The organism is Candidatus Alcyoniella australis (genome assembly GCA_030765605.1).
GTDB classification, from domain to species: Bacteria; Lernaellota; Lernaellaia; order JAVCCG01; family Alcyoniellaceae; genus Alcyoniella; species Alcyoniella australis.
In genome coordinates this window covers 1-54,560 of sequence record JAVCCG010000092.1, presented here as the reverse complement: position 1 = coordinate 54,560, position 54,560 = coordinate 1, and the positions used below count along the sequence as shown (strand labels likewise).

The 54,560-nt window shown below is 61.6% G+C and carries 43 protein-coding genes; 23 read left to right on the top strand and 20 right to left on the bottom strand.

The window, feature by feature from the left end:
- Positions 1 to 232 precede the first annotated feature (232 nt).
- The gene (locus P9M14_10285; GenBank protein MDP8256129.1) at positions 233 to 814 is read left to right on the top strand and encodes a prepilin-type N-terminal cleavage/methylation domain-containing protein; all 582 of its coding nucleotides are present in this window, start codon (positions 233 to 235) and stop codon (positions 812 to 814) included.
- A 393-nt stretch (positions 815 to 1,207) separates the two neighbouring features.
- Here the strand turns inward: P9M14_10285 and P9M14_10280 are convergent, their stop codons facing one another.
- Entirely contained in the window at positions 1,208 to 1,636 is a 429-nt protein-coding gene (locus P9M14_10280) for a peptidylprolyl isomerase (protein ID MDP8256128.1), read from the bottom strand.
- 143 nt (positions 1,637 to 1,779) lie between these two features.
- Between P9M14_10280 and P9M14_10275 the strand changes: the two genes are divergently transcribed.
- Entirely contained in the window at positions 1,780 to 2,466 is a 687-nt protein-coding gene (locus P9M14_10275; protein MDP8256127.1) for a PilZ domain-containing protein, read from the top strand.
- Between the two features lie 10 nt (positions 2,467 to 2,476).
- Here the strand turns inward: P9M14_10275 and P9M14_10270 are convergent, their stop codons facing one another.
- On the bottom strand, positions 2,477 to 3,016 hold the full coding sequence (locus P9M14_10270) for a hypothetical protein (protein ID MDP8256126.1): 540 nt from the start codon (positions 3,014 to 3,016) through the stop codon (positions 2,477 to 2,479).
- A gap of 71 nt (positions 3,017 to 3,087) precedes the next feature.
- Positions 3,088 to 3,324, bottom strand: a complete 237-nt coding sequence (locus P9M14_10265) for a hypothetical protein (GenBank protein MDP8256125.1) — start codon at positions 3,322 to 3,324, stop codon at positions 3,088 to 3,090.
- Between the two features lie 107 nt (positions 3,325 to 3,431).
- Here P9M14_10265 and P9M14_10260 point away from each other — a divergent pair, with 107 nt between their 5' ends.
- The 3 genes from P9M14_10260 to P9M14_10250 all read left to right on the top strand — a co-directional run bounded on the left by P9M14_10260 (position 3,432) and on the right by P9M14_10250 (position 9,246).
- The gene (locus P9M14_10260; GenBank protein ID MDP8256124.1) at positions 3,432 to 5,702 is read left to right on the top strand and encodes an NADP-dependent malic enzyme; all 2,271 of its coding nucleotides are present in this window, start codon (positions 3,432 to 3,434) and stop codon (positions 5,700 to 5,702) included.
- Positions 5,703 to 5,765: 63 nt separating this feature from the next.
- Complete coding sequence (locus P9M14_10255) at positions 5,766 to 7,319, top strand: acyl-CoA carboxylase subunit beta (protein ID MDP8256123.1); 1,554 nt, start codon at positions 5,766 to 5,768, stop codon at positions 7,317 to 7,319.
- A gap of 13 nt (positions 7,320 to 7,332) precedes the next feature.
- Complete coding sequence (locus P9M14_10250) at positions 7,333 to 9,246, top strand: pyruvate carboxylase subunit B (GenBank protein MDP8256122.1); 1,914 nt, start codon at positions 7,333 to 7,335, stop codon at positions 9,244 to 9,246.
- A 112-nt stretch (positions 9,247 to 9,358) separates the two neighbouring features.
- On the opposite strand, the gene P9M14_10245 is transcribed toward P9M14_10250, so the two are convergent.
- Positions 9,359 to 10,234, bottom strand: a complete 876-nt coding sequence (locus P9M14_10245; GenBank protein ID MDP8256121.1) for a hypothetical protein — start codon at positions 10,232 to 10,234, stop codon at positions 9,359 to 9,361.
- A 344-nt stretch (positions 10,235 to 10,578) separates the two neighbouring features.
- Between P9M14_10245 and P9M14_10240 the strand changes: the two genes are divergently transcribed.
- Positions 10,579 to 11,229 (top strand): hypothetical protein, encoded by a 651-nt coding sequence (locus tag P9M14_10240; GenBank protein MDP8256120.1) that lies wholly within the window; start codon positions 10,579 to 10,581, stop codon positions 11,227 to 11,229.
- Positions 11,230 to 11,453: 224 nt separating this feature from the next.
- Here the strand turns inward: P9M14_10240 and P9M14_10235 are convergent, their stop codons facing one another.
- From P9M14_10235 to glgP, 4 genes are read right to left on the bottom strand one after another with little or no spacing between them, the layout of a single operon-like run.
- Complete coding sequence (locus P9M14_10235; protein ID MDP8256119.1) at positions 11,454 to 12,563, bottom strand: mannosyltransferase family protein; 1,110 nt, start codon at positions 12,561 to 12,563, stop codon at positions 11,454 to 11,456.
- 2 nt (positions 12,564 to 12,565) lie between these two features.
- Positions 12,566 to 13,075 carry a nitroreductase family protein gene (locus P9M14_10230; GenBank protein MDP8256118.1) on the bottom strand — a complete coding sequence of 170 codons (510 nt, stop codon included), beginning with the start codon at positions 13,073 to 13,075 and terminating at the stop codon, positions 12,566 to 12,568.
- 2 nt (positions 13,076 to 13,077) lie between these two features.
- Positions 13,078 to 13,671, bottom strand: a complete 594-nt coding sequence (locus P9M14_10225; GenBank protein ID MDP8256117.1) for a nitroreductase family protein — start codon at positions 13,669 to 13,671, stop codon at positions 13,078 to 13,080.
- Positions 13,671 to 16,226, bottom strand: coding sequence for an alpha-glucan family phosphorylase (glgP, locus tag P9M14_10220; protein MDP8256116.1), 2,556 nt, complete (start codon positions 16,224 to 16,226; stop codon positions 13,671 to 13,673). The genes P9M14_10225 and glgP overlap by 1 nt, the downstream gene beginning before the upstream one ends.
- A gap of 170 nt (positions 16,227 to 16,396) precedes the next feature.
- On the opposite strand from glgP, the gene P9M14_10215 reads away from it, so the two are divergent.
- Positions 16,397 to 18,349 (top strand): aconitate hydratase, encoded by a 1,953-nt coding sequence (locus P9M14_10215; protein MDP8256115.1) that lies wholly within the window; start codon positions 16,397 to 16,399, stop codon positions 18,347 to 18,349.
- A 95-nt stretch (positions 18,350 to 18,444) separates the two neighbouring features.
- Entirely contained in the window at positions 18,445 to 20,151 is a 1,707-nt protein-coding gene (locus tag P9M14_10210; GenBank protein ID MDP8256114.1) for a tetratricopeptide repeat protein, read from the top strand.
- A 35-nt stretch (positions 20,152 to 20,186) separates the two neighbouring features.
- Here the strand turns inward: P9M14_10210 and P9M14_10205 are convergent, their stop codons facing one another.
- Entirely contained in the window at positions 20,187 to 21,515 is a 1,329-nt protein-coding gene (locus P9M14_10205) for a metallophosphoesterase (protein MDP8256113.1), read from the bottom strand.
- Between the two features lie 363 nt (positions 21,516 to 21,878).
- Here P9M14_10205 and P9M14_10200 point away from each other — a divergent pair, with 363 nt between their 5' ends.
- Complete coding sequence (locus tag P9M14_10200) at positions 21,879 to 22,427, top strand: hypothetical protein (protein MDP8256112.1); 549 nt, start codon at positions 21,879 to 21,881, stop codon at positions 22,425 to 22,427.
- A gap of 521 nt (positions 22,428 to 22,948) precedes the next feature.
- On the opposite strand, the gene P9M14_10195 is transcribed toward P9M14_10200, so the two are convergent.
- On the bottom strand, positions 22,949 to 25,840 hold the full coding sequence (locus P9M14_10195; GenBank protein MDP8256111.1) for an MMPL family transporter: 2,892 nt from the start codon (positions 25,838 to 25,840) through the stop codon (positions 22,949 to 22,951).
- A gap of 138 nt (positions 25,841 to 25,978) precedes the next feature.
- Between P9M14_10195 and P9M14_10190 the strand changes: the two genes are divergently transcribed.
- Positions 25,979 to 27,214, top strand: a complete 1,236-nt coding sequence (locus P9M14_10190) for a hypothetical protein (GenBank protein MDP8256110.1) — start codon at positions 25,979 to 25,981, stop codon at positions 27,212 to 27,214.
- 15 nt (positions 27,215 to 27,229) lie between these two features.
- Here the strand turns inward: P9M14_10190 and P9M14_10185 are convergent, their stop codons facing one another.
- The 3 genes from P9M14_10185 to P9M14_10175 form a co-directional block, all read right to left on the bottom strand.
- Entirely contained in the window at positions 27,230 to 27,799 is a 570-nt protein-coding gene (locus P9M14_10185; protein MDP8256109.1) for an RloB family protein, read from the bottom strand.
- 58 nt (positions 27,800 to 27,857) lie between these two features.
- Positions 27,858 to 29,165, bottom strand: coding sequence for an ATP-binding protein (locus P9M14_10180; GenBank protein ID MDP8256108.1), 1,308 nt, complete (start codon positions 29,163 to 29,165; stop codon positions 27,858 to 27,860).
- 123 nt (positions 29,166 to 29,288) lie between these two features.
- Positions 29,289 to 30,371, bottom strand: coding sequence for a CapA family protein (locus tag P9M14_10175; protein MDP8256107.1), 1,083 nt, complete (start codon positions 30,369 to 30,371; stop codon positions 29,289 to 29,291).
- 81 nt (positions 30,372 to 30,452) lie between these two features.
- Between P9M14_10175 and P9M14_10170 the strand changes: the two genes are divergently transcribed.
- Positions 30,453 to 31,049 carry a DNA-3-methyladenine glycosylase gene (locus tag P9M14_10170; protein MDP8256106.1) on the top strand — a complete coding sequence of 199 codons (597 nt, stop codon included), beginning with the start codon at positions 30,453 to 30,455 and terminating at the stop codon, positions 31,047 to 31,049.
- Positions 31,050 to 31,056: 7 nt separating this feature from the next.
- On the opposite strand, the gene P9M14_10165 is transcribed toward P9M14_10170, so the two are convergent.
- Entirely contained in the window at positions 31,057 to 32,094 is a 1,038-nt protein-coding gene (locus P9M14_10165) for a hypothetical protein (protein MDP8256105.1), read from the bottom strand.
- A gap of 122 nt (positions 32,095 to 32,216) precedes the next feature.
- Between P9M14_10165 and P9M14_10160 the strand changes: the two genes are divergently transcribed.
- The 8 genes from P9M14_10160 to P9M14_10125 all read left to right on the top strand — a co-directional run bounded on the left by P9M14_10160 (position 32,217) and on the right by P9M14_10125 (position 43,430).
- Positions 32,217 to 32,774 carry a hypothetical protein gene (locus tag P9M14_10160; GenBank protein MDP8256104.1) on the top strand — a complete coding sequence of 186 codons (558 nt, stop codon included), beginning with the start codon at positions 32,217 to 32,219 and terminating at the stop codon, positions 32,772 to 32,774.
- Between the two features lie 119 nt (positions 32,775 to 32,893).
- Positions 32,894 to 34,156, top strand: coding sequence for a M28 family peptidase (locus P9M14_10155; GenBank protein ID MDP8256103.1), 1,263 nt, complete (start codon positions 32,894 to 32,896; stop codon positions 34,154 to 34,156).
- Positions 34,129 to 35,634 carry an AAA family ATPase gene (locus tag P9M14_10150; protein MDP8256102.1) on the top strand — a complete coding sequence of 502 codons (1,506 nt, stop codon included), beginning with the start codon at positions 34,129 to 34,131 and terminating at the stop codon, positions 35,632 to 35,634. The genes P9M14_10155 and P9M14_10150 overlap by 28 nt, the downstream gene beginning before the upstream one ends.
- 89 nt (positions 35,635 to 35,723) lie before the next feature.
- Positions 35,724 to 39,758: a S8 family serine peptidase gene (locus P9M14_10145; GenBank protein ID MDP8256101.1), complete on the top strand. Its 4,035-nt coding sequence runs from the start codon at positions 35,724 to 35,726 to the stop codon at positions 39,756 to 39,758.
- Positions 39,721 to 40,536 carry a glycosyltransferase family 2 protein gene (locus P9M14_10140; protein ID MDP8256100.1) on the top strand — a complete coding sequence of 272 codons (816 nt, stop codon included), beginning with the start codon at positions 39,721 to 39,723 and terminating at the stop codon, positions 40,534 to 40,536. Before P9M14_10145 ends, P9M14_10140 begins: the two co-directional genes overlap by 38 nt.
- On the top strand, positions 40,517 to 42,352 hold the full coding sequence (locus P9M14_10135) for a DUF2723 domain-containing protein (GenBank protein ID MDP8256099.1): 1,836 nt from the start codon (positions 40,517 to 40,519) through the stop codon (positions 42,350 to 42,352). The genes P9M14_10140 and P9M14_10135 overlap by 20 nt, the downstream gene beginning before the upstream one ends.
- Positions 42,349 to 42,951 carry a hypothetical protein gene (locus P9M14_10130; protein ID MDP8256098.1) on the top strand — a complete coding sequence of 201 codons (603 nt, stop codon included), beginning with the start codon at positions 42,349 to 42,351 and terminating at the stop codon, positions 42,949 to 42,951. Before P9M14_10135 ends, P9M14_10130 begins: the two co-directional genes overlap by 4 nt.
- Positions 42,952 to 43,130: 179 nt before the next feature.
- Positions 43,131 to 43,430, top strand: a complete 300-nt coding sequence (locus tag P9M14_10125) for a hypothetical protein (GenBank protein MDP8256097.1) — start codon at positions 43,131 to 43,133, stop codon at positions 43,428 to 43,430.
- Here the strand turns inward: P9M14_10125 and P9M14_10120 are convergent.
- Together P9M14_10120 and P9M14_10115 are read right to left on the bottom strand one after the other, a co-directional pair.
- Positions 43,427 to 45,613 (bottom strand): tetratricopeptide repeat protein, encoded by a 2,187-nt coding sequence (locus P9M14_10120; protein ID MDP8256096.1) that lies wholly within the window; start codon positions 45,611 to 45,613, stop codon positions 43,427 to 43,429. The two genes, P9M14_10125 and P9M14_10120, sit on opposite strands and share 4 nt — an antisense overlap.
- Before the next feature lie 12 nt (positions 45,614 to 45,625).
- On the bottom strand, positions 45,626 to 47,320 hold the full coding sequence (locus tag P9M14_10115) for an alkaline phosphatase family protein (protein MDP8256095.1): 1,695 nt from the start codon (positions 47,318 to 47,320) through the stop codon (positions 45,626 to 45,628).
- A 169-nt stretch (positions 47,321 to 47,489) separates the two neighbouring features.
- Here P9M14_10115 and P9M14_10110 point away from each other — a divergent pair, with 169 nt between their 5' ends.
- The 4 genes from P9M14_10110 (at position 47,490) to P9M14_10095 (ending at position 50,577) form a co-directional block, all read left to right on the top strand.
- Positions 47,490 to 48,470 carry an ArsA family ATPase gene (locus P9M14_10110; protein ID MDP8256094.1) on the top strand — a complete coding sequence of 327 codons (981 nt, stop codon included), beginning with the start codon at positions 47,490 to 47,492 and terminating at the stop codon, positions 48,468 to 48,470.
- Positions 48,467 to 49,651 (top strand): ArsA-related P-loop ATPase, encoded by a 1,185-nt coding sequence (locus P9M14_10105; GenBank protein MDP8256093.1) that lies wholly within the window; start codon positions 48,467 to 48,469, stop codon positions 49,649 to 49,651. Before P9M14_10110 ends, P9M14_10105 begins: the two co-directional genes overlap by 4 nt.
- 102 nt (positions 49,652 to 49,753) lie before the next feature.
- Entirely contained in the window at positions 49,754 to 50,062 is a 309-nt protein-coding gene (locus P9M14_10100) for an HU family DNA-binding protein (GenBank protein ID MDP8256092.1), read from the top strand.
- A gap of 107 nt (positions 50,063 to 50,169) precedes the next feature.
- Positions 50,170 to 50,577 carry a gamma-glutamylcyclotransferase family protein gene (locus P9M14_10095; GenBank protein ID MDP8256091.1) on the top strand — a complete coding sequence of 136 codons (408 nt, stop codon included), beginning with the start codon at positions 50,170 to 50,172 and terminating at the stop codon, positions 50,575 to 50,577.
- A 14-nt stretch (positions 50,578 to 50,591) separates the two neighbouring features.
- On the opposite strand, the gene P9M14_10090 is transcribed toward P9M14_10095, so the two are convergent.
- The 4 genes from P9M14_10090 to P9M14_10075 form a co-directional block, all read right to left on the bottom strand.
- On the bottom strand, positions 50,592 to 51,182 hold the full coding sequence (locus P9M14_10090; protein MDP8256090.1) for a hypothetical protein: 591 nt from the start codon (positions 51,180 to 51,182) through the stop codon (positions 50,592 to 50,594).
- A 45-nt stretch (positions 51,183 to 51,227) separates the two neighbouring features.
- Positions 51,228 to 52,577, bottom strand: a complete 1,350-nt coding sequence (locus tag P9M14_10085; GenBank protein MDP8256089.1) for a hypothetical protein — start codon at positions 52,575 to 52,577, stop codon at positions 51,228 to 51,230.
- The gene (locus tag P9M14_10080; protein ID MDP8256088.1) at positions 52,574 to 53,305 is read right to left on the bottom strand and encodes a SagB/ThcOx family dehydrogenase; all 732 of its coding nucleotides are present in this window, start codon (positions 53,303 to 53,305) and stop codon (positions 52,574 to 52,576) included. Before P9M14_10080 ends, P9M14_10085 begins: the two co-directional genes overlap by 4 nt.
- A 101-nt stretch (positions 53,306 to 53,406) precedes the next feature.
- Positions 53,407 to 53,934: a hypothetical protein gene (locus P9M14_10075; GenBank protein ID MDP8256087.1), complete on the bottom strand. Its 528-nt coding sequence runs from the start codon at positions 53,932 to 53,934 to the stop codon at positions 53,407 to 53,409.
- Between the last annotated feature and the right edge of the window lie 626 nt (positions 53,935 to 54,560).

The following is a 54,560-nucleotide window of genomic DNA, read 5'->3' as shown; positions in this document are numbered from 1 at the left end:
GTTAAAATCAGCATAATCACATAACCCACCAATATCTGTTACAAATCATGATGTTAAAAAGCATGCAAAACAGTTATATATTAATTAAGCCCAAAGAAAATAAAAAAAGTCCTTGACAGGCAGCTCCATCTTTAATATGTTAGAGATCTATATAAAGAATTAAGGAGTATGCTTGATAGGCATAGGTGCACAAAATTGCATGCCATTCTCCGTAGATAAAGGGGTAATATAGATGACGCGTTTGATCGGCATGGCCCAAAGAGACGCAAAGGGCTTTACATTGATCGAGGTCGTGGTGGCGATGGGGATTCTGACCATCGGCATCCTGGCCTTGATTCCCGCGCTGCTTTTCAACATCAAATCCAATACATTGGCGCGTAATCGCGGAGTCGCCAACCAATTGGCCGTGCAGAAGCTCGAGGTGGTCAAATCGTGGCCTACCTATTACAGCTACAGCTCGGCCAATCGTGGGGCTTACAGCGGCGCCAACACCTACCTATATGGCTCGGAAACTGTAAACGTTTCAAACAACCCAGTGCCGTTCACGCGCACCACGAGCCTGTATACCAACGGAACTACTGCTGATTGCGGCACTGCGATTTTGTTCGGAAACAATACCAACGGCGCTGCGCGAAACCTTAACGAGGGGAACCCCAGCCCGGTCGCCCTCAACACCGGCGGGGTGAGCTCCAGCGGCTGCGGCGCGAGCCAGTACAGGGGCGAGGACTTCCGCATAGTGTTGGTGACCGTAACCTGGATCGACCTGTTCGGCGGGCATTCAATAGAACGCTACCAATACCTACGCAGAGGCTAGGCGGCTTAGAGCCGCCTGTAAAACTCGCGGCACCTTAGAGGTGCCCGCAAAACTCGCATATTACTATGGTCGTATTACATCGGGCCGCCCCGCGTAGAGGGTTTTATTGTTGAACATTCCGAAGGGCAAGAGATAGGCACCTTAGAAGTGCCCGCAAAGCTCGCATATTACTATGGTCGTATTACAACGAGCCGCCCCGCGTAGAGGGCATAATCTACGGCCCGTAAAGCTCGCATACTTCTATGGTCGTATTGCATCGGGCCGCCCCGCGTCGGCGGCATAATCTACTGCCCAAAGCTCGCATAGTACTATGGTCATATATCAACGAGCCGCCCCGAGTAGAGGGGGCGGCGTGAGTTATATGCGGGTCGTTCGTATGTCTTGGGGTAGCGCCTAGACGATCTCCACCAGCTCGATTTTGAAGGTCAGGTCGCGTCCGGCCAACGGGTGGTTGGCGTCCAGGGTGACCTCGGTCTCGCTGATTTCGGTGATGGTTACGGGCAGCATCTGGCCGTTTTGCATCGGCACCTGCAGCCGCTGGCCGACCTGCGGCGCAATCTCCGGCGGAAACTGCTCCTTCTCGACCACGAAAACCATCTCATCCTTGCGCTGGCCATAGGCGTTATCAGCTGGAATATTCTCGGTTTTTTTGTCGCCGATGCTCATTCCGATCAACGCTTGTTCAAACCCGTCGATGATCTCGCCGGCACCGATGCAAAACTCCATCGGATCGCTGCCCTTGGATGTATCAAACTCCGAGCCATCGTCGAATGTGCCTGTATAGTGAACCTTTACGGTATCGCCGTCTTTGGCCTTAGTCATGATTGCTCCTGGATTATGGGGGAGAACAACAGAATAACAGCTATTGGTTCCCAAGCAAAGTATGATCATTACGTCAGATTCGTTTAGTTCGCTAACTGCTGAAAAAAATTGACCATCTTTTTCTACGCTGATAATCTTCAGTTATGAGCAGTACAATCCAGTCTGAAAAACGCTCCCACCATCGGCTGCCCAAGCGGCTGCCCGTGCTCTACGGCGTGGAGCAGGCCCTGGTGCGCGGCATTACGGTCAACCTCTCGCTCAGCGGTGTGGAGATCGCCGGGATGGAGGCCTACAAGCTGACCTCCAGGATCAAGCTGGCGATTCTGCTCGGCGGCCAACGCAGGATCGAGGGGCAGACGGTGGTGCGCTGGACCACCCTGGGCGACGAGCACCGTCAGCAGGCGCGCATGACCCACTCGATGGGCCTGGAATTCATCACGCCGCCGCCCGGATACTCCGAGATGTTGCACGAGATCGTCGGGGAGTTCGTCGAGCGTCGGCGTGACGAGCGCATCGAGAAGGTGCTCAAGGTGACCCTGGTGCGGCCAGAGGAGAAGATCCAGGGCTATACGCGCAACATCAGCCGCGGCGGGATGTTCATCGTCACCCGCGACGTGCCGCGCATCGGCAGCGAGCACGAGCTGCAACTGCTGCTGTGGGACACGCGCCAGATTTTGCGCGTCAAGGCGCGCGTGATCGGCATTATCACCGAGCTGATGGCCGCGGAGTCGGGCATGGACCCGGGTTTCGGCGTCGAGTTCGCCCGCTTTTACGACGATGGAAAAAAGCTGCTCGAGCAGTATCTCGAACAGCTTGGCGTCAAGCAGTAGATCTTCCCGCTTACTTCACGATCTCGAACACGAAGACCTTGTCCTGATCCGCCACGCGGGCGTCTTTGAGGCTGCGGCCGAAGTAGAACAGGTATTTGCCCGGCGCCAGCGGCTTTTCGGGCACGTACTTGTAGGTGAAGTTCTGGCCCTCCAGCGGCGCGACGTTGAAGCGCACGATCTTCTCGCCGTCGCGCACGTACATGTTCAGCTCGTAGTTCTCGCTTTTGAACTCCTGGCCGTCGAGCATTTTGATCCCTTCCCACGTCAGGCCGATGATGTTGGCCTCGAGCAGCTCGATCTTCTCGTGGTAGGCCACGAAAACAACGTCGGGCTGCACCAGGGGGAAGTTGGTGTTGGCCGGGAAGCCGACTACGGATTTGCCCGCGGAGTTATCCGCAGTAGTCGAAAAGGCGCGATCGAGCTTGGTCAGCTGGCTGCCGTCATAGGTGTAGAGGCCCATGAAATCCGGGGCCGGCACGTCGGCGGCCGTGGCGAGGACGCTGAGCATCAGGCACACAACCGCCGCGGAAACGAATAACTTTCTATGCATGATCGCCCCTTTTTAAGCGTAACATTCTTTCAAAATATGATCCTATCGATGGCCGCGGGCGGTGTCAATCGTCAGCGTGTATAGAGCGTGTGCGGCGGCTTGGTGGGGATTGTCCGTTTGCCCAGGCTCGTGCCGCAGCGCGCGCAGGTGTACTCGTGCAGCTCCTGGTTGAGCAGGTAGAGCAGCAGGCGTTCGCGCACGGGCATCGCGGCCTTGCAGCGCGGGCAGTACAGCTCCGAGGCGACGATGCCCGTTGAACCGTCCTGCTGATCCTCGTTTAAACCCGCGCCGGGGAAATGGCGATTCATTGTAAGTGGCATCCTTTCGATGCTTATATATAATGCGTCGCAACGGCGGGCTCAAGCCCCCGCACGGCGAATCGATCCACAAGCGCAGTTTTTTTTGGAGCCGGTAGATGAATAAGAAAGACCAGGCACTCAATTATCATCGCAGCCCGCGGCCGGGAAAGATCGAGGTCGTGCCGACCAAGCCCTGCCTGTCGCAATCCGATCTGAGCCTGGCCTACACGCCGGGTGTCGCAGTGCCGTGCAAGGAGATCGAGCGCGATCCGGATCTGTCCTACGACTACACCGCGCGCGGCAACCTGGTGGCGATCGCCACCAACGGCACGGCGGTGCTCGGCCTGGGCAACATCGGCCCGCTGGCCTCCAAGCCGGTGATGGAGGGCAAGTCCGTACTGTTCAAGCGCTTTGCCGATATCGACGCCTTTGACATCGAGCTGGCAACCAGCGATCCGGACGAGTTCATCAACGCCGTGGCGCTGCTCGAGCCGACCTTCGGCGGAATCAACCTCGAGGACATCAAGGCGCCGGACTGCTTCTACATCGAACAGAAGCTGATCGAGCGCATGTCGATCCCGGTATTTCACGACGATCAACACGGCACGGCGATCATCAGCGGCGCGGCCCTGCTCAACGCCTGCGAGATCAGCGAGCGCCGGATTCAGGACGCGCGGATCGTGATCAACGGCGCGGGCGCCGCGGCCATCGCCTGCGCCCGGATGTACATCGAGCTGGGCGCGCGGGCCGAGAACCTGCTGATGCTCGACAGTCGCGGCGTGATCCACAGCGAGCGCGAGCAGGGGATGAATCCCTACAAGCAGCAGTTCGCAGTGCGCACCAAACTGCGGACCCTCGAGCACGCGGCGCGCGACGCGGACGTGCTGGTCGGGCTTTCGGTGGCCGGTGCGTTTAGCCCCGAGCTGCTCAAGCTGATGGCTCCACGGCCGATCGTCTTCGCCCTGGCCAATCCCGATCCGGAGATCGACTTTAACCAGGCGCTTAGTGCGCGGCCCGACGCGATCGTGGCCACGGGACGCTCGGATTACCCCAACCAGGTCAACAACGTGCTGGGCTTCCCGTTCATCTTCCGCGGCGCGCTGGACGCGCGAGCCACGGCGATCAATATGCAGATGAAGGTTGCGGCGGTGCGCGCCCTGGCCGAGCTGGCGCGCGAGGACGTGCTCGACTCGGTGATTCGCGCCTACGGCGGCCGACCGATCGCCTTTGGACCGGAGTACATTTTGCCCAAGCCGCTGGATTCGCGGGTACTGCTTTCGGTCACGCCGGCAGTGGCGCGCGCCGCAGTGCAAAGCAACGTGGCGCGGATCGAGCCCGAGCAGCAAGGGGATTACATCCAGGTGCTCGAGTCGCGGCTGGGACCGGACCGCGAGATCATGTACAAGATCCAGGTCCGAGCCCAGCAGTCGCCGCGGCGGATCGTACTGCCCGAGGGCGACCATCCGGTGGTGCTGCGCGCCGCGCACCAGGCGGCGCAGGAGGGGATCGCCCAGCCGGTGCTGCTGGGCAACGCCGGGCGGATCGAGGCCCTGGCGCAGGAGCTGCACATACCGCTGGACGGTCTGGAGCTGCTCGACCATTGCGCCAGCGACCTGTTCGACGATTTCAGCGAAAAGCTTTTCGCCGCGCGCGGCCGCAAGGGCTGGACCATGGGCGAGACCCGGCGTCAGCTCGAGTCGCCGTTCATCTTCGGCGCGATGATGGTCCGCGAGGGGCTGGTCGAGGGTCAGGTGCACGGCATCAGCAGCAACTACCCGGATTCGATCCGGCCGGTGCTGCAGGTCATCCCGCGGCGCGAGGGCGCGTCCAAGGTCTCGGGGGTCTACCTGGCGATCTTCAAGGGACGCCTGGTGCTGCTCGCCGACGCCACGGTCAACATTCATCCCGATTCCGAACAGCTGGCCGAGATCGCGCTGCTCGCCGCCGAGGTCGCACGTTTCTTTGACCTGCGGCCGCGGGTGGCGCTGCTTTCGTTCTCCAATTTCGGCAGCGTGGCGCACCCCGAGGCGCGGCGCGTGCGGCGCGCGGTGCAGATCCTGCACGAGCGCGATCCGCATTTGCCCGCGGACGGCGAGATGCACGCGGACACCGCGGTGGTCGAGGAATATTTGCAGACCGAGTTCCCGTTCAATCGTCTGGGAGGCGCGGCCAACGTGCTGATCTTCCCGGGTCTGGACTCGTGCAACATCGCCTACAAGCTGTTGGCGCGGATCGGCGGCGCAGTGACGGTCGGCCCGTTGCTGATGGGGCTTTCGCGGCCGTTCAACGTGGTGCAGCGCGGCACCGACATGGAGAACGTGGTCAACGTGATCGCGATCACCGTGGCTCAGGCCCAGGAACGCGGCGCACGCAACGCTGCTCCTTGATGCCCGGCCGCGCGTCTGATAGATAGTCCCAATCGCCCCGGCGCCCCCTTTTCGGAGGTGAAGATGTCATCAGTCAAGGACAAGATCGCGGACCTGGAGAGCCGCCTGGCAAAGCTGCGCGAGCTCGGCGGCGCCCAGCGCGTGGCCAAGCATCGCGCCCAGGGCAAGCTCGACGCGCGAACGCGCCTCGATCGGCTGTTCGATCCCGATACGTTCTGCGAGCTCGACGAGTTCGTCAGCCATCGCTGCACCAACTTCGGCATGGCCGACAAGCAGATCCCGGCCGAGGGCGTGGTCACCGGCCACGGGCTGATCAACGGCCGTCGCGTCTTTGCCTTTGCCCAGGACTTCACCAGCCAGGGCGGATCGCTGGGCGAGATGCACGCCAAGAAAATTTGCAAGGTGATGGACCTGGCGCTCAAGACCGGCTCGCCGATGGTCGGGCTCAACGACTCGGGCGGTGCGCGGATCCAAGAGGGGGTCGACGCGCTGTCGGGCTACGGCGAGATTTTCTTTCGCAACGCACGCGCCTCGGGCGTGATCCCGCAGATCTCGGCGATCATGGGACCCACGGCCGGCGGCGCGGTCTACAGCCCGGCGATGACCGACCTGGTGCTGATGGTTAAGAACACCAGCTACATGTTCATCACCGGCCCCAAGGTGATCCAGTCGGTGACCGGCGAGCAGATCGGCTTTGAGGAACTCGGCGGCGCGATGGTCCACAACACGCGCTCGGGCGTGGCGCACTTCGCGGCGGAGGACGACGCGCAGTGCATCGATTCGATCCGCCGACTGCTGAGCTACCTGCCGCAGAACAATCAGCAACGTCCGCCGTACGAGCAGAGCGACGACCGCGTCGACCGCCCCTGTCCGGCGTTGGACGAGATCGTGCCGGACAACGAGCGCGAGAGCTACGACATGCGCGCGGTGATTCTCGAGATCTGCGATCGCGGATCATGGTTCGAGGTCCACGAGCATTACGCACAGAACATCATCGTCGGCTTCTGCCGTCTGGGCGGACGTCCGGTGGGCGTGATCGCCAATCAGCCGCTGGTGCTCGCCGGCTGCCTGGACTGCAACGCCTCGGACAAGGCCACGCGCTTCATCCGACTCTGCGACGCGTTCAACGTGCCGCTGCTGACCCTGGCCGACGTGCCGGGCTATCTGCCCGGATCGGAACAAGAGCACATGGGGATTATCCGTCACGGGGCCAAGCTGCTGTGGTGCTACTCCGAGGCCACGGTGCCCAAGGTCACGCTGGTCACGCGCAAGGATTACGGCGGCTCGTATCTGGCGATGTGCTCCAAGCACCAGGGCGCGGACCTGGCCTTTGCCTGGCCCACGGCCGAGATCGCGGTGATGGGCGCCGAGGGCGCGGTGGGCGTGCTCTACGCCAAGCAGATCAAGGCGGCCGACGACCCGGCAAAGGTGCGGGCCGAGAAGCTCGACGAATACCGCGAGCTGTTTTATTCGCCGTACATGGCGGCCCAGAGAGGCTACATCGACAAGCTGATCAAGCCTTCGGAGAGCCGCAAACGGCTGATCGAGGCCTTCGATACCCTGGCCGATAAGCGCGACGTGCTGCCGCCGAAAAAGCACGGAAATATCCCAGTCTAGCCTGGAGCATCAGATGTCTAACGGCGAACAGAAAAGCGTCGGATCCCATCGGCTGAAGATCACCGATACCACGTTGCGCGACGGCCACCAGTCGAGCATGGCCACACGCCTGCGCTGGGAGGACATCGAGATGGTGGCCGAGGCGATCGACTCGGCGGGCTTCCACTCGGTGGAGGTCTGGGGCGGCGCAACCTTCGACGTGCTGCACCGCTTTCTGGGCGAAGACCCCTGGGAGCGCGCGCGGCGGCTGAAGAAGTTGATGCCCAAGACGCCGTTCCAGATGCTGCTGCGCGGCCAGAACCTCGTGGGCTACCGCAACTACGCCGACGACGTGGTCGATGCGTTTGTCGACGCCGCGGCCAACGTGGGCATCGAGATCTTCCGCGTGTTCGACGCGCTGAACGATCCGCGCAATTTGCAGACCGCGGCCAAGGCCATCGCTCGCAACAAGATGCATTTTCAGGCGGCGATCTCCTACGCGCTGACCGAGCGCCGCATCGGCGGGCCGGTGTTCAACATGGACTACTACGTGAACAAGGCGCGACAGTTCGCCGAGCTGGGCGCGGACTCGCTGTGCATCAAGGACATGGCCGGTCTGCTCAACCCCGACGACGCGTTCAAGCTGGTCTCGCGGCTAAAAAGCGAAGTCTCGATTCCGATCCAGATGCACACGCACTTTACCTCGGGCATGGCCGACATGGCCTATTTGCGGGCCTGCGAGGCCGGGGCCGACATCATCGACTGCGCCCTGGCGCCCCTAGCACTGCGCTCGAGCCAGCCCGCGGTGGAGCCGTTCGTGGTGACGTTCATGGGGACCGAGCGCGACACGGGTCTCGATCTGGAACTGCTGGGCCGCATCGGCGAGCAGATCGAGCGCTTCGCCCCCAAGTACCGCGACTTCATCGACCGCTCGCGCATGGCGGTGATCGACATCGGCGTGCTGTTGCACCAGATCCCCGGCGGCATGCAGAGCAACATGATCAACCAGCTCAAGGCCGCCGACGCCCTGGATCGGCTGCACGAGGTGCACGAGGAACTGCCGCGCGTGCGCCGCGAGCTGGGCTTTCCGCCGTTGGTCACGCCCACCAGCCAGATCGTCGGCGTGCAGTCGGTAATGAACGTGCTCAGCGGCCGCTACCAGATCGTCAGTTCCGAGGTCAAAGACCTGTGCTACGGCCTGTACGGCGCGACCCCGGCGGCGATGGACCCCGAGGTGCGAGCGCGCTGCTTGCAGGGGTACGAGCGCGGTGAACAGCCCATCGACTGCCGACCGGCCGACATCCTCGAGCCCGAGCTCGAGCAGGCGCGCAAGGATGTGGCGCAGATCAGCGACAAGCTCGAGGACGTGCTGACCTACGCGCTCTACCCGCGCACGGGCATGATCTTCCTGCGCTACAAGTACGGCCTGGACAACAAGCGTCCGGGCGAGATCGGCAAGACCATCGAGCAGGCCAAGGCCGAGGATGAGCTGGCTGAAAAGGCGCGCCACGGCGAGCTGATGCCCAGACCGACCTACGACAACCTGCCGCCCGACGCTCGGCGCTTCGGCGTGATGGTCGACGGCGAATACCTCGAGGTCGCAGTGTCCGGGGGCGAGGCGCTGGGCCAGGATGCGATCGGACCCGCACCCGGCATCCCGACTTCGGCCGCGCCACGGGCCGCTGCTCCGGCAGCGTCAGCCGCGCCCGCTGCTCCGGCCTCGGTGGGCGAGGGGGAGCGCGCGGTAAGCGCACCCATGCCCGGCACGGTAATCAAGATCGAGGTCGAGACCGGCGCGCAGGTCAAGTCCGGCCAGACCCTGCTGGTGCTCGAGGCGATGAAAATGGAGAACGCCCTGGTCGCGCCCTGCGACGGCACGATCAAACGCGTTGCCTGCTCCGAGGGCCAACAGGTGCGCAAAGACGCGGTGCTGCTGGTCTTGGGCTGAAGGGGGTAATGAAAGCGAAGGTTATTTATCCCGGCAGACGATGAGATTAGGTTGTGGTTTAATAAGCAAGATGGAGAGGCGTACGATATAGGGTACTATTATGCAACAATCCTTAATCGATTCCGATTTCATTTATTCGAAACAGCTCACTCTGCATTGAATCAAAATAGCCCTCATGTGAGAAACTCACCACCACTATTGAAGAGTTTTCGTTCACAAATCGTAGAAGGTCTCTCGATTGTGCAAGAATTTTTGTTGAGATCGGAAGACCTCGTTTATTAAAATCATTAGTGAATTTATCGATGCGTTCCGAAATGTGTGGTTCTAATGAAACCCCGGCAGTATATTCTGCTGACCAATGGTTGATCAGTAGGGTATCTTCAAACCAAATGAAATCTGGTGACAGAATCGTATCCCGTTCTCGGAACAGGGCTGTCGTATATTCATGAGAAAACGCCTTAGGAACCTCAGCGGATTCAAGCATCCCAGTGATAGTAGTAACTGTCTTGGATGTTATCTGCACTCCCATGCCTCGATATCCTTTTTGCGACTCAGCTTCATACGCCTCAACAAGTGGTTGGCCAACAATTAGAGAGTTGTTTTTATCTACGACCATCTTACCGAGTGCTACTGCACCACGCATCGGAATGCCAATTGATAAAGCTCGTTGAACGATCATTCTCGAGGTGGATACCAATACATGCAACGATGCCCAGCTACCGTCGGGTGTGTAAAGAAAAAGGCAATCCGAAAAAAGAAACCAACCAAATAACGGACCTATTTTTTCACCATTAATTTCTCCATTTGGCGCTTGCTTTAATATTTCGCTTAAGCAGTAGTGGATTTGTTGGCAAATCTGAACCGGGTCATCTTGATTTACCCAAGCTTTCATACCAAGGATGTCTATGAAAGCAATAAAACGATTTTTTGCCGATAGCGACAATGGTTTCGGGGTACCAAATACGTTACCTTGCATTATTATCGGCATGTTGAAATCTCCATTGTCATGTTTTAATCGGGAATACCTGCAAAGTATTCTGGCTAGGAATCAACTATATAGAAAGCAGGGATTCCATCATCGATCAATGTCCTGTTCGATCTCGTCATTGAACAGCTAGTTGCCTTAATCATTTATAATGAGCGCGTCGATCACTCATCTCATCAGGGTCGCCGCCGTTAAATCCCATAGGTATTGCCGCTTCATACACTACTAAGCAGGTTGGGTCAAGGCCGGTATTTATCCCATAAAGATCTGATCCCCCTTGTTTTGGTCATGATCAGAGTTTATACAGGAGCATTGCCCAATCTTCCGCTTGATGGAGACATTACGGAATGAATCAACGAACAATTTGCGTGATCGTATTCGCGCTGTTAATCGCGCTGTGCAGCGCGGCATGGGCCGGGCCGGTGAGCGACAAGCTCACGCCCGAGGAGATCGAGCAGCTTAAGGCCGGCGAGTGGGTCATGAAAAAGAACATCGGCGAGGATGGCAGCTCGGGCGCGGGGGTGATCTTCGGCGTGTTCAACTGCAAGCTCGCGACGTTCTGGGAGATCGTCTACGACTACCCGCATTACGGCGAGCTGTTCCCGCCGATCATCCGCGCCGAGGTGACCAAAGGCGAGCTGGGCTACGAGCGTTTCTGGACCGAGATCGAGATGCACTTCCCGATCACCAACGTGATTTACACCAACTACAACGACGCTACGCCCGACGACATGCGCCTGGATTTCGTGATGGACAAGGAGTACCCGCACAAGCACATCGCTGCAATCGACGGCTATTGGCAGCTCGAGCCGCTGGGCGAGGATTGCTATTTGGCCGAGTATCTGGCCGAGGTCGAGCTGGACATCAACGCGGTGTTCAAGGCGCTGCTCACGCCGATCTTCAACGCGCTCACCGGACGCGACCTGCCTAAAATGATGGACACCTATCGCCGCGAGATCAACAAACGCGAGGGACGCACGGGCGACAATCCGGCCTGAGTCACTCGAATATGATCTCGCCACGTCCGGCTCAAAGGTGCATCAACCCGGATTATTCATGAGGCTCCTACTGCGGCGCACAATCTGCTCGCAATAACTTCGTCATCCTCGCCGATCCGTCCTCGACGTACCACAGCGGGTACGCCTACGGAGTATCGACTCGGCTTTCTAGTTCTTGCGGCATCTTGCGTGCCTCGATGACGAACCCTCATGAATAATCCGGGTTAGGCGACCCAGAACCAGTGGCTGAAGGCGGCGAAGTTAAACGCCAGCATGCCCGCGCCAAGCAACACGGCAATGCGGTCGACCCAGCGGTTGCCGCCCAGTTGCCCGAGCAGCAGCAGGTGCGGAAAGCTGACCAGGATCATCCGCTGAAAGCTGATCAGGCTCGAGCACAGCGGTATCAGCACCAGCAGGCTGGCGTAGATCCCCTGGGCCGCGCCCAGGCGCAGGAAGATAAAGGGCAGGGCGAGCAGCGCCAGCACGGCGCAAAAGAAGTCGGGCCAGGCATTGTGAAATCCGCGCCAGGCCGGGGCCTGCTCAAAGAAGCGCACGAAAGCGGTCCACGGTTCGCCGCCGGAATAGCGCACGATGTCCTGGCACTGCACAAAGGCCAGCGGGTCGCCGAACATCTGCTTGCAGTGCAGGGCGTAGAGCGCCACGCCCAGCGGCACCAAAATGAAGGCCAGCAAATCCAGCCGCAGACGGCGCGGGCTGAACTCGATCTGTTGCAGATAGAGCAGCAGCAGCGGCGGCCCGAGCAGCACGCCCACCGGACGGCAGGCCGTGGATATCCCGGCCAGCAGGCAGGCGAGCCACCAGCGTCCGCGTTGCGCCGCTAAAAACGCGCCCGCGCTGAGCAGCAGAAACAGCGACTCGCTGTAGACCGCGCTGAGAAAAAAGCTGGTGGGAAAGATCAGGTAGTACCAGACCGCGCGCTCGCGGTCCTCCGCGGTCGTGCGCTGTTCCAGGCGCATCAGCACCATCAGGAACAACAGCAGGCATAGGTTGGAGACGAGCATCCCGCTGATGATCGGCTCGGAAATTACCAGGTTCACCCCGCGCATCAGCAGCGGATAAAGCGGAAAGAAGCAGGCCGTGGCCGTCTGCTGAAACGGCCCGAGCTGCGATGTGTCGTAGCCGTTGACCGAGATGTACTGGTACCACTGGCCGTCCCAACGCGCCCAGGAGTCAAGGATCGGCGCGGAGTCCGCGCGCACGCGGAAATTGGCGTCGTAGTTGGCGCGGTGGAACGGTACGTAGGCCGCGGCGATGATCAGCACCAGCAGCAGGTAGAGCCGGGTGATCGCGAACCCACCGAGAATCCGGCGCATGCTCAGAAGCTCTCCACGTGCAGTACGCGGTCGCAATCGACCTGCGCCTCATCGAGCAGCGCCAGGGGGCGGCCGATGAAGATCAGCGCCAGCAGCGGCTGTTTATCCAGGCTCAGCAATTTTTTTACCTGCGGCTTATCAAAATCCAACACCAAACGCGTGCCCAGGTTGCGCTGGGTCGCAGCCAGCAAAATATGTAGGCAGGCGATCGGTACGTCGATCATGGCGAACGGCTGCTGCTTCCAGCGGTTGCGGATCAGGCCCTCGCGTGCCTGTGTCGCGATCAGCGCGCCGGCGTCGGCCAGCCCTTCGAGGCCCACGGCCCGCGCCGCTTCGGCGATGAGCAATGGATCGCGAAACGCGTTAAAGCGCCAGGGCTGCACGTTGTTGGCCGAGGGGGCCAGTCGCGCGCTCTCGACGATCTGCCGCAGTTCGCTATCGCCCAGCTCGATCCGTCCCAGCTCGCTCGCCGGGCGGCAATCGCGCAGCAGGTCGAGGATCACCGTTTCCATGTTCAACCCCGATCGCTCAGGTGCAGGATCTTTTCCAGCGCCAGGCGACGTTTGGAAACGACGCTGTGCGCCAAGTAGTCCCAGGTCAGCGAGGGACCGCGCGGCGGCGGATAGCCGATGGGGGTGACCGCCACCAGCCGTTTGCTTTCGGGCAGATCGAGCAGGCGCGAGAGTCCGCGCTCGCCGAATCCGCCGAGCCAGCAGGTGGCCAGACCCAGCTCTGTGGCCTGCAGCACCAGCGCCTCCATTGCCAGGGCGGCCTGGGCCAGGTACAGCGGATTGTCCGGGTCCGGTCCGACGTGGGTCGCGTCGCCGGCCACCACCACGTAGCCCGGCGCGGCGCAGGTCAGCAGCCAAGGATTGACCTTGCCCATCAGCCCGGAGAAGGCCGCGCGCCGAAAGCTCCCCAGTTTCTGCGGGTCGCGTGCGAACACGAAGCTCACCGAGTTCAGATGCAGCGAGCGGCAAGCTTGGCAGACGACCTGTTCGAGCAGCTCCCAGTGCTGCGGATCGATCGGCTGTTTGGAGTACTTACGGAAACTGCGCCGGACTTCAACAATGTGCTCGAAAGCCGGGGTTGTCTGCTTGTCGCTCATTAGGCCCACTCGATCAGCGCCATGGCGTAGCGATGTGCAAGGTTCTCGTGGAACGGAACCACGCGCACGCCCAGCCCGTGTCTGCCGCTGGCTGCGCAACGGTACTGATCGCGGAACAGGTGCAGGCCCTCGCCCAGATCCTCGTGCTGTTTGAGCCGTACGGCCTGGCCATTGAAGATCCGGCCCTGGTGGTCCATCGGACCGACGTACATCTCGACCCGCACGTTGTCGGGTTTGATCGCGCCGAGCCGGACCCGCGCCTTCACCGGGATGTACTCGCCGATCTGATGCACGGCATTAGGGTCGAACTCCACTTGCTCGATTTTAACCGTGCCCCACTGCTCGCGCACAAAGCGTTTCCACTGCGCCAGCTCGCGCGCGGCGAGAAAGTCGTTCTCGGCCAGCCGGCGGCGGTGGGTCTCGGCGAGCAGGTAGCAGTTCTCGGCGTACTCCATCACCATCCGGTAGGTGTTGAAAAACGGGATCAGCTGGCGCATCGACTGCTTCATCCGCTTGATCCACAGCTTGGGCAAGCCGTCGCGGCCGCGCTCGTAGAACAGCGGTACGACCTTCTTTTCGAGGATGTCGTAGAGCGTGTTCGATTCCACGCGGTCCTGGTAGGCCGGGTCCTCGTAGACCTCGCCCGAGCCGATGGCCCAGCCCACGTTGCTGTCGTAGGCCTCGTCCCACCAGCCGTCGAGCACCGAGAGGTTGAGCCCGCCGTTGGGCAGCACCTTCATCCCGCTGGTGCCGCTGGCCTCCATCGGCCGCCGCGGTGTGTTCAGCCAGACGTCCACGCCCTGGACCATGTAGCGCGCCACGGCGATGTTGTAGTTCTCGATGAACACGATCCGATCGTGCAGCCCCTCCTCGCGCGCGTAGTGCACGATGTTCTTGATCAGCTGCTTGCCCGCCTCGTCGCGCGGGTGAGCCTTGCCCGCGATCAGGAACTGCACCGGCATATCCGTGTTGCTGAGGATCGCGCGCATTCGCGCCTGGTCGGCCAGGAACAGGTCGGCGCGCTTGTAGGTGGCGAAGCGCCTGGCAAAGCCGATGGTCAGCACGCCGGGATCGAGCAGGGTTTCGACCTGAGCCAGATCTTCTTCGCTGGCCCCCTGGCGTTCGAGCTGCTCGCGTGCGCTGCGCCGTACGAATTCGATCAACCGTTCGCGCCGCAGCTCGTGGACCCGCCACAGCTCGGCGTCGGGGATCTTGTCGATCGACTCCCAGATCTTGGGGTTGGCCGTGTCGCGGTGCCAGCCCGAGCTCAGATACTGGTCGAACAGCCGCGCCATGTCCTTGGAGATCCAGGAGGGGACGTGTACGCCGTTGGTAATCGCTATCACCGGGATCTCTTCGATGGGCACGTGGGGGTACAGCGGCTTTGCCATCTCGCGCGTGACCTTGGCGTGCAGTTTGCTCACGCCGTTGAGGTAGGCCGCGTTGTTGGCGGCCATCACCGCCATGTTGAAGCGCGCCGCGCCGCGCTCGTCCACGTCCTTGCCCAGCGCCAGCAGCTCGTCCAGGCTCATTCCCACGTCGCGTACGTAGTCGCCGAAGTACTTGTGCAGCAGCCCCTCGGGGAACACGTCGAAGCCCGCGGGCACCGGCGTGTGCGAGGTGAAGACGTTGCCGCCCTCGACCGCCACCTGGGCGACCTCGAAGCTCAGGCCGGTGTCGCGCATCAGCAGTCGGATGCGCTCCAGCGCCATGAACGCCGCGTGTCCCTCGTTCATGTGACAGACCGCGGGCATGATCCCCATCTCGTGCAGCGCGCGCAGCCCGCCGATGCCCAGCACGATCTCCTGCTGGATGCGCAGCTCCTGGTCGCCGCCGTAGAGCTTGGCTGTGATCGCGCGGTCGGCCGGCAGGTTTTCTTCGACGTTGGAATCCAGCAGATAGAGGTCGATCCTGCCGACCAGGACTTTCCAGATGCGGACTTTCAGCGGTCGGCCGGGCAGGGACAGCTCGATGGTCAGCTGCTTGCCGTCCTGATCCTCGGCGGGCATGATCGGCAGGTTGAACGGGTCCATCACCGGGTAGCTTTCCTGCTGCCAGCCATCGGCGTTGAGGTACTGCATGAAGTAGCCCTGCTGGTAGAGCAGGCCGATGCCCACCAGCGGCAGGCCCAGATCGGACGAGGATTTGAGGTGGTCGCCGGCCAGTACGCCCAGGCCGCCGCCGTACATCGGCAGGCACTCGGTAATGCCGTACTCCATCGAGAAGTAGGCGATCACCGGGCTGCTCGTGAGCTCGACGTCGCGCTGGAACCAGGTCTGCTCCTGCATGTACTTATCGAAGTCGCTGAGCACCTCGTCCATCGACTCGACAAACGCCGCGTCTGTGGACAACTCCTCGAGCCGCCGCTGATCAACGCTGCCCAGCAGCAGCACCGGGTTGTGGCCGGTGCTCTCCCACAGATCGCCGTCGATCCGGCGGAACAGGTCAACCACGTCCGCGTGCCAGCTCCAGTAGAGGTTGTATGCCAGCCGCTTGAGCGGCTCGAGCCTCTCGGGCAGAGCCGGTTCAACGCGAAAGTCGTAAATCACGCGCATGGTTAGTCCCCTGGTTCAAACGACGATTCGCGTACCCAATTACGAAGATTATCAACCATACATTAAGAAGCCGATTGTGTCCCAGACGTCAAGGGCGGCCGCTGGACAGTGCCGATGCCCTCGGATAACCTCAGGCAAGTATTATGACGCAATGCGTAAGGAGTGATTCAGTGAGCCAGAGCGAATCTGTCGGCAAAAGCACGTTGACCCATAAGCTGCTGCGGGCGCACCTGGTGTCCGGCGAGCTCGAGCCCGGAGCCGAGATCGGCATCCGCATCGACCATACCCTGACCCAGGACGCCACCGGCACGATGGTCTACCTCGAGTTCGCGCAGCTCGGGCTGGACCGCGTGCGCACCGAGCTCTCGGTCTCGTACGTGGATCATAATTTGCTCCAGACCGACTTTCGCAATGCCGACGACCATCGCTTTTTGCAAAGCTCCGCCGCGCGTTACGGCGTGTGGTTCTCACGGCCGGGCAACGGCGTGTGCCATCAGGTGCACCTCGAGCGCTTCGGCGCGCCGGGCAAGACCATGCTCGGCTCGGACAGCCATACGCCCACGGGCGGCGGCCTGGGCATGCTGGCGATCGGCGCCGGCGGCCTGGAAGTCGCACTGGCCATGGCCGGCGAGCCGTTCCATCTCAAGGCGCCGCAGGTTTTCGGCGTAAAGCTTACAGGCGAGCTGCTGCCGTGGGTCTCGGCCAAGGACGTGATTCTCGAGATGTTGCGCCGTCACTCGGTCAAGGGCGGCGTGGGCAAGGTCATCGAGTATTACGGACCGGGCGTGGCCGCGCTTTCCGTGCCTGATCGCGCGGTGATTGCCAACATGGGCGCTGAACTCGGCGCGACCTCCACGGTCTGGCCCTCGGACGAGCGCACGCGTGAATTCCTGCGCCGTCAGGGGCGCGAGGATGCCTGGACGGCCCTGGCCGCGGACCTTGGCGCGCAGTACGACCAGCACGACGAGATCGACCTTGCGCAGCTTGAGCCGCTGATCGCCATGCCCTCGATGCCCGACAAGGTAGTAACCGTACGCCAGGCCGCGGGGACCAAGGTCCATCAGGTGCTGATCGGCTCCTGCGCCAACTCCGGCCTGGCCGAGATGCTGCTCGCCGCAGAAGTGCTCAATGGCAAGCACGGCCACCCCGAGGTCAGCCTCGAGATCAATCCCGGCAGCCGTCAGGTCGAGCTCAATTTGGCCGAGCTCGGTGCGCTGGCCAAGCTGGTGGCAGCGGGTGCGCGTCTGCACCAGTGCGGCTGTCTGGGCTGCATCGGCATGGGCCAGGCCCCGGCCAGCGGAACTGTCTCGCTGCGCACCTTCCCGCGAAACTTCGCAGGGCGCTCGGGCACGGTCGACGACAGCGTCTACCTATGCAGCCCGCAGACCGCGTTGGCCGCGGCATTGGCCGGCGAGATCCGCGACCCGCGCGAGCTGGGCGAGATGCCCCGCGTCAAACTGCCCAAGCGCGAGCTGCTGCCCAGCGCACAACTGATCGAGCCCCCGGCCGAGGGCACGAGCGTGCAGGTGGTCAAGGGGCCGAACATCGTCGATCTGCCGCAATTTGCACAGCTGCCCGAGCTGATCGACGCGGCAGTGATGCTCAAGCTCGGCGACGACGTGACCACCGACCAGATCATCCCCGCGGGCAACCTGGTGCTGCCCCTGCGCTCCAATCTGCCTGCGATCAGCGAGTACACCTTCTCCAAGGTCGACCACACGTTCGCCGAGCGGATGAAGAAGGCCGGATCGGGTCTGATCGTCGGCGGACTGAACTACGGCCAGGGCTCCAGCCGCGAGCACGCGGCGCTGACTGTGCGCTATTTGGGCGTGGCCGCGGTGATCGCGCGCTCGTTCGCGCGCATCCACTGGCAGAATTTGGTCAACTTCGGCGTGCTGCCCCTGACCTTTACCAACCCTGAGGACCACGGGCGGATCGAGTCCGGCGACCGGATCGAGATCAGCGATCTGCGCGACCAGCTCAAGGCGGGGAGCAGCATCTCCGCGCGCAATGCCAGCCAGCGCCTGAGCCTGACCCTCGAACACAGCCTCTCGACCCGCCAGGTCCAGATGCTGCTCGACGGCGGACTGCTGAACTATTTGCGCAAGCAAAAGGCTCAATAAAAAACGGCATGACTATAAATAATAGATTGATATAGATACACTGCCGGTGTATTCTCGTCCTATCTATCAGTTAAATCTGAATACGGGGCGACGCCATGCCACAAGAGGGCGAGAAGCGGGCGGATGAGGCAAAAAAATCCGAAAACCAGGGCAACGGCAAGAAATCCGCCACCAAGAAAATAATTCTTTCCATACTAATCCCTCTTTTTTTATCTGCCATGGGCCTAATTATCACGATCGGCATTAATGAATACAATGAGATGAGAGTAAACGATAAAAACGCCGAGGAACAGCTCAAAGGAGTAGAAAATTTATTGAAAACAGGGGTACGTGCTGAGGCAATAGATGAAATCGAATCCATAGCCTCAGATTTAGGCAAGCTGAAATTTAGTCGGGAGACCAAAGGTAAAATCAATTATTGGGTAGGTCGGGTCCACCTTGATTCGGCAACCTATTCTAATAATTCAATAAAACAACAGGAACCCTATCTCGCGAAAGCAATGATTGCCCTGGAAGAGGCGGAGGAACTGTTGATTCATGACAACTTCGAAATGGCGGCTTCGGCCAAGGCATATCGAGGTGAAGTCCTGTGGAAATTGGGTAGAATTCGCGATGCACATGATAACTTCAATAAATCCGAAGAGATCTATCGCCAGCTGATTGGACAATATCAGAACCAACGCGAAAAACAATATGATAATGAAATTGCTAAGACTCATATACGTTTGGCCCTGGTGCTAATCGATCATGGTGAGAATCGGAATACGCAGCAATATATTCAAATGGCCCAAAACGAGCTGATGTTGGCACAAGAATACTATTCCAAGGCAAAGGATGATCATGCTAAGGAGATGCGCACAAAAATTCAATGGTACATGGGGAAAACCTATTTGGTATTGGGAAGATTCTCATATGGGCGAGAAATTGAATATTGTGAAAAAGCTATAAATGAATATTTCGGCATTATTAAGGAGCATATCACTCCTGGAAACCGGTATCAATATTCAGCCTTTAGTTATGATATCGGCAATGCTTTAATGTTGCTGGCGATGGCAGAAAGAGAAAACCTCAGTATTAGCGAGGATGCCTGGAACAAACATATTATAAACGCAATAAATAATTTCAGAATTGCATCAAAGTGTTTTGATGCAAATCAAACAATCATCGACGGATTGGAAATTGAATGCCTTAATACTATTGCCAGATACTATCAGCAGTTATTCCATGAAAAAAAAAGACCTGGCAACGCATTTTTGTGTAAACTCAACAGCATCAATCGCCTTCGCGGAATTAAAGATCGCCCTATCCATTACGCGGAAATTCAATATTACATAGGTCAAGTATACTTTTTCAACGGACGTTATTGTAAAGATACGCAAGAGAAAATAGAAACCTATACCCAGGCTGGCGAATGTTTCAGGAATGCATTGAGTATACATACGCGAACGAGAAACCCTAATTACTATGCCGGATTAAACATTTTCCTTGGCCTGACGGATAAGTTGCTTACAAGCCTGGGTGAAGATAGAAGGGATGAGGCCATAGATTGTTTCGAAAAGGCCTATACATGCCAAGACTGTGGTAATAATTTACGGAGATCGCGCTTCCTTGGATCACAGTTGTATAATCTATATAATGATAAAGCTGAGAGTACTTTAATCGAAAGTGAGCGTAATAATTATCACCGAACCGGGGTGCTGTATTTGGTATACGATTTTCAGGGTATTAAAAAAGTTACAGGCAACGGAACATATAATGCGTTTCACAGGCAGGTGAATACGCTAACGGATAACACTATTTAACCCTGGCTATTAATTGTTCAGGAATTAAAGAAACCTCAGTCCACGATCAGCCCGCCATCGTCGTCGGGCGGTTGGGGCTGGGATTTTTCCGGTGCCGGAACCGGTTGGGGGCCCACCGGGATTGAGCTGATCGCGCCGTTGTCCTCGATCAGGAAAACCGCGGCCGGCACGTATTCATTTTCATTGTCATCGCACTTGCGCAGCCAGCCGCCGGTGTTGGCGGCCGTTATTTTTCTGCCGCCGGGCAGGCTGACCTCCTCGCGATTTTCCCAGAGAATCGGCACGTGGGTGTGGCCAAACAGCAGCGTGTTCGGCTCGGGAAGCTTGAAGTCCGGTCCGGCCAATCCCTTGATCTCGCCCAGGCTCATTTGCCAGTAATCGTCGATGCGCTTGAGCACTTTTTCATTTTGAAGGAACAGATTGTCGTCACGAGGGTTGCCGTATGACGAAAGGGCTTTTCTGAGCTTGCGCTTGCCGTACCAGATTCCGATATCGGTCGCCCATTCCCGCGGATCATAGGGCGCGAAGCCGAACTGCGGATCCAATACGATTCGGTCCACGCATTTGAGGTACTTGTCGATCTCCTTGGAGTCGTGATCCTTGACCGCGCGCTGGACAAAGCGGACCACGTCGGTCAGCGGCTCGGCCTGGCCGATGCCCGAGCAGGCGAGCTGGTTGAGCGGAAAATTGACCGCCACAAAATCAGAGAGGCTCAGCGGCGTGGGCAGGCCCTCTCCGACCTTGCCCTGGGGCGCGATCTTGGGGCCGATCTGGCCGAGCAACGACCAGTAGGCGTCGAAGTATTGGCCGTGGGTGATCAGCAGGCAGCGCTCGTCCGTGACCAGATAGAGGTTGGGAAAGGCCACCAGCAGCTTGTTGCACTTGCCAACCAGCCCCTTGAGGAACACATCGCCGTACTTGTATTTGTCCGGATCGTCCAAGGGTAGGCTGGGGTTGACGTGGGGCAGCACGAACGCCGGTCGAGAGGCATTACGCGTGCTGCGCAGGTCGAGCACGCCGGGCACCGAGAAGCGAAACTTGCGCGGATTCTCGCCCTTGGCCACCGGCTTGACCACGTTGATCTCGTGTTCGAGCAGATGCCAGATGTCCGCGTCGTGGTTTCCGGGAATATAGACGATGTTCAGTTGCGGCCGATCCTGGCACAGCCGATCAAAGAATTCGTGCGCCTTGGAGTAGGTCTGTTGATAGCTCGAGATCGAGAAGTCCAGCACGTCGCCGAGCAGCACCAGATAGTCCAGGTCCGCTCCAAGGGCCTTGTCCAGGTCGGAGTAGATGCTGTGATTGCCCACCAGGCTGCACTCGGGATCGCCGAAGTGCAGATCGGAAATGATCGCTGTACGCATTTGCGCCTCCGCCGGTAAGGGAAAATAGATGAATAACATATATATATTGCATGACAAGTAATTTCGCAAGGGCTGAGGCAATCGGTTCGAATTATCTGATAGCTCTGCGAGAACTTTGGGATATGATTGCCCAATCCGCATCGCGGACAATCGTTTTAGTCGGCGAGGGAAAGATGGAACAACGCGGCGCGTACAAGTTCGAGTTCCCGCAGGGCTACAACAAGTTTCACCCCAAGCAGCTGTCCAACTACCAGCTCAATCGTTGGTACTCCATGGGCTACGCGCGGCTGGAGGATATGCAGCGCGTGGGCGCCAAGGTCGAGACTTTCGACGACTGGAAGCGCGAGATGCTCGCGTTGGCCGATGCGGCGCTGGCCGACCGGCGGCTGGCTGTGCCTGCGCGCCGCAGCGTTCGAGCCGCGCATCCAGCGCGTGATCGCCTCGGCCATTGCCTACGATTACATGCGCTTTCCCAATCTCGTGGCCCAGCAGCTGGGCATGCTGTTCTTCAACCACTTCCGTGATTTTAGCGACCGGGTGACATTGAGCAAAATGAAGAAGGATCCGATGCACGCCTGGAGCATCGGCCAGATGCTCTACATCACGAACACCACATTGCCGATGCAGGGGCTGGACACCATCAAGCAGCTCAGCGCCGCCAACCTCTGCTCAGATCGCGTGACCCAGGACGTGCTGATCCTCACCGGACGCAACGATCACTTCATCCCGTTCAAGATGCACAGGCAGCAGGTCAGGGCGCTTTGCAACGCCCGTTCGCTCACTGCCGAAGTCTTCACCCGCGAGACCCAGGCGCACAACCACTGCCAGGTGGGCAATATCGGCCTGGCGCTGAAGACCATGGCCGATTGGATCGATCGATTAACTGATTCTTCCGGAGCTGATGGAAAGTGATAAACCACAAAACCGGGAAAGCTCACCTGACCGGACAGTGAGGATGCAGGCTAGGTTTTGTACAGGCAGGATCGGACGTGCTATACAAGGTTGGGCGGGAGATGTTGAGCGGAGCGATGAACCATGGAAGCTGAAAGGAGGTCGCCGTTTGGGACTTATAAAGAATCTTTTTGGCCTCGGCGAGCCGGAACCTATTCCGAACCTGGGGAGAAATGATCTCTGTTGGTGCGGAAGCGGAAAAAAGTACAAGAAATGCCACATGGAATCGGACGGAAAAATGCGCTCTAAGCTCATGGCGAAAAATTGTAAAACCGCCTCTTGAGGCACCTCTCGAAGGTGAGTTTCACCTTCCGGAAATAAAGCGCTGAAAAGTCCCCGGGATTATTTTTAACACCTCATTTTCTATTTTGACCGCGACAATATAATTTTTTTCTAACGCCCTTCATGAAGAAGGCAAGCCGCACCCTGCTGGAAAAAAAGGGTTTTTGTAGATCCGTCGCTTCTCGCCCTGCATCACCGGGCTAGATCTCCCAGCGCCCCTCGATGAACTTGAGCATCACCGGCAGGAACAGCACGCCGGAGAAGAAGCAGCAGACGATGCCGATGGTCAGCAGCTGGCCCAGGGAGGCCAGGGCGATGTACGAGGCGAAGATGATCGTGCCGAAGCACAGCATGGTGGTCAGGCTCGAAAGGAAGATCGCCCGGCCGGTGTGAGTTACGGCCATCTCGATGCGGTTTTCCTTTTCCATGCGATAGCGGTGGATCATGTGCACGCCGTTGTCCACGCCGATGCCGATGATCATTGGCACCACCGAGACGTTGGCCAAGTTGAACTGCTCGTGGAAGAAGGCCAACATCCCGACCATCCACAGCGTGCCAAAGGCCAGTGGTATCAACGCCAGCATCACGGTGCGTAGTCGGCGGAAGTCGATCAGCAGCAGCACGATCACCGCGGCCACGCATAACCAGACCGAACTTTGGAAGTCCTGTTTGACCTCGGTGACGATCGCCAGGAAAATCGAGGCCGTGCTGACGATGTTCTCGTCGACCTGCTTGACCTCGCGGATGATTCGCTTGAGGAAGGTCTCGTTCCACACGTCCTGGGACGGGTAGGAATAGAACAGCACGTTGCCGTTGAAGCCCACGTATTGGTCAACCAGCTCCGGCGGCAGGTCGGACCAGCGCAGCGGTCGGCCGTCGGCCGAGGCCTTGAGATGGCCCAGCAGCGCGGCCGCCTCGTCGCCGATCTCACGTTGGAAAGCCGTTGCTCCCGCGAGTCGTAGCGGATCGCCCTCAGCGGCGCGCACCTCGCCAAGCAGACGGTCCAGGGCGGCCAGGGTCAGTCGCGCCTGGTCCTCGACATCCCAGTCCGAGCCGATGATCGCCAGTTCGAGGATCGCCTGAACCTCGCCGCGTAAATAGCCCAGCGACGAAACCAGCGCCGTTGTGTCCTGGGCAAGAAACTGCGTGTCGGAGTCGGGTCGGCTGAGTACATTGACCCGCGAGAGTGGTTCGATCGCGTCCCTGGCGATAGCCAGTTTGCGTCCCTGTTCCAGGGGTAAGTAGTCCGACAGCGACTCGCTCTCCGAGATCGTGGGCAACTGGTCCAGCTCCACGGCCCGCGCCTTGATCTGCGAGAACAGCTGCTCCTGCTCGTGCATCTCAATGGCGGCGAGCAGGTTGCGCTCCCAGCTCATCAGCGGCGGAAGGTTGGGGCTGCTAAGCGCGTAGCGCGCGATGCGCGCCGAGCGTTGGACCACGCAATCGGGGCAGCCGAAGTGGAACAGGCTGATGAAGTAATCGACGCTGCGGCCGAACTTCTCCTCAACGTAGTCGTTGGCCTTGATCCCCGGACTGTTCAGGGGTTCAAGCTCACGGTAGTTGTAGTTGAACTTACTTTGGCTGGCGAAGATCAGCATCACCAAGCTGAAGGCCATCAGCACCACGAACGTCGGACGGTGGTGGCGCGTGATGAAACGGGCCAGCCTGCCCAGCGGCAGCAGATCGGTGAGATTGCGCGCCTTGATCTTGGGCGGGAATCTGTGGTCGCGCATGGCGATCGATGCGGGCAGCGTAGTGAGCATAATAATCAAGGTGAAGATGATCCCGCAGCCCGCCACAAACCCGAGCTGGGCGATGCCCTGGAAGCGCGCAATCATCAGCGCCAGAAACGCTCCGGCAGTGGTCAGCCCGCCGGTGACGACTCCGGGTCCGGCGCCGGTTATCGCGCGGCGCATGGCGCGATCCACGTCGATCTTGCCCGTGGTGTCCATGATTCGCTTTAGCTCTTCGCCGTAGCGGATCACCACGTGAATCGAGAAGTCGATCCCCAACCCGAGCAGCATTGCGGCGAAGAACGCTGTGGTAAAGCACAGGTAGCCGATATAGAGGTAGGTGATGCCGAAGGTCCAGATCAGCGTCTGTAGCAGCGCCGAGCCGACCAGGAACAGATCGGAGAAACGGCGGAAAAAGATCAGAAAGACCAGCATCACCAGCACGTAACTCAGGATCGAGGTCAGCAGCATGTCGTGGACGATCGCCTGGTGCTCGTCGCTCATTACCGCGATGTTGCCCGCGATGCGCACCTCGACCGCTCTGTCGGGCATTTGCTCGGAGACCCGCTGCACGCACTGCTCGATGTATCGCATCACCGCGGTGTTGAACACGTAGTCGTCACCCGGGTGCGAGGGCATCATCATCAGCATCAGCGTGGTGCCGGCCTCGTTGTCCAGATAGCCGTCGCCCATGGCGGCCGAGTCCTCGCCGTTGCCCACGAACATCCGCAGCAGCGCATCGCCCGGATCAGCGTCCTCGGGTCGACCGCCGACGCGCAGGTAGTCGTGCTGTAGCTCGAAGAAATTTTGCAGCCCCTCGAGCTGATCGACTGCGGCCTGCGGGTCGTCGATGTCGTTTTCCTCGACGATCTCGCGGTCGAGGATTTCGGCGAACCCGCGCACGAACGGCGCCAAATGCAGGTTGCTAAACGTCTGGCGCAGCTCGGGCTCGCGGCGGCCTAAAAAATCGACCAACTCGCGCAGGTCGTCGGGCTGCGCATAGAGCAGCATGTGGTCGAGGAAAAAATCGGTGTCCACGCGAAAGGTCACGCGGTTGACGATCTCCGGGTCGGCCAACAGCTCGGGCTTGAGTTGGTGGGCAAAGCGCCGCACCGTTGCCGGCTCGTCGGCGGTGAGCACCACGAATACGTAGTCCATGCTGCCCATGCTCTCAAGCACATCGATCACCCGCCGCACCTCGGGATTTTCGTCGGAGAGCAGCTCTAAAAATCCGAGATTGATCGTCAACCGGGAGGCGCATACGCCGAAAAACGCGGTGATCGCCAGCGATACCAACATCACGACCAATGGTCTGCGTGAGCAGAGCTTGGCCAGAGCGTCGAAGATTCGGTATCGCATTTTTTCGGCAACGTCCTCGGCTGAGAATTGAGGGCAAAATGTAGCACATCGCCGCGCGGGGCGTCATCATCGGCACGGCAATCGCTTCACGCGACGCCTTGCTGACGGTACAATAAATGCCCGACCCAAGGAGAGCCGATGAACAAAATTGCGCTGTGCGCTCTGGCCCTGCTGTTGATTATACCGACCCTTGCCGCGGCCGACAGTTTCGAGGTGCTGACCAGCGCCCAGGGCGTGGGACCGTTGAGCGCGCCGCTGATGATTGATCCGGGAACGGCCTGCGCCTTTGATGCGGGCAAATCCACGCTGATCTGCATTCAGGCCGGAAGCACGAGCGGGCCGCAGAGTATCGCGGCCAAAGCCGAGCTGGATCCGCAGCAGGTCTGTCCGATTTTGGCGCTACACGACGGCACGGTGCTGGTGGCCGGGGCTGCCCAAAAGGACGGCAGGCTGTTGGTGCTCAGCTTCGATTTGCAGGCGGGCTCGTCAACGGTTTGGGACAGCGGCCTGTCCGCTGGTCCGGGGATCGTGGCCGCGCCGGAGCTTATCAACGGCGTGTGGCTGCTGCAGGACGCGCAGCGGCTGATCGCCCTGCGCCCCGGCGAGAAGCAGGTGGTGTTCCAGCAGCCGGGCTGGGGCCTGCCCAGGCGCGTGGACGCGCTGGTGGGCACCGACGCCTGGCGTAACGCGATTCAAGGCGAGCTGATCTGGATCGCGAGTCCCGATCAACTCGTGGCGCGCAGAATCGCGGACGGCGAACAGATGCGCAGCGCCAAGCTCGATGCACCGGCCGTGGCCGCGCCGGTGTTCCACGAGCAGATCGTTTTTGTGCCCGGCGAGCGCGAGTTGACCGCTTTCAATGCCGCGGACGCGAGCAAACGCGGATCGCTGCCCGGCGGCATGCTGCCCGGGTCCGAGCCAATACTGGTCTTTCCCGAGGGCCGTGCCTTTTACGCTTCGACCCGCGGGCTGCTGTGCTTTAGGCCCCAGAGCCTGCGCGTGCGCTACAACTACCCGGTGCCCGGCGAGTACGTCTTACTCGACGGCGATGAGAGCTGGCGTTTCGTGCATCATTACACCAAGGCCACCGACGGTCGGCCGCGAGCCTCGATCTACCGCCAGAAGGTCAAGAGCGCCCAGCTCCACGGCGGGGTCGAGTTCGAGCCCCCGGGCTCGGCGCTGCACGTGCAGATCGGTGAGCGGCTGGTGATCGAGATGGCATCGGGGAAACTCTACAGCCTCGAAGCCGTTGACCTGGTGCCCCAAGCCGAGTACGCGGTGGGCGAACAGCCGCTGAGCGGCATCGCGGCGATCGGCACGACCATCGCGGTCAGCGATCAGAATAAGTTGGTTTTACTGAAGCTGGTGCGGTGATAGATGAGGTTCGGACTATAAAGCCTTGTCATACAATCGCGTCAGATCTTCCATCAATGAATAGACTGTAGTAGACGGATTGCTGACCTCAGGTCGCTTTGCACTAATATGTAGTACCTGTAGATTACGGGCCCTGCCATCGGCATCAGACATTTGTGGAAGCAAACGCTCGTAGAGTCCATTCATAGATTTTTTATATCCTGGAATGTATGTTTTCAATTTACGAACTAGCTGTTTTCCCTCTATCTCAGCGTGTTGTTCATCGAAGTGTAATAGATACCAGAGCTCGAAGCATGGATTGGAAAAGGCGATCTTGATTCCGTTGGACTCGGCGAGCTGTATTGCTATATCGATTTTCGGGCGATTATCGTAATCAAATACGCACCATGTCGCATCATAAGGCAGGCGTTCTCTCTCACTTTCTTTCTTCTTATCAAGGGCGAATCTCACAAGGTTGCAGGGGTCGGTTCGTCTGCCCTTGCCTGGAACGATCTCAAACAGCGGACTCGGCCTTCGCCGTTTTTGCTGTTGTTGAAATCCACGCAGATAATTGGGTTCGGTTTTTGTACCTTCACATGCGATCAAAATTCGAGGTCTCGGATTAATTTTCTTGATTGATTTACGTCTTCTCCGAGACAAAGGATTAGTCCCCATTCTGTTCAAGGAACGGGATCGCTCCGTAACGGCCCATCAGGTAGCCTTTGCGGATATCCTCTTTATTGCGAATCTTGATGTCCCACAGCGAATACAGCTTGGTGGCGCTGTCCTCGCCTTTTTCAGTGAACCAAATTTGATCACGGCGCAGCAGCTTCCTATCGAGTAAACCCGCGTCGTGGGTTGCGAAGATCAGTTGTGCGTTTTTAGGGTTCGTTTTGGGATTATGGAAAAGCCCGATCAGCCAACGGGTCAGCAATGAATGCAAGCGGGCGTCCAATTCGTCGACGATTAAGACGCTGCCTTTATATAACACTTTAAAAAGAGGTCCTGATAAGGTATAAAACTTTCTGGTGCCATCGGATTCTTCATTGAGCGTAAATTCAATATTTGCAGGGTTTCCCTTCAAATCGACGCCGCTATGGATGGTTGTAGTGTCGTAGTTATACTTAACCTTATCGGTAAATTCATTTTTAAGTGAAGGTCGATTAAATATCTTTGATATTGCAGTAACAAATTCATACTGATTTTCGGTAAGCGGGACCTTACTAACATTGAAATCAACTATACCTAAGTCGGCTTTCTTTAAATAATTAAGAATGAACTTATGGGCCACGCTTTGTAATGCAAGTTCATTGGTAAAGATAGGATTATTAGTATCAATTGTCTCAGGGATTATTTTTTCTAAATAAGTCCGAAAATAATCAGTCACGTTTTCGGTGATTTCATTATTGAACTGTGATGCCACGGATAGAAACAGCGAGTCAGGGCGTGTAACGCTCTGGATCGATTTCCACTCCCCTTGCCAGGCAGTTCCCTTTTTATACTGGTAGCCTTCTTTATTTTTCGCTTTGGAGAATCTGCGGTCGAAAACAAGGGCCTGTTTTTTCGATTGACGAATCTTTAGCCACTCCCGGTGTACACGATGATTGTCAATCTCGAAACCATAATCATATTCGATTCCCTCATATATGAACACCAGATTGAAGTAGCTTGGTTTATCGATACACCCTTGGTCGATTTTGAAAGGCCTTCTGGCTATTTTCTGGTCAGTACTCCCTTGCTTGACCGAGTTGAGAACAAAACTTCTCATGAAGAAGAAGGCATCGATCAGATTGGATTTGCCAGAGGCATTGGCGCCGTAGATCGCGGCCGTTTTCAGCAGGGAAAGATTGCCGGAGGCGGATTCCGGCTGAAAGACGTTCTCCGGGTTTTCGGAGGCCTTGGAGGCCAGCATGCTGAACGTCACGCGCTCTTTAAAGGAGAGGAAATTGGCAACGCTGAACTCGATAAGCATCAGTGCAGGCCTTGGTGTTGCGACGTTGTGAGTTTAGAGCTATTGGCTTGCGCCAACAAGAATAGGGCTATTTTATGCAACCAAATGCCACGAAGTCAAGCAAAAACGAACGGGGCTGATTTTTTAAAGCTCAAGCACGCCGATGGGGCGCGGGCCGCCCGATTCGATCTTGATTTTGGCGCCGCGGCGGCGTGAGCTGTCGGCCAGATCGTCGAGCACTTTTTCGGCTTCGCGGCCTTCGAGCAGCCGGGTCTGGAACAGCACGTCGGGGTTGCGGTTTTGGGTGTGGATCGGGATGAACTCGATCCGCGCCAAGCGTTTATCCTCGATTACGACCTGGGCCATCATGGCGAACTCCGCGCGGTTGTTGCCCGTGCCGAAGGTGCCGTTGCCCAGCGAGTAGATCACCGGTTTGCCCTCGATCATGCCCACCGGCTGCATGATGTGCGCGCCGTCGCCCACGATCAAGTCGGCCCCCGCATCGAGCACCTCGCGGGCGATTTGCTGCATCTTGGCCGTGGGGCTCGATTTGTAGTTCTTGCCCCAGTGGAAGTGGACGATCACCACGTCGGCGTGGGTGCGCATGCGGCGCACGTCGGGTTTTATTAAATCGAGGTTGAGCGGCGCCTGGTCGCCGCGGCTGCGGAACGTGCCCGAGCCGTAGTAGGCCAGCAGCCCGACCTTGGTCCCTGCCACGTCGAACAGCAGGCCGCGGCGCGCCGCATTCTCGTTCATGCCCGCGCCCGCATGCTGCAGCCCGGCCTGCTCGCACAGATCGAGGATCTGTTGCAGCCCGCCATCGCCGCAGTCGCGGGTGTGGTTGTTGGCCAGCACCACCGCGTCGTATCCCGCCCGACGCAGGGCGTCCAGGCCCTCGGGGCGCATGTGATAGGCGTATTTCTTGCTCTGGCGATCGCAGCGCTCGTTGGTCACCGCCACTTCGAGGTTGACCACGGCCACGTCCGCGTCGCGCACCAGCGGCGCCAGGCCGGCCAGGGGATAGTCGTAGCCGTGGGCGTTGATAAACGGCAGGGCCAAATCGTCGAGCATCGTGTCGCCGACAAACAACACGGTGACCGCTGCGTCGCCGCGGTTCTCGATCTGCGCGCGCACCGGCTCCGGGCCGCTGATTTCGACCGGCTCGTCGCACGCGCCGAGCAGCACAACGGCCGTCAGCACCAGTAATAAAAGCGGGATGCGTCTCATTTCGTTGGCAGGCTATGGGAGCGCACAGCGCCTGTCAATGAGCTGTCCCGCATGCTAATTTTCCAGGCTGACGGAGGGAATGTGGATTATCGGCCGATCGTCGAGCACCTGACGCGCAACGACGCGACCCTCGGCGCGCTGATCGAGAAAATCGGTCCGCCGCGGATCAGCGGGCCGCGCGATCCGTTCCGCAACCTGCTGTTCGCCATTGTCAATCAACAGCTCTCAATGAAGGCCGCGCGCACGATCCACTCCAGGCTGGTCGAGCTATTCCCGAGCCGTCGACCGACACCGCGACAGATGGAGGCGATCAGCGACGAGCAACTGCGCAAATGCGGGCTCTCGGGCCGCAAGGTCGAATATGCACGCAGCCTGGCGCGGGTCGCCCAAAGCGGCGAGATCAGCGCGCGTCGTCTGCAAGGGCTGGATGACGAACAGGTGATTGAGCTGCTGACAGCGATCAGGGGGATCGGCCGCTGGACCGCGGAGATGTACTTGATCTTCGGGCTGGGGCGGCCCGACGTGCTGCCGGTGGACGATCTGGGGCTGGTCAAGGGGATCGAGCAGATCTACGGCCTCAAGGCGCGGCCCGATCCAACGCGCATCCGGCGCATTGCGCAGCCCTGGCGGCCCTTTCGCAGCTACGGCACTTGGTACGTTTGGAACCGTCCGGACTGACGCGCGACTACTTGACGCCCCCAAGCTTTGTGACCACGTATTTTTCGTCCACGTAGCGGCCGATCTTAACGCGGATCATGAACGTCTGATCCAACCAGAACAGCGCCCAGGGATCGCCCTCGTTTTCGCGCACCCAGGAGTAGCCGCTCTCCGAGCTGTCCGTGGCCAGGGCCAAGTCGGTGGAGGTCTGCTGCAGGCCCACGGCGAACGCGCCGCTCATGGTCACAGTCTCGGACATCTCATACTCTTCCCACTGGTTCCAGAGGATCGGGTCGATGCCGTCGGAGTAGACCGGCTGGCCTGTGGGGCCGCCGGCGATGGTGGCGTTGTAGATCTTGATCTCGCAGAAATCGGGCGTGCCCGGCGGATTCATGAGGGCTCCATCGTTCCACATCATCGTGATGCTCAGCACGTCGTAGTCGGTGTCGGCCTCGGGATCAAAGGCGTTGACCCCGATGCCGTTATCGTCGGAGAAATTGAGGTACCAGTTGCGACCGCCGTCGTCGTAGATCATCTCGCGTTCGCAGTATTGGGTCAGTTCGATGCAGGTCTCGCCCTCAAAGCAGGGTTCGCCGGTGGTGTCGCAGTCGTCGGCGATCTCGTCGCACGACTCCTGGCCGTTGCAGAATACGCCGTCGTCCTGACACGGCGGAGTCGGCGTGCCGCACATGTCGTCGGTCTCGATACAGAACTCCTCGCCGTTGCAAAAGGCGTCATCGTCCGGGCAGGGCTCGTCGCCGGGCTGGCACTGGTGTTCGATGCACTGTTCGGCGCCGTTGCACCACAGCCCGTCGTCGCAGTCCGACGGGTCGTCGCACGGTCCCAAGTCGTCGTCATCGTCGTCATCGTCGTCGATGTCGTCATCATCATCATCAATGTCGTCATCGTCCGAGTCATCGTCGTCTGAATCATCGTCGTCCGAATCGTCGTCGCCGCGGCCGCCGATGGTTGCGTCCTCGTCGCTGGAGCTGTCGCAGGAGGCCAGGGCCAGCAGCAGGCCCAGGGCCATCAGGACCGACAGGATAATCAGCAGCTTGGTTCTCATCTTGATCTCCACTAAATGATCGATCTGCGCCCGATTCTATCCAATGCCCCGTTGCAGGTAAAATAGTGACCGTGTTTAATCCGATGATACAGGCATGCTTGCCGTAGCTTTGGAGGATCTCCATGCACGATAAACGGCTGTTTCCCGGTCTGATGATCGCCCTGGCGCTGATCGTTTTTTTACTGTTGCCGATCGGATGCGTGGACTGCGGCAGCTCGAACGACGACGACCTCGACGACGACGAGCACCCCTGCGACCGCCAGTGTTACTTGACGTTCCTGGATGGGTCCATCGTCTGCCAGGATCAGTTGATCGAATGCGTGGATGCCTGCGACGAGTACGACCAGGCGTGCATCGATGCCTGCGAGGATGTGCTCAACGATTGTGGGATCGCGGCCTACGAACGGTTGATCGTCTGCGCGCAGCAGTGCGGCGACTGTCTGGATGACTACTTCGTCTGCCTCGAGGATTGCCCGGACGAGGACCCGGATTTAACAGAGTGCCGACACGCCTGCAATAGCGCTATGTACTCCTGCGGGGGCTGGGACGCCGCGTGCTTCGACGGTTGCGAGAGCCGCTTCAACAACTGCATCGACGAGGACTGCTACGGCTATGACCCGGCGTGCACGGCCGATTGCCGCAAGGAAGCCTATATCTGCCAGCAGGATTGCCTTCAGTAGCGCAACTCAGGGCCGGGGTGCGATAAATTCCAATGGCCGCGGGTTTGGGCTAGACTATCTTCCCAATGATCGAGAACAGCGCAAACCAGGCGTCGAGCGGTTTTTCCACAGCAGCTGCCATGGAATTTCTTCGCGAGTTGGCCCAGCCGCGACTGGTGGGCAGTACGGCTGAGATCAAGGCCCGCGAGCTGATCGAGAAGCGTCTTAAAGGGCTGGGCCTGGACGTGGTCAAGCAGCGCTTCGCCTTCTGGCCGTTCTTCCAATGGCTGGCGGTCAAGACGCTGCTAATCGTGCTGATCCTCTACCTGATAACGCTGTGGGCCGTGGCGCCGCAGCACCCGCTGGCCGCGGCAATACTCGCGCCGCTGGCGCTGGCGCTGTTGGCGTTGACCATGATCTCCCAGCAGCGCTACGAGCGTCGGATCTGCGAGCTCGACCCGGCGGTCGAACACCCGCTGCTCTCGGCGCTGTTGCCCTCGGTGGCCACGCGCTTTGAGACCGAGAATATTTTAACGACCATCCAGGGACCGGGTGCGGAGCAGTGGTCGCCGCACCTGCTGCTGATGGCGCACACCGACACCAAGAGCCAGAACATCAGCATCGTGGCGCGCATCATTTCGGTGATCGGCGGTCTGTTGATGACCTTGCTGATCACGGTGTTGCTGATCGTCGGCGCGTTCGTGCCCGAGGCGGCCGGCTCGCCGTGGCTGCGCGTGCCGCTGAGCACCGCGCTGTTGATCGACATCGGCCTGGCCCTGGCGCTGATCCGCCTGACCGTGCACAACGAGTCGCCCGGCGCATTGGACAACGGCGGATCGTGCACCGTGCTGATGGAAACCGCGCGAGTGCTGTCGCAGCAGCCGGAGCTGATCCAGGGGATGCGCGTGAGTTTCGCCTTTACCGGCGGCGAGGAGCTGGGCCTGGCCGGATCGCGCGCGCTGGTCGCGCAGCTCGAGCAGCACCTGGGCTCGCGCGAGCGGCTGCTGGTGCTCAACCTCGACGGGGTCGGCGCGTCGGGTAACGCGCTTTTAACCGCCGAGGCCGGATTGATCCCCAAGGGGATTAACGCCGACCTGGTGAAGCTGGTCAGCGATGCGACGGCCGAGCGCGGAATCAAGCTGCGGGTGCTCAAGGTTGTGGCCGGCGGCGAGGCGGACCACATTCCGTTTCTCGAGATCGGCGTCCAGGCCGTGACCTTGGCGCACTTCTCGCGCGACACTTTGGCCGTGCACACCGACCTGGATACCCTGGACAAGGTCGATCCGCAGCGCCTGGCCCAGGCTCACGAGATCATCCTCGCCGTGCTCGACCGGCTGCGACAGCCCGCGCCGCGCAATGCAGTATCGGAGGGATCATGCCCGACCCAGAAGACTTCACAGTAAGTCTGCAAACGATCCGACGGCTGCTCGTCGCCGGCTACCCGTTGCTCCAGGTACTCAGTTGGGAGGAGGAGCGGGTGGTGCGCCACCTGACGCAGCTTGCGCAAAGCGGGCTGACCTCGCAACGGAAGATCGGAATCTGGAGCGTTACCCAGGGCTGGCAGGGCCAGATGGAAGACCGGAATGTCCATGAGATCACCGAGGCGCTGACCAACACAATCGAGGCTCAAGGCGATTGGCTGTTCATATTCAAGGACGTCCACCCCTACCTGATGGGCGATCCGCTGGTGATCCGCCGCGTGCGCGACACGATCAACGCGGTACGCGGCACCGACAAGAGCGTGATTCTGCTCGGGCCGATCATCTCGATTCCCGAGGAGCTGCAAAAGGACGTCAGCGTGGTCGATTACGACCTGCCGGGCGTCAACGAGATCGAGCCGGTGCTGCTGCGTGCGGTGGAGGAATGTGCGATCAAGCATGGCAAGCTGGTGAGCATGCCGATGGGCCCGGATCGCGAGTTGTTCTTCCGCGCGCTGCTGGGTCTCACCGAGTGGGAGATCGAGAACGTCGCGCGCAAGATCATCATTGAGACCGGCACCTTCGGCTTTACCTCCATCGACTACATCCTCGAGGAAAAGCGTCAGATTTTACGCAAGACCGAGATCCTCGAGTTCCACCCGCCGGCCTTCAGCATGGAGCAGGTCGGCGGCTTGGAACGCTTTAAGGAATGGTGCGAAATCCGGCGCGAGGGATTCAGCGAGGGCGCGCAAAAGTTCGGCCTGCCCCGTCCCAAGGGGATTCTGATCACCGGCATTTCCGGCTGCGGCAAATCGCTGGCGATTCAGGCCGTGGCCCACCAGTGGCAGATGCCGCTATTACGATTGGACATGGGCCGGGTGTTTGCCGGGTTCGCCGGCAGTCCTGAGGAGAGCATGCGCCGTGCGATCAAGACCGTCGAGGCCGTGGCCCCGGCGATCCTCTGGATCGACGAGATCGAGATGGGCGTCTCGGTCTTTTCCGACTCGGTCGAGTCCGGCTCGACCTCACGGATCTTCGCCAGCTTCCTGACCTGGATGCAGGAGAAGACCGCGCCGGTATTCATCGCCGCCACGGCCAACGACATCGACCGCCTGCCGCCGGAGTTCATCCGCAAGGGGCGTTTCGACGAGGTGTTCTTCGTCGACCTGCCCAACTACAACGAGCGCAAGGATATCTTCCGCATCCATATGGAGAGCCGCGGCAAGGAGGCCAGCGAGACCAGTTACGAGGGGCTGGCGCGCCACTCCGAGGGCTATTCCGGCGCGGAGATCGAACAGGCGATCGTCTCGGCGCTCTACCGCGCCTATCACGAGCATCGAGCCCTGGTGATACAGGATATCTACGTTGCGCTGCGTCGCACCGTGCCGCTGTCGGTGACGATGAAAGAGCAGATCACCAACGTCAAGCGCTGGGCCGAGAAGCGCGCGGTCAAGGCCAGTTGAGGCCCTTGCCCGATGACCGATAATACCCCTATCCTAACCCACGCCGTTATCGGCCCAGAGTACGACAACAACCGCCCGGGGATCTTGAGATGAGAGCTAGATTGTTTGTGATGATTGCCGCGGCCCTTGTCGCGTTTCCCAGCGCCGCACCGGCACTTTCGATCATCGATCAGGACCCGCACATGGGGACCTTCAAGATGGTGGTCGACGAGCCGCTGATCGTGCAGTTCGACGCGCCGGTCAATCCGGCGACCCTCGACGACTCGACGTTCTACGTCACGGTCGTGGGCGGGGGCGCCCACGTCGCCGGAACGCTGAGCCTGGACGCGGCCGACAGCGTGGTCTTTACGCCCAGCGCGCCCTGGCCCTGGGCGCAGCGCCAAGAGCTGCACGTAACATCGGGGCTGCTCTCCAGCGGCGGCTTGGCGTTCGACGGCGTCTACCCCTTCGGCGCGCAGTTCATCGCCAACATCCCCAACGACCTTGAGCCCGACAACTGCGCCGAGATCGAGATCGACTTCGAGAACCTGAATTTCGACGAGCTGTTCGACCAGTTCAGCGGCTGCTTCATCGAGTCGAACATGCTCACCTCGTGGAAGAACATCGACCCCGAGTCCACGGTGCTCGAGGACTACTACACCTACACCGGCTGCTCGGCCACCGAGGCCTGGAAGTGGACCACGGGTTCGCCCGAGGTGATCATCGCCGTGATCGACGACGGGCTGAACTCCTACGCCGACCCCGAGCTGCGCGACAACCTGTTCCTCAACCGCGGCGAGCTCGAGCTGCCGCGCATCGGCGACACGCCCTGCGCCGACTACGACTGCAACGGCGACGGCCGCTTCAACTGGCGCGACTATGCCGACGACAACCGTCTGGCGGGCTACGCCAACCCGTACCCCGACGCGATCCTCGAATATTTCCAGGACGGAGTGGACGACGACGGCAATGGCCTGATCGACGACATCAGCGGCTACGATTTCTTCCGCATGGTGCCCGAGGCCCTGGGCGTGCCGCAGTTCCCCGAGGGCAAGCACGGCGGCGACCGCGCCAAGGACTGCGCGGGCGTGGGCAACAACAACGAGGGCAACCGACCCGGCGTCTGCCCCAACTGCACGGTGCTGCCGATCCGCGTCTCCTCGGCCGTGCTCGGCGATTTCAACATCATGTCCGCGGCCGCAAGCTATGCCAACTCGATGGGCGCGCAGATCATCGAGATGGCGATGGGCAGCCTCGATTGGTCGATGGAGGCCGAGCAGGTGTTTATCGACATCTACCGCAACGGCACGCTGACCATCGCCGCCTCAGGTGACGAGAACGGCTATCACCACATCTGGCCGGCGATGGCCGAGCAGGCGATGTCGATCAAGGCCATCCTGCCGATCCCCAACCTCAATGTAGACGGCTGGATCTTCGATATCGCGACGTTCCTGGAGAGCTACTGCACCAACTACGGCGCGCGGATTACGCTCACGGCGCCCACCGGCGCGTGCAGCTCCCACGCCACGGCGATCACCGCCGGCTGCGCCGGGCTGCTGCTCAGCCGCGCCTACGATCTGGGGATCGACCTGAGCCCCAACGAGATCAAGCAGCTTTTAACCATGACCGCCGACGACATTTTCGAGCGCTGCATCACGATTATGCCCGGCGGCTGCAAACCCGGCTGGGACGAGCACTTCGCCTACGGCCGCGTCAACGTGCGCTCGGCGCTGCTCGCCCTGGGCGAGGACGAGTTGGGCCTGCCGCGGCGCATCCCGCCCGAGACCGAGATCAACTCGCCGCGCTGGTTCAGCACCTTTGATCCCAACGAGACGCCGACCCTCGATATCGGCGGCCGGGTTTACGCCCGCGGCGAACCGTACCAGTACGTGGTCGAGTACGCGGCAGGGGTCGAGCCCGACGACGAGCGTTTCATAGAAATCGAGAGCGGCACGGGCAGCTCCGAGACCAACGGCGTGCTGGCCACGCTGGACCTGGTGGAGATCTTCGACGCCGAGTATTTGGCCGCGCCGCCGAGCGATCCCGACGACTTCACCGTCACCCTGCGCGTGCGCTCCACGACCTACGACGCCCTGGGCAACCCGGTTTACGGCGACGACCGCCGGGCGATCGCACTCAAGGACGACCGCCGTCCCGACACCGGCCTGGTCGACGGTTTCCCGATCAGCATCGAGGGCTCGGGCGCCTCGTCGGTGGTGCTTTACGACCTGCTGGGAAGTGGCGCCGGACGCCTGGACGTGGTGATGGGTGCGGGCGACGGACGGATTTACGTCTTCCGCTACAACGACGAGATCGGCACCTGGGAGATCGCGCCGGGCTGGCCCGTCGATTTGACTCTGCCCGGCAGCCTGTGGCGCGACGGCGTGATCGGTACTGTGGCCGTGGCCGACCTGTTCGGCAACGGCACGCCGTTTATCGTGGCCGCGACTTTCGGCGGCAACGTGTTCGCGGTTTGGCCCGAGGGCAACGAGCACCTCGACGCCCAGGGCGATTCGCAGCCGTACCTCGACGGCTTCCCGGTCAAGACCCTGGACCGCGATCCGTACCCGGCCATCGACTTTGCCCACGGCAGGCAGATCATCACCTCGCCGGCGGTTGGCGACCTGGACCTCGACGGTGTGCTCGAGATCGTGGTCACGTCCTATGACCAGCGCTGCTACGTGTGGAAGCCGCTGGACCGCGACCGCGACGGCGAGGCCGACCTGCTGCCGGGCTGGCCGGTGATGGTCAAGAGCCTCGACGGCGTGGTCGAACCCGAGCTGGTCTGCGAGGGTGATCCGTACATCTCGCCGGTGCTCGCCTCGCCGGCGATCGCGATCCTCGACCCGGACAGCGAGGACGAGGACCTCAGCGATTACCCGGTGGTGATTCAGCCCTCGTCCGAGACCTGCGAGGGCGGATCGACGGGGCTCAAGACCAGCCGCGTCTACGCGATCTATCACGACGGCAACGATCATCCCGGCGGGCCGTTCGCACCGGGATGGCCCGCGCTGGTCACGGTGCTCGGCGAGTCGATCCCGATCCCGCCGCTGACCATCGGCTCCACCAGCAGCCCCTGCGTGGCCCACGAGGGCGGCCGGACCTTCATCGGCACGGGCAGCTTCTTCATGCTCCCCGAGCTGATCGAGTACAACGACGGCGAGCTGAAGATCACGCCGCAGGTCTCGTTCGTCGGCATGGGCGCCACGGCCAACCCGACCTTCGCCCACTTCACGCCCAACGGCAGGCTGAACCTGATCATCCCGATGGTCGGCTTCGCCGTGCCCAAGTATTTCCTCAACACCTCGGCCCTGATGAGCTTCGGCCTCAGCGCCTGGGAAGTGACCAACCCGCTGAGCCCCGTTTTCCAGGCGCTGCTCGACGACGCCGACTTCTTCATCAATCCGGTGGTGGGCGACATCGACGGCGACGGCATGCAGGAGACGCTGGCCGGCAGCGGCGGCTACCTGCTGCACGCCTACAACTCCGACGGCGCGGAGCCCGACGACTGGCCCAAGTTCACGCAGAACTTCATCATCAGCTCGCCGGCCCTGGGCGACCTGGACGGCGACGGGCTGCTCGAGGTCGTGCTCAACACGCACAACGGCAACCTCTTCGCCTGGAACACCGTGGCCCCGGCCTGCAGCTCGTCGGGCAGCGCGCCCGAGTGGCCGATGTTCGGGCACGACGAGCACAACACCTCGTTCCTGGGCCACGACGCCACGCCGCCGGGCTCGATCCACAACCTGCAGGCCTGGCAGTCGCACGGACCCGCCGGCCCGACGACCCTGGCGTTCACATCGCCGGGCAACGACTGGTGGTGCGGCTTTGTTACGGACTACGACGTGCGTTACAGCACGGACCCCGAGGCCGACCTCTCCGATCCGCTACAGTTCACAGCTGCGCCGCGCGTACCGTACGCCTCGATCCCCGAGACCAAGGCCGGCGGCGAATTGGTGATGTTCGATGTAGACCTGCCCGACGCGCAGTGGTTCGCGGTGCAGACCGCGGACAGCGCGGGCAACCTTTCGAGGATTAGCAACGTCAGCGGAATCGGCCCGGCGCCCGGCTCGTCGCCGCTCACTCCGGACGACGCTGAGGATAACGATGACGACGAAGACGAGGCCTGCTGCGGAAGCGACTGATACAGCCGTGGCCGGAAGCGGAATGGTCTTCGCCCTACCGGCATATAACGAGGAGCACTGCATCGTCGCCCTGGTCGACGAGATCCTGCGGCTCTATCCGTCCTCGCGCGTGATCGTGGTCGACGACGGATCGTCCGACGCCACGGCCGAGAAGGTCCGGGATCGATTCGGCGACGATCAACGCCTAACCCTGGTGATCCACGAGCGCAACCGCGGGCTGGGCGCGGCCATGGCCACGCTGCTGAGCACGGCCCACAAGTTAACGGGCGACGCGCGGACCCTGGTCTCACTCGACGCCGACGGAACACACCCGCCGCAGGCCGCAGCGCGATTGGTGAACCGGATCGACCAGGGCGCTGACATAGCCGTGGCCTCGCGCTATTGCCAGAGCAGCCGGGTGCGCGGCGTACCGTTGCACCGGCGACTGATCAGCCGCGTCGCGCGATTGCTGGTGCGGCTGACGGTCGGCACGGCCGCGGTGCGCGACGTGACCTGCGGCTATCGCGCCTACAGCCCGGCATTGCTGGAGCGGCTGCAAGGGGCCTGGGGCGCGAAGCTGGTCGAGCGCAGCGATTTCAGCTGCCAGCTCGAGCTGTTGCTCAAGGCGCTGGGGCTCGGCGCGCAATGCGTGGAGGAGCCCTTTGAGCTGCGCTACGACCTCAAACAGGGGCGTAGCAAGATCAGTTTTTGGCGCACGGTGCGCAGCTCGTTGGCCCTGCTGCTGAGCTACCGCCTGGGACGGCTCAAGCCTCGATCCGATGGCGTCGACGGCCGATAACCCGCAAGCCCGACGATCCAGCGCGGCGCTTGCCGCCGCGGCATTTGTACTGCCCTTTGCGCTGTACCTTTTAACCCTGTGCCCCACGCTGTACTTCGGTGATTGCGGCGAGCTGCTGCTGGCGGCGTTCGGTCTGGGCGTGTCCCACGGCCCGGGCTACGTGCTGTTCGAGCAGCTCGCGCACCCCTTCGCATCCCTGCCGATGGGCGAGGTCGCCTGGCGGCTGAACCTGTTCAACGCGCTGGTCGGCGCGGCCTGCTGCTGGCTGCTGCACATGCTGCTGTGCAGCCTGGGCGTGCGCCGCGGCTTGGCGCTGTGCGCGGCCCTGGGCCTGGCCGCGAGCTTTACGCTCTGGGAGCAGGCGACAAAGTTCCGCGTCTATCCCTCGCAGGCGCTGCTGACCCTGCTGGTGATCGTTTGCCTCGAGTGGTGGCGCAGACGCGATCACGATCCGCGACTGCTGGTGCTCGCCGGGTTTGCCACGGGACTGGGCTTTGCCACGCACATGCTGGTCGGCGCCACGGCCGGGATCTGGATCGTTTACCTCGTGCGCTACATCCGGCGCGTGCGGCTGCTGCCGCTGCTGGCCGCGATCGCCGCGGGTTTGCTCGGGCTGAGCCTCTACCTGTATTACCCGCTGCGGGCCAACGCCGACCCGATCATCAACTGGAGCGAGCCGCGCGACTGGCGTTCGTTCCTCGACGTGATGACCCAGCACACCTATAGCGGCAAGATCGGTACGGCCGCGCTGGGCGATAAGGCGGCGCTGCTGCTCACGGTGCTGCGCAAGCTGTGGCACGAGGCCGGTCCGGTCACGCCGCTGCTGGCCCTGGGCGGGCTGGCCGTGCTCTGGCAGCGTAATCGGATGCTGCTGCTGGGGCTGGCCACGAGCTGCCTGCTGCTGCTGGGCGTGCGGCTGAATTACATCGGCGCGATGGAGCACGAGCACGCCTTTGTCTACCTGATTCCGCTAACCATGGCGATGCTGATCGCCGCGGCCATGGCCGTAGATTGGCTGGCCGCGCTGCTCCAGTCGCGACTGCGCGTGGGCGCAGTGGGTGCGTTGGCCCTGGGCTGCCTGCTGTTCGTGCCGCCGCTGGCATCAAATTTTCAGCGCAACGACCTCTCAAAGCATCGGCTGGCCCAGTCCTACTCCCGCGCGCTGCTCAACCAGCAAGATCGGCCGTTCGACCTGTTTCTGCGCGGGGACAACGCGATCTTCGGCACCTGGTACCTCTGCGGTGTGGAGGGCCTGCGGCGCGACGTGACGCCGGTGGTGCACACCGCGTACAACGAGCGCTGGGTCGGCGAGCGCTTTTACGAACGGATCGAGCCCGGTGTGCTCGATAACGTGCCCCAGGGGCTGCGCGAGGATCCGAGCGGGTTCGGCTGGTATTTGTGGCTGATGCAACGCGAGCTGCTGGCGGGCAGGATCGTCTACGCGGTGTTCGACCGCCACCGGCTGCCGGCCACGGCAATGCTCGACGCCTATCCGCCACGTCTGGATTACCTGCCCTCGGGCACGGCGTTCCGTGTTTGGCGGATTGACGAGCCCGCGCCGCGACCCGCGGGGCTCGAGTTCTTTATGCGCGCGGGCCTGTGCGACCCGGCGCGTCCGGAGCGATTGCGCGATGGTCACACTAATGCCGTGAGCCGCTGGATCGGCGTGTTCGAACTCTTTGCCGGGTACGCCGCACTCGATGCCCAAATGCCCGCAGACGCTCTGGTGCTGTTTGAGTCCGCGCACCGCTACAATCCGGGTTTGCGCTCCATGCACCAGAGAGACGCGCAGCCTCAATCGGAGCAGGGGCCGTGAGCGAGCTGCGGCGCGTAACGCTATGGACTGTGGCGAGCCTCGCGGCCTGCCTGCTGCTGGCCTGCGGGCTCACCGCCTACAACGCTACGGCCGAGCTGGAACGGGCGCGCGAAGCGCAGGGCTGGCAACAGGTCGCGGCGCTTGATCGAGCCCTGCGTTGGCAAACGCCGCACTGCGGCTCGTCGGACGCTGCGGCGGACGAGCTACTAAAACTGAGCGATGAGGCCCTTGAGCGCGGCGACAGCGGCTCGGCGCTGTACATCGCGCGGCTGCTGCGCGCGGGCCTGGCCGCCACGCGCGCGCCGGGGATCGACCACGCGCAGCGGCTCGAGACTGCGCGCGGCCGCGTGCAGCGCATCGTCGACCGCAGCTCCTGGCACGCCAACGCCGCATTGGACGCGGCGCCGCTGGAGTACGGTTTCTCCCGCGGCTGGAGCATGGCCGCGAGCCTGGCGCTCTACGGCTGGATCGCGGCCTTTGTCTGCATGGTGCTGCGCTGGCCCGTGGACCGCTCGCGTCAACGTGGTCCGGCGCTGGTCTGCGGCGGGCTGTTTGTGGCGCTGTTCGCGCTGTGGGTTGTGGGGCTGACGCTGTGTTGAGCCGTTGGAATATCTGAGGCCGGTCGCTGAAAATTTGAGGTTTACCACGGTACGCTCAAGGTCCGATTACGCGCGTTGCGATTAATTAATTAATGAAAAACAGAGGGTTGGCATTGCAGCCGCCGAAGCGGCATGCGGCCTGCAGTTGATTTTGCCCAAATAACGTCCGGGAGGTGAACGTGGATAAACATCGCCTGGCGACCGTGCTGGCCGTTGCTGCTCTGATCTGCGCCGCGGTTGCGATGGTCAATTGCGAGGCCGATCAGGACGACGACCCGCAGTATGCCGACGATGACGACCAGCGCGACTGCGAATACCTGTGCGACGAGATCTACGATTGCGGCCTGGACGTGTCAGACCTCAGCGAGCCCGAGTGCGCACAGGACTGCAACCTGGACAACAGTTGGTGGCGCTGCATCAAGGCCTGCGTGGACGCCGAGTCGTGCTACGCCGCAAGCTGCCTCGAGGCTTGCAGCTAAATTTCGATGCCGATGGCGTCGGGGATTCCCATCTGCTCCAGAAACTCGGCGAGCGTGATTCGCTGCTCGAGCAGATCGAGCACGCGCGACAGTTCGGCGCGATCGCGTCCCTGGAACCGCGATAGGTATTCGCGGATCGGGTCGAAGTCCCAGTTCAAATCAACGGCCTGCTGATCCTCGCTCCAGGCCTTGTACCAGCGGGCGAGCATGATCAGGTGCGTGTCGAACGCCTGGCGGTCGCCCATGCCAAGGGCGTAGAACCCGCTGAGGTACTCCTGGATCAGGTGGTCGGCCACAGAGCTCAGCCGCGGCTCGCACGATTGCAACACCATCGAACAGCTGCTCGCGTCGCCCGAGATCAACAGCACCTCGACAAGACTGTGGTAGGGCGCGGGGTCGCTGGGCTCAAGAGCGATCGCCTGCTGGTAGGCGCGCTTGGCGCGCGGCCATTCGCGACGCATGAAGTATAAGTCGCCCAATGCCAGGCGCGCGTCGCCGCGCTGCGGATCGAGGTTCGCTGCGCGCTCGAGATAGACCTCGGCCCGATCGTACGACTTGCGCTGCATGTACAGCCGGGCCAGGTCGATGTGGGCCTGTACGTGCTGCGGCTCGCGCTGCAACAACTCGGAGTAGAGGGCGATCGCTCGCCGGTTGTGCCCCAGCATCCAGTGGCACACGGCGCGGTAATAAAGCGGCAGGGAGGTTTGGTTGCGGTGCTTGCGCTCCAATCGCCTGAAGTAGCGCTCGGCCTGCTCGATCTCGTCCAGGCGCTGCTCAACGTAGACCAGGCCGGAGTAGGCCGGCTGGAACAGCGGGTCGAGCACCAGCGCCTGCTTCAGCGCCTCGGAGGCTGCGACATCGTCGCCCGCATCGAGGCAGGCCTCGGCCGCTGCGATGTGCAATCCGATCAGCCGCGGGTCGCGTTGGAACAACCCGGTGAGGGTGGCGAACATTCGCGGCCGTTGGTCGGTCTGTAGGTACAGCGGCCACAGCGCCTTCTGTTCGGCAGCGCGCGGCCCGATCCGTTCGACGAAGACCTCGAGCAGCTCCAGCGCCTCGCGCTCGTGGCCCAGCGCTGCCAGCGCCCGGCCCAGGGGACCGTAGAGTTCGACGTTGTCCGGAAAGCGTTGCGAGACCAGTGAGCACCACTGCAAGCACTGGGCGTTGAGCCCGCTGGCGGTCAGGGCGTCGGCGTAGCTCACGGCCAGCTCGGCCGAGTCCGGATGGCTGCGGATGCTCTGTTGGTAGAGGCTCAGCGCCTGCTCGCGCCGACCGGCCTGCATCAGCGCATCGGCCTGGAGGGCCACCCAGCGCAGTACGTCGGGCTCGAGCTTTGCCAGGTCGGCGTAGATCGCGGCCGCGCGTTCAAAGCGCTCGATGCGTTCAAAGAAGTCGGCGGCGACCTGCAGTGCGCCCACGTCGTCGGGATCGCCACTCAAGGCGCGTTCGATCAACTCCTCGGCACGATCCGTGTCGCCGTGTAATCGCGCTGCCGACGCGGCGACGATCCAGGCCTCGGCCTCGTCGGGCAGCAGCCCCACGGCCTGTTCGATCAGCTGCGCGGCCTGTTGCTCGCGTCCGGCGGACAGTGCCTGGGTCGCGGCACGCACCCGCGCGTTGTACAGGCCGAACATTCTGCGCCGCTTTTGCAGGACCTCCTGCTCGTCGTTGATTTGCAGCAGGTCCCAGGCCAGCCGTTTGAGACTCGCCTCGGGGAACACGCGCGTGGGGTCGAACTCGACCTGCGAGCGGCGGACAACCCGACCCGCGTCCGCATCGACCAGGGTCAGTCTGACCCGATAGCGGTCGGCAAACGGCTCGATCGTGCCCGCGGCCACGTACTGCGCGTCAAGCACGCGGCCCGCGTCGCGCAGGCAGCTTTTACCGCGGCAGTCGAACAGCCGCGCGGCCTCGCCCTCAAGCAGGCCCGAGAGGCAGTCGGCGGCCTGGATCACCTCGAACGAGTAGGTGCGGCGCAACGCGTTCTGAGTCAGGTGCACCAGCTCCTCGACGTACACCGGGTCCAGCTCGTCCCCAGCCGTGTAGCCCAGGAAGGCCAGCCGGGGATAGCTCGCCGGAGCGGCCATTGCCATGGGCCTTTGCGCTGCGACGGGTTGGGCCCAGACCAGCAGCAGAATCGACAACAGCAGGACCGGCGAAATGCGGCGTAGCGAGAGCTTCATCGATAATCCAGCTTAGTTTAAATATCCCAGCAGCTTCAATTTACGATCGACCTGCGGGTCGCGTTGCACGCGGTCGCAGGCCGAGTCATCGAGCAGCAGCGCATCGGGTCGCAGCAATCTGACCTGCTCCCAGGTCGCTTGCCTGAGCAGCGGCCGCGCTGCAATCAAGGTCGGGTCGAGTGCCTCGCGAAGCACGCGGCCGGAAAGCTCATCGGACAGCGGCAGGTCCAGCAGCGCCGCCAAAGTCGACGCCAGGTCGACGAGCTTCGCGTCTTGGATCATCGCCCCGCGCCGAACTCCGGCGCCGTAGAGCAGCAGCACGCCCGGCGCGTTGCTGCCGGTTTGCCCCAGCTCAAAGCGCGGCCGGATTGCGCGCAGCTCGTCCACACCCAGCGGGTCCGCGGCCAGGGCGTCGATCGCCGCCTGGGGCGTGGGGCGCAACACGGCCGCGCGATAGTCCAACGGCACGACGTCGAACAGGCTTGAGTAGGGGCCCACGCTGTGGTCCAGCCGCTGCCGTACCTGATTATAGAGGTCGCCCTGGGCCAGGCCGTTGCCCTGAAACACCAGGGTCTGGACCAGCAGCTTGAACTTGGTGGCGTGTCCGTTGCGGTCCACGGCCCCGGGCCGCAGAGTTAAAAGCTCCCAGGCCGCGTGGGCCCGCACCTCGCCGCGTAGTTGTACGGCCGCGGCGTCGTGGTCCCACAACTCGCGCTGGGCCAGGCCGAAGGCCTCTAACACGCTGGGGCCGATCAGCAGCTCGAGTTTCAGTCCCGCGGCGATGTCCAGGCCGTGGTTCGAGCAGATTACCAGGGTGGTCCAGCGATCCAGGCCGGCGACGATCTCGCCCAGGGCGCGGTCGAACTCGACGTAGGCCGTAGTCAGTGCGTCGTCCCGACCATCTGTGGTCTCGCCGCCCAACCGTCGCCAGAGGAACGTCGGCAGCGCCGCGTGGGCCGCGCCGCCCAGCGAGCGCAACCGCACCACGTCGAGCCGATGCGGCGAGCGATTCAGGGTGCAGGCTTTGAGCCGTAGGAAGTCCTGGTCGGCAGGGTCGCCGGAGATGCCGCAGCTCGCGCGTGATACGCCCTGAGGCAGGTGGCGCGTCGGTCGGCCCAAAGCGAACTCGGGCACGGCCAGGGCCGTGGTCGCGGGTCGTGGGCGCATGAACGGCAGGCCGTAGACTCCGACGCTCAGCCCGCACTCGGCCGCGATTTCCCAGATGCGGCGCACCCGCAGTTGGCGCGGCTCGAGCCGGGTCTGCGACTCCAGCCGCGGGTAGCTGTGCGCAATGCCGTGCTCCGCGGGCGGACGGCCGCTAAAGGCCGTGGTCCAGCCCGAGGCGCTGGGGCCCGCGTCGCCTGCAAGCTCACCCCACGCGCTGCCCGCGATCAGGCGTTCGAGGTTGGGCATCCGGCCCTGGGTGATAAGGGTACCGGCGATGCGTTGGTCCAACCCGTCCACGGCCAGCACCACTACCCGCTGCGGCAGGGCAGCGACGGATGCAGCGGCCCGATGCTGGCTTTCGATTTCGGGCAGACGCTGCCAGTCGACGTTGCTCAGCGCGTCGAAGCGTTCGTAAAGCGCCTGGCTGTGCGCCGCCTCGCCAGGGGTCGGCTCGACCAATCCTGCCCGCCAGAGCAGCAGCAGTGCGGCCGCGCCGCAGGCCGCGGCGATCAACAGCAGGCGTAGCGGATTGACCTTCATTCGTGAATATTTACAACTATCCGGTTCATTGCGCGGATGATAACACGAGCAGCGGCGATGACGTCAGATAGCCGCGCGACCCTTGGACTTGACCGGCCGCACTTCTATAATTGTCGCTAATGCTGTTTGCGGCGCGAATTGAAACAGCGGGGAGGTCGCCGTCGATTCGTTGCATGATGCCCGGCTGCTGATCGTCACCGGCAAGGGGGGCGTGGGCAAGACCACGCTGTGCGCCGCGCTGTGCCTAGCGGCCCAGAGCAAGGGCAAGCGGGTGCTGCTGGTACAGGTCGGAACGGCCGAGCGCAGCACCAACCTGTTTGGCAGTTTCCCGCTGGGTTACGAGATCCGCCCGGTGTCACAGGGCATCGACGCGATGCTGCTCGATCCCTTTGCAGCGCTGCAGGAGTACATCGCCAGCCAGATCAAGATCAAACCGGCGGTCAAGTTTCTGGTGGAGAATAATATCTTCCGCTACTTGGTCGGCGTGGCTCCGGGCTGGCGTGAGCTGATCACCCTGGGCAAGATCTGGGTGATGGAGGGCAAGACCACCGGCGGGCGCAACAAGCGGCCGCTGTACGACTTGATCGTGGTCGATGCCCCGGCCACGGGCCACGGCATCAGCTTTCTGCGGGTGCCGCAGGTGGTGCTCAACGTACTTAAGTTCGGGCCGGTCAAGACTTACACCAAGAAGGTCCAGGATCTGCTGCGCGACGAACGACGCACCCGGCTGCTGATCGTCAGCCTGCCCGAGGAGATGCCGGTCAACGAGGCGCTCGAGATCTACCGCGCCTCGCGCGAGCATCTGCACATCCCGCTGGGTCCGATCCTGCTCAACGCTATTTATCCCCCGCTGGTCCAGCCCGAGCTGGACAAGCCGCTGGAGCGTCTGTTAAACGGCGAGGAGCCCAAGCTCGAGCGTGCGGCCCAGGGCCTGCTCAACGCCGAGCTGCTGCGCTCCACGGCTCAGGCCTACCAGGAGCGGCGCGAGATCCAACTCGAGGCCGCGGCCCGGTTGCGCTCGCAGACCGACCTGCCGGTGATCGATATTCCGTTTATGTTCACCAACCGCTTTGACATGGACAACCTACGGCGCATCCAACGTTCGCTGCAGCGATTGTTCGAGCCCGGCGACGCTGGGGACGGACGATGAGCGGGCTGGGCGAGCTGATCCGCGAACGCGGAGTGCTGGTCTGCGTCGGGCCCGGCGGCGTGGGCAAGACCACCGTCAGTGCGGCCCTGGCCATCGCGGCCGCGGCCCAGGGTCGCCGCACCATCGTTTGCACCATCGACCCGGCGCGCCGGCTGGCCAACGCCTTGGGTCTGAGCGAACTGGGCAACGAGGAGAGTCGGATTCCAGAGCAGCCGCTGCGGCTGGCCGGCATCGAGCCGCAGGCCGAGCTGTACGGGATGATGCTCGACACCAAGCAGACCTTTGACGAGCTGGTGCAGCGCCTGGCCCCCAGCGAGCAGGCGGCGCAGACGATCATGGAGAACGTCTACTATCAAAACCTCAGCGACAGCTTCGCCGGCAGCCAGGAGTACATCGCCCTGGAGAAGCTCTACGCACTGTACAACCGCGGCGAGTACGACCTGATCGTGCTCGACACGCCGCCGACCAAGCACGCCCTGGACTTCCTCGAGGCGCCGCGGCGGATGATCGATTTCCTCGACGGCAGCGTGATTCAATGGTTCGTCAAGCCCTACGTGTTCGCCGGCAAGATCGGTTTCCGCTTCGCCCGGCGTAGCGCGCGGCTGATGTTCTCGATGCTCGAGAAGATCTCGGGCTTTGACGTATTGGCCGACCTGACTGATTTTTTCATCGCCTTCGAGGGGCTGTGGGACGGGTTCCGCGAGCGCGCGGAGTGCGTCGAGAGCCTGCTGCGGCAGCCGCAGACCGCCTTTGTACTGGTGACCAGCCCCACGGAGTTGGCGCTGTCCGAGGCGCAATTTTTCGCCGAGAAGCTGATCGAGTTCGAAATGGATCTCGGCGCAGTGATCTTCAATCGCGTACATCCCGACCTGCTGGCTCGGGCCGATCTGGCGGGCCCGTTCGAGCTGCGCCGCGCCCTGCGCGGTCCGTCCAAACTCGCCAAGTGGATCGAGAACAAGGACGAGCAGGGGCAGCTGGTTTACGGGCTGGGAAAACGGCTGGCCGACCTAAGCGATCTGGGGCGGATGGACCTGGCGGCCATCGAACATTTCCTCCAAGATTTCCCCGCGCAAATCTCATCGCTGGCGGTCCAGCAGTTCCAGCGCGACGTGCACGACATCGACGGATTGGCGCGCATCGCAAAAATCCTCGTACAAGGGGCCGATCGCGATGAAAAATAGTTGCCTGCCCGTTCGGAACGTGCTTATATTCTGCATCGCCAACAAGCGCAGACCTATATAAACAGGGGCTATGAGTTAACAATTAATCAAGGAGAATCCAGGATGGCAACCGTTAAAAAACCGATGACCAAAGCTCAGATCGTCACCTACTTCGCCGAGAAGCATGAGATGCCCAAGAAGAACGTCGTGGCGTTTTTCGAGGACCTCGTAGAGCTGGCCGCCAAGCAGACCAAGACCGTCGGCGCCTTCACCGTTCCGGGAATCGGCAAGATCACCAAGAAGCAGCGCAAGGCTCGTATGGGCCGCAATCCCGCCACCGGCGAGGCGATGAAGATTCCGGCCAAGACCGTGGTCAAGGCCCGCCTGACCAAGGCTTTCAGCGAGGCCGTGGTTCCGCCGAAGAAGAAATAAACAGCTTCAGACTTCGGGGAATTGAAACAGGGGGCGCGGCGTTGCTGCGCCCCCTTTGCCATCTACGGCCATGACGCAACGCGTCGCAGGGATGCCGGAGGTGCCGGATGTTTGCAGTTGAGTTCGATACCGATTCGCTGTCGTTGCTGATTGCGCCGCAAGACGAGCCCGCTGCCCTCGATCGGTTGCTGGAGGGCGACAGCGCCTTTGTCTGGGGGCTTTTAATCAACCCGCGGCTGATCCGCGAGCTGACCGGCCATTGGCTGCCATTCGCCCCGGCGCGGATCGAGGGCTATCGCCGTAGCGTGCTGCGCGATGGCGACCGGCTGGATCTGCGGCTGGAACCCGAGTCGGGTTCGTGCGTGGACGGAGTGCTGCTGCTGGGTCTGAGCCGCGAGGACCGCGCCGCCCTCGATCGATTCGAGCGCGCGGGCGAGGTGATGCGCCGCGAGCCGATCGAGTGTCTGCTCGGCGAGCGGCGCGTGGCGACCTCGATCTATTTGCGGATCCAGTAGCGCGGTCCGGAGAGTTATTCGGGTTTGACCAACATAAACCAGTTGGACATCGCGCTGCCGTCCTGCGCCCGGTAGGCGCGTCCGATGATCACCCGGTCGCTGACGTAGCGCAAAAAGTCGTGCATCCCGCCGTAGACGAAGCGCGAGAGCCCGGACTCGTTGTGCTTGATCTCGGGCCAGCCCGCGGGGTGCTCGTTGGGGATCATCGTGTAATCGACGACCAGCGGACCGGGCGCGCCCTCGGGGCTTGGGTGGGCGATGTAGTAGCCCGGCCCGGTGATTCGGCCCATCTTTTGATCGTTGTACCCCGCGACCCGGCCGTCGGCCAGGCGGTAGAACACCTTGCGGAAGCGGGTGAACACCGGCAGCGAGTTCTTGCCCTCGAACGGGATCGGCTTTAGCGGATCGGTCCCCTCGGGAACCAGGTAGTCCATTGTCAATTTCTGCGGATCGGTCTCGGCCAGCTCCCACAGCAGCTCCTGCTGTTTGCGGCCCAGGGCCACTACCTGAGCAGTGCGTTCGGACGCGGACAGCGCGTCGAGATGCTCGCGGATCTGTTCGATGGTCGCGCCGGTTTTAGCGATCAGTTCAGCCAGGTTCGCCATTTCAAATCTCCTGTTCAATTCCTACGGATCCTCGCAGGCCCGATACTACTCCTGCGGGCATTTAATCTCCAGGTCTCCGAACCCGCCGCGGCAGGCGAGCCGGCGCAGCTCCGATTGATCGAAGTGGTGGGGCGTGAGCAGGCCGCAATGATCGTAGCGCCGACCTTGCAAATCGTTGACCCAGACAGCGGTCTGATCGTCCTCAACATAATCAAACTGTTTGTCAGGCGGCCCCACCGGGGTCAGCAGCTGCGCTACGGGGGCCACCAACAGGCAGCAGCCCAGCACCGCGATCAGAGCCGCGTGGCGCACGCCGCGCGATTGTTGGAGCTGGTCCAGGGCCAGCCCGGCGATCAGGGCGAAAACGGGCAGAGCCGGGATCAGGTAGCGGTCGCAGAGGATCGAGTGCACGCCGAGCAGCCCCAGGCAAAAGAAGGCGAGCATCGTGCCCGCTGTCCAGATAATGCTCAGGGCCAGCAGCCCCCAGCGTCGGCGCAGCGCCAAGACCAGACAGCCCAATGCCGCCAACAGCGGCGCGGGCGCGCCCGTCGACTGCCGCATTAATCCCTGTAGGTAGACCAGGAAGAAGTTCTGCGGCACGCCGTGACGGTACATGAAGTAGCCGCCCCAGCCACCGGACCACGACAGCTTGTCCGGCGTGTGCGCGTCCACCGCGGTCGCCATGGTCAGCATGTGGTGCAGGTAATACGGTGCGGCCAGGGCCACCGGCAGCGCCAGGGCCAGCGCCCAGCGTCCCGCAACGCGTGTTCGCGAGCCGGCGCTGCGCCACAGGTCACAGACGATCAGCGCACCAAGCGGCGCGACCACGTAGAGGGGGTAGGAGCCCTTGGTCGCCAGGCCGCATAGGACCAACGCGGCTAGCCCCAGGGCGTACCTCACGTTGCGCCGCCGGTAGAGCAGCAGCGCGCAGAGCACCGTGGCCATGCTCAATCCGGCGAGCATCGGCTCAAAAGTCAGCACGCGCGAGAAGGCCAGCACGCCGGAGAACGTGCCGCTGATCGCCGCGGCGATCAGCGGGCCGAGCAGCCGCTTGCCAGCGGACAGGATCTGCACGCACAGCGCCGTGCAGTAGATCGTCATCAGCAGCCACAGGCCGTTGAACACGGCGATGGTAAGTTCGTTGTGTTGGCCGCACAACAGCGCGACCGGGGCCGCGAGCAGCTGCAACAGCGGCGGATGCACCTTGCTGCGAATCAGCCCGAGCAGTGATTGTTCGCCGCCTGACAGCCCGCGCGCCTCTTGCAGGAACTCGAACTCGTTGTTGGCCAGCGGCATGTTGTCCAGGGACAGGTACCAGTAGTCGGCCAGGGTCAGCAGCGCCGCCAGTGCGATGCACGATCCGAGGAGGATCGATCGGCGGCGCGGGGCGCTCACGGCGTGATCGGGCCGAAACAGGTCAGGTAGATCGCGGTCTCCTGCTCTCCGTCGAGGCCGAACACCGCGTCGACCTCGTCATCGAAAAATGCGCCCACGGCGCAGCTTCCCATTCCCAACGCCTTGGCCGCCAGGGCCACGTTCTGCCCGATGTGACCGGCGTCGAGGTACATGTAGCGGTAGGCGCGTTCGCCGTACTTCCATTTGGAGCGGTCGATGATCGTCGACATCACTAGTGTCGCGGCGGCCCGCAGAACCATCTCCTGGTCCAGTGCGGCGCGGGCCAGGGCAGGCCGGGGATCGCCGCGGCTGAGGCGTTCGAGCCGCCAGCCGAGCAGGTCCAGGTGGTAGATCCCCGGATCGATGCTGCTGACGTTTCCCAGGGCGATGTAGGTCTCAACCGGGTAGAGCGCTCCGGCGCTGGGTACGGAGCGCAATGGGAAGCTCCCCAGATGCTCGGTTATTCCCTGGGCCGCCCAAAGCACGGTGGAGACCTGTCCGGCGCTGATTGTCCGCTCCTGATCGAAGTCGCGTTCCGAGCGACGGCTGCGGATTACATTCCACAACGGCGGACCGCCGTCCTGCTCGGGCGGCGGCAGCTTGACGTGCGGCACGCTCTTATAGAGCTTGAAAGGCGGGGCCTGGCTGGTCCAGTCCGGGCCGCCGCTCATGCGGTCGCGGTGGTACTTGGTCAGCTTCTGATAGTCGTCGCCGATTTTGTGCGTCATGTCAGAAATTCGCCTAGTATGCGGGTCGTTTGTTCGGGCTGTTCGAGCTGCGGCATGTGCCCGCAATGCTCAGCGTCAGCCGACTGTCGACGATCCCGCTGTTAAAAGCCCGGGCCTGGGCCGCGGGCAGCATTCTGTCGTTGCGGCCCCAGACTATCTGCGTGGGGCATTCGATTTTGCGCAGGCGGCTGCGCACGTCCCAGTGCAGCACGTTGTGCATGATCATCTCCTGGGACTGCCTGATCATAGCCCGAGCCGCTCTTGAGACGCAGCATTTTATCGACCAGCACGCCGCTGGCCAAGCAGGGTCGATAAAACATCAGGCCCTCGATGGTCAACGGTTCGCTCAGACGATCGGACTTACCGTGGCCCGGCAAATCAAGAGCGATCACCCGGCGCTGGTCGGAAGGCGCGGCCATCTGCGGCGCAAAGGCCGTGAGGTCGGCCGAACCCGGGTGCAGAAATACGATCGGCGCGCCCGGCGCGTCGCCCGCGCCCACGCAACAAAGGCGCAGGGTTTTGCCCTGCAGCATGCGCTTGGGATAGGGGACCTGTTCGAACTCCAGGGGTTCGACTTCCTGCGGCTCGCCCAGGTACCCACCGGCGATCCTCAACAGGGTTCCGATCATCAAAGCTCCTTTGCAAGTGAGGATAATCCTGACACGAGCCGTCACAGGGTGTCAAAAACCGACCCTGCCGGGAAGATGGGGGAGGGGTAATAATGTTGAATAACATTATTGGATGGGCGCTCGGCTGAAATCAGTTTGAGATTCTTTTCAGATTGCCGGTCTAAGATCTGACGAGGTAGTTATCTGGTTCGCACGGGGGCTCGCTCAGCGCGTTCTCAAAGGCGCTGCCCGGCTTTGAGCCGGGGGCAAAACTCGCGTAGTCCTCTGGTCGTAGCGCCACGACTTTCTCCGCGTCGGAAAACAGAGGGGGGTGGATAATAATGTTGAATAACATTATTGGGTGGGCGCTCGGCTGAAATCAGTTTGAGATTCTTTTCAGCTTGCCGGTCCAAGATCTGACGAGATAGTCGTCTGGTTCGCACGGGGGCTTGCTCAGCGGGTTCTCAAAGGCGCCCAGTTAATCGAGACAGGTTAAGACTTCTTTTCATCTACTGGCGGACGCACCCAGTGTCCTGCTTTGCCAATAACGCTGGTCAGTCCTATTTTCGGATGAGAACCCGCTGATCAATCCCCCGCGCACACAATTGCATCGCCTTTGAGCTTAGTAGGAAAAATCTCAAACTGAT

Bases quoted from the DNA above. Each gene is read 5' to 3' on its own strand.
- P9M14_10285 (MDP8256129.1), top strand. From the start codon at position 233: ATGACGCGTTTGATCGGCATGGCCCAAAGAGACGCAAAGGGCTTTACA.
- P9M14_10280 (MDP8256128.1), bottom strand. From the start codon at position 1,636: ATGACTAAGGCCAAAGACGGCGATACCGTAAAGGTTCACTATACAGGC.
- P9M14_10275 (MDP8256127.1), top strand. From the start codon at position 1,780: ATGAGCAGTACAATCCAGTCTGAAAAACGCTCCCACCATCGGCTGCCC.
- P9M14_10270 (MDP8256126.1), bottom strand. From the start codon at position 3,016: ATGCATAGAAAGTTATTCGTTTCCGCGGCGGTTGTGTGCCTGATGCTC.
- P9M14_10265 (MDP8256125.1), bottom strand. From the start codon at position 3,324: ATGAATCGCCATTTCCCCGGCGCGGGTTTAAACGAGGATCAGCAGGAC.
- P9M14_10260 (MDP8256124.1), top strand. From the start codon at position 3,432: ATGAATAAGAAAGACCAGGCACTCAATTATCATCGCAGCCCGCGGCCG.
- P9M14_10255 (MDP8256123.1), top strand. From the start codon at position 5,766: ATGTCATCAGTCAAGGACAAGATCGCGGACCTGGAGAGCCGCCTGGCA.
- P9M14_10250 (MDP8256122.1), top strand. From the start codon at position 7,333: ATGTCTAACGGCGAACAGAAAAGCGTCGGATCCCATCGGCTGAAGATC.
- P9M14_10245 (MDP8256121.1), bottom strand. From the start codon at position 10,234: ATGCCGATAATAATGCAAGGTAACGTATTTGGTACCCCGAAACCATTG.
- P9M14_10240 (MDP8256120.1), top strand. From the start codon at position 10,579: ATGAATCAACGAACAATTTGCGTGATCGTATTCGCGCTGTTAATCGCG.
- P9M14_10235 (MDP8256119.1), bottom strand. From the start codon at position 12,563: ATGCGCCGGATTCTCGGTGGGTTCGCGATCACCCGGCTCTACCTGCTG.
- P9M14_10230 (MDP8256118.1), bottom strand. From the start codon at position 13,075: ATGGAAACGGTGATCCTCGACCTGCTGCGCGATTGCCGCCCGGCGAGC.
- P9M14_10225 (MDP8256117.1), bottom strand. From the start codon at position 13,671: ATGAGCGACAAGCAGACAACCCCGGCTTTCGAGCACATTGTTGAAGTC.
- glgP (MDP8256116.1), bottom strand. From the start codon at position 16,226: ATGCGCGTGATTTACGACTTTCGCGTTGAACCGGCTCTGCCCGAGAGG.
- P9M14_10210 (MDP8256114.1), top strand. From the start codon at position 18,445: ATGCCACAAGAGGGCGAGAAGCGGGCGGATGAGGCAAAAAAATCCGAA.
- P9M14_10205 (MDP8256113.1), bottom strand. From the start codon at position 21,515: ATGCGTACAGCGATCATTTCCGATCTGCACTTCGGCGATCCCGAGTGC.
- P9M14_10200 (MDP8256112.1), top strand. From the start codon at position 21,879: ATGCGGCGCTGGCCGACCGGCGGCTGGCTGTGCCTGCGCGCCGCAGCG.
- P9M14_10195 (MDP8256111.1), bottom strand. From the start codon at position 25,840: ATGCGATACCGAATCTTCGACGCTCTGGCCAAGCTCTGCTCACGCAGA.
- P9M14_10190 (MDP8256110.1), top strand. From the start codon at position 25,979: ATGAACAAAATTGCGCTGTGCGCTCTGGCCCTGCTGTTGATTATACCG.
- P9M14_10180 (MDP8256108.1), bottom strand. From the start codon at position 29,165: ATGCTTATCGAGTTCAGCGTTGCCAATTTCCTCTCCTTTAAAGAGCGC.
- P9M14_10175 (MDP8256107.1), bottom strand. From the start codon at position 30,371: ATGAGACGCATCCCGCTTTTATTACTGGTGCTGACGGCCGTTGTGCTG.
- P9M14_10165 (MDP8256105.1), bottom strand. From the start codon at position 32,094: ATGAGAACCAAGCTGCTGATTATCCTGTCGGTCCTGATGGCCCTGGGC.
- P9M14_10160 (MDP8256104.1), top strand. From the start codon at position 32,217: ATGCACGATAAACGGCTGTTTCCCGGTCTGATGATCGCCCTGGCGCTG.
- P9M14_10155 (MDP8256103.1), top strand. From the start codon at position 32,894: ATGGAATTTCTTCGCGAGTTGGCCCAGCCGCGACTGGTGGGCAGTACG.
- P9M14_10150 (MDP8256102.1), top strand. From the start codon at position 34,129: ATGCCCGACCCAGAAGACTTCACAGTAAGTCTGCAAACGATCCGACGG.
- P9M14_10145 (MDP8256101.1), top strand. From the start codon at position 35,724: ATGAGAGCTAGATTGTTTGTGATGATTGCCGCGGCCCTTGTCGCGTTT.
- P9M14_10140 (MDP8256100.1), top strand. From the start codon at position 39,721: ATGACGACGAAGACGAGGCCTGCTGCGGAAGCGACTGATACAGCCGTG.
- P9M14_10135 (MDP8256099.1), top strand. From the start codon at position 40,517: ATGGCGTCGACGGCCGATAACCCGCAAGCCCGACGATCCAGCGCGGCG.
- P9M14_10120 (MDP8256096.1), bottom strand. From the start codon at position 45,613: ATGAAGCTCTCGCTACGCCGCATTTCGCCGGTCCTGCTGTTGTCGATT.
- P9M14_10115 (MDP8256095.1), bottom strand. From the start codon at position 47,320: ATGAAGGTCAATCCGCTACGCCTGCTGTTGATCGCCGCGGCCTGCGGC.
- P9M14_10105 (MDP8256093.1), top strand. From the start codon at position 48,467: ATGAGCGGGCTGGGCGAGCTGATCCGCGAACGCGGAGTGCTGGTCTGC.
- P9M14_10100 (MDP8256092.1), top strand. From the start codon at position 49,754: ATGGCAACCGTTAAAAAACCGATGACCAAAGCTCAGATCGTCACCTAC.
- P9M14_10095 (MDP8256091.1), top strand. From the start codon at position 50,170: ATGTTTGCAGTTGAGTTCGATACCGATTCGCTGTCGTTGCTGATTGCG.
- P9M14_10090 (MDP8256090.1), bottom strand. From the start codon at position 51,182: ATGGCGAACCTGGCTGAACTGATCGCTAAAACCGGCGCGACCATCGAA.
- P9M14_10080 (MDP8256088.1), bottom strand. From the start codon at position 53,305: ATGACGCACAAAATCGGCGACGACTATCAGAAGCTGACCAAGTACCAC.
- P9M14_10075 (MDP8256087.1), bottom strand. From the start codon at position 53,934: ATGATCGGAACCCTGTTGAGGATCGCCGGTGGGTACCTGGGCGAGCCG.